Raw genomic sequence first — 57525 nt, 5'->3', positions numbered from 1 at the left:
GGCAGCGACTGGACGAGCACCTTGCCCTGCTCCGTGGCATCGGTGGCCAGCCCCTTGACGACAAAGGCGTCGATCACATAAGGCAGGCCCTGGGACGACAGCGGGCCCATGCCGTCCGACACATGGAAATGCAGGTGCGGCGCCGTGGTGTTGCCCGAATTGCCCAGCAGCGCCAGCACCTGGCCGCGCTTGACGCGGTCGCCGATGCGCACCTTGAGTGAACCGGGCTGCAAGTGGGCGTAAAACGCGTAGTAGCCACGGCCCAGATCCAGCACCACGTGGTTGCCGGTGACGTTCTGCATGGTGGTGTCGGGCGGCAAGGCGTTGGGCACACGCTCGGGCAGGCCGTCGAGCACGGACACGACCTTGGCGTCGGCCACGGCAATGGCTTTTTGTCCATAGGTGGGCCAGTTTTCGTTCTTGTTGCTGTCGCCGTTGCTTTGCTGCGAGTTCGCGTCCAGCTTGATCCAGTCGATGGCAAAGCGCTGGCTCACATACAGCACGCCATTGACGGGAATGCCAGCGCGCCGGTGCGGGATTTCCTTGCAGCAGCCGTTGAAAGCCACCCAGCCCGTGCCCTCCAGCGGCGGGCCTATCAGCGGCGCCGGCCGGGTGCTGAGGGCCACGTTGCCGCCGGTCTGCGTGGTCTGGACCGTGCCTTCGCTCGCGGGTTTGACGGCAGCCGTGAGCTTGACCTCGGCGCCGGCCGTCACCACGCGGTGCGACAGCGCTTTCGGCAGGGGCTGGCCGGGCTCCAACACCACGTCGATCCAGAAAAATCCGGCCTGGGCCGCGTCAAGGCTGTCGGTGGCGGCGCCGCCCAGCAGGGAGAAAGTGCGCGCCACTTCGGCGCCGGACACGCTGGCCAGCACCTTGCCGGAGCCGGCGTCCAGCACTTCCAGCGACACCAGCTTGACCGGCACGGCGCGCGCGTTGATCACCTGCAGTTCGTAGTCGATATGCACCCGCCCGTCGGCGCCGAGAAACGGCACGGGGCGCGAGGCGGCACCGAGCAACACAGGAGTGTTCTGGTCGCGTGCGCCCGCGAACTCAAGCTGGTCCAGGCCCTCCTTGGGCCCGGCCGCCATCGCCCGAAAACTGCCGGCAAACAGGAGCGAGGCCAGCAGGAGCATGAAAAAACGCCGCATGCGATCCTCCTTGTGATGGGCCGGGTCATCATAGCGCCAAGCCCTTGGAGAGCGGACGTAAAAAAGCCCCGCAACAGAGGTGCTGCGGGGCTTTGCTGGGATGGATCAGCGGCTGTAGTAAGGAGCGGGCTCCGCCGGTTGCGCGGCGACGGGCGCGGGCGGCGGCTTGGGACCGTAAACGGCGCCGTCGTTGGTGCGCAGCACATTGCCTTCCACCGTCACGCGGCTACCCACGCTGGGGGCGCGTGCCACTTCCACCATGCGCTGTGAACCGTCCTCCATGCGCACGCCGACCTGGTAGACGGTTTCCTTGCGCATATGGCCTTCGATCGCGTTGCCGGCAAAACCGCCGCCAACCGCGCCCAGAATGGTGGCCGCAGTGCGGCCGCCGCCATGGCCGATCTGGTTGCCGAGCACCGCACCCAGTACGCCACCGGCAACGGCGCCCGCGCCGACACCGGCGGGTTTGGTGGAGCGTTCGACGGGCGTGACCGATTCAACAGCGCCGCACACATGGCAGACCGCGGCCACGGCGACCGGTGCCGGCGTGGGGCCGGGAGCGGGCGAAATGCCGGCGTAGCTGGGCGCGGGTGCCGGTTTAGGCGTGGGCTTGGCCACCTTCTTGGCGGGAACGGGTGCGGGCTTGGCGGGAGCGGCGGCCGGCTTCTCCGCCAGGTCGTCGGCGGCGCTGGCGCTGCTGCTGGCCGCGGCCAGGGGCGCGGCCGCTTGCGGCGTCGCCTGCGGGGCGGCCAGCGCCACCGGTGGCGTGGGGGCGCCGACCGGGTTGCGCATCTGGTAAATCATGGTGCCGCCCATGGCCAGGACGGCGAAGCCCAGAATGCCAACAGCGGCCCACAGGGGCTTGTTGGCCGAGGAGGCCTGCTGGCCGGGCTGGAGGTTTTCAGTGGATGTGTTCATGGCAATTCCCTCAAGTGAGATCAGATCGCTTGTTCAACGTTTCCCATGCCGTGAAAGTAAACAGGCTTTGACAAGCGGCTGTGTATTTTTGTAAACGCCGCTTATTCTGCGGCAAAGTCGCCGTAAACGCGAACGACGGCGCCCCTCCTGAAAGCTGTTGTTCCAGAAGGGTTCCGGGTGGTTCTTAAAGGTTCGGTGCGAGCAGGCGCTGCAGTTCATCCGCCTTGAGGCCGCGCCGCTGCGCCAGGTCCTGCAGCTGGTCGTCGCCTATCTTGCCGACGTTGAAATAGGTGCTTTGCGGGTGGCTGAGGTAAAAGCCGCTGACGCTGGCCGCCGGCGTCATGGCCAGGCTTTCGGTCAGGGCCATGCCGATCTCGCCGGCCTTGAGCAGTTCGAACATCTCTTTCTTGACGCTGTGGTCCGGGCAGGCCGGGTAGCCGGGCGCCGGGCGTATGCCCTGGTATTTTTCGGCGATCAGCGCCTCGCTGTCCAGCGATTCGGCGGACGCATAGCCCCACAGGTCCTTGCGCACGCGCTGGTGCAGGCTTTCGGCGAAAGCCTCTGCCAGGCGGTCGGCCAGCGCCTTGAGCATGATGGACGAGTAGTCGTCGTGGTCGTCGAGGAAGTACTTTTCCTTCTTCTCGGCGCCTATGCCGGCGGTCACGGCGAAGACGCCGATGTAGTCGGAAACGCCCTTGGGCGCGACGAAATCTGCGAGGCAGCGGCTGGGCCGCATCACGCCGTCGATCGCGGTTTTTTCGGTCTGCTGGCGCAGGCCGTACCAGGTCATGGCGACTTCGCTGCGCGTCTCGTCGGTGTAGATCTCGATGTCGTCGCCCACGCTGTTGGCCGGGTAAAGCGCCATCACGCCGTTGGCGGTCAGCCAGCGGCCTTCAATGAGGCGCTTGAGCATGCGCTGCGCGTCACCGTACACACGCACGGCCTCGGTGCCCACCACCTCGTCTTTCAGGATGGCAGGGAAAGGACCGGCCAGGTCCCAGGTCTGGAAGAAGGGGCCCCAGTCGATGTAGTGCGCGAGTTCGGCGAGATCGAAGTTCTTGAACACGCGCCGGCCGATGAACTTGGGCACGGGCGGCGTGTAGCCGGCCCAGTCCATCGGCGTGGCATTGGCGCGCGCCTTGGCCAGCGGCCACATCGGCACCTGCTTTTTGTTGGCGTGCTGGGTGCGCACCTTGTCGTAGTCGGCGTAGAGCTCGTCGATGTATTTGGCCGCCTGGTCGGACAGCAGGCTTTGCGCCACGCTCACGCTTCGGGATGCGTCGGGCACATAGACCACCGGGCCTTCGTAGTGCGGCGAGATCTTGACGGCCGTGTGCACCCGGCTGGTGGTGGCGCCGCCTATCAGCAGCGGGATTTTCTTGATGCGGAAATGCTCGTCCTTCTGCATTTCGGCGGCCACGTACTGCATTTCCTCCAGGCTGGGCGTGATCAGGCCGGACAGCCCGACGATGTCGGCGCCCTCGACCTTGGCGCGCGCCAGGATCTCGTGGCAGGGCACCATCACGCCCATGTTGACGACCTCGAAGTTGTTGCACTGCAGGACCACCGTGACAATGTTCTTGCCGATGTCGTGCACGTCGCCCTTGACGGTGGCGATGATGATCTTGCCCTTGGTCTTGACGTCGCCGCCGGCGGCTTCCAGCTGCAGCTTTTCGGCCTCGATGTAAGGCAACAGGTGCGCCACGGCCTGTTTCATCACGCGGGCGCTCTTGACCACCTGGGGCAGGAACATCTTGCCCTGGCCGAACAGGTCGCCGACCACGTTCATGCCGTCCATCAGCGGGCCTTCGATGACGTGCAGCGGCCGGCCGCCCCCGGCCAGAATCTCCCGGTACATTTCCTCGGTGTCTTCGGTGATGAACTCGTTCATGCCGTGGACCAGCGCATGCGACAGGCGCTGGCGCACCGGCAGGGCGCGCCATTCGTTTTTCTTGCTGTCGTCCTTGGCGCCGCTTTTTGCGGTTTCGGCCACTTCGATCAGTCGCTCGCTGGGCGTGAGCTCGGGTTCGCCCGGCTTGTAGACAGGCGTGCGGTTGAGCACCACGTCCTCGACGCGCTCGCGCAGCACCGGGTCCAGGTCGTCGTAGACGCCGACCATACCGGCATTGACGATGCCCATGTCCATGCCGGCCTGGATCGCGTGGTAGAGAAACACGGTGTGGATGGCTTCGCGCACCGGGTCGTTGCCGCGAAAACTGAAGGACACGTTGGACACGCCGCCCGAGACCTTGGCGCCGGGCAGGTTCTGCTTGATCCAGCGCGTGGCGTTGATGAAGTCGACCGCGTAGTTGTTGTGCTCCTCGATGCCGGTGGCGATGGCGAAGATGTTGGGGTCGAAGATGATGTCCTCGGGCGGGAAGTCGAGTTCGTCGACCAGCACGCGGTAGGCGCGCTCGCAGATCTCGATCTTGCGCTCGTAGGTGTCGGCCTGGCCTTTTTCGTCGAAGGCCATCACCACGGCCGCCGCGCCGTAGCGCTTGAGCAGCTTGGCCTGCTGCTTGAAAGGCTCCAGGCCCTCTTTCATCGAGATCGAATTGACGATGCCCTTGCCCTGGATGCAGCGCAGGCCGGCTTCGATGACGCTCCACTTGGAGCTGTCGATCATGATGGGCACCCGGGCGATGTCGGGTTCGCTGGCGATCAGATTCAGGAAGCGCACCATGGCGGCCTGGCTGTCCAGCATGGCCTCGTCCATGTTGATGTCGATGATCTGCGCGCCGTTTTCCACCTGCTGGCGGGCCACCGCCAGGGCCTGCTCGTATTCGCCATTGAGAATCATGCGGGCGAAGGCCTTGGAGCCGGTGACGTTGGTGCGCTCGCCGATGTTGACGAACAGGGTGCCCGCGCCTATGTCGACCGGCTCCAGACCGGACAGCTTCATGGGGGGAACAGGGACGGAATTTTCGGTTTCGGACACGGACTCACCTTGAGGCTAAGGTGAGCGTCGTTGCCGCGGGCAGCGCCGGAAGGGCCGCCCGTAACCCAAGCCTGACGGACGCTAAGGTCCGCTGCAACGCTCCTTGGGTTGGCCTTATTTTAAGGGCTGAACGCCCTATTGCGCCATTTTCCGGTGCGAAGCCCCGGGAAATGGCGTGCCTGCTTAATCCAGCTTGATCTTGGCGACCTTGATCAGGCGGCCGTAATCGGCATGCTCTTTCATGACCATATAGGCAAAGTCCGCCGAGGTCATGGGGCTGGGCGTGGCGCTCATGCGGGCGAACTTTTCGGCCGTGTCGGGCGTGTTGAGCGCGGCGGCGAAGGCCTTTTGCAGCTGGTCCGTCGTGGCTTTTGGCAGGTTGGCCGGGCCGAAGATGCCGAACCAGGTGCTGATGTGGAAACCGGGCAGCACGTCATTGATGGTGGGAATCTCGGTGAAGCTGCTGGAGCGGTTGATGGTGGTCACGCCGAAGGCCACCAGCTTGCCTGACTTGATGTTGGCGCTGGCGGAGGCCAGGTTGTCGAACATCAGGTCGGTCTGGCCGGACAGCAGGCTGGCCTGCGCCTGGGCCGAGCCGCTGGAAGGCAGGTGCACCACGCTGATTTTGGCCAGGCTTTTGAACAGCTCGCCGGCGAGGTGGCCGGCGCTGCCGTTGCCGCCCGAGGCATAGTTCAGCCGGCCGGGGTTCTTGCGCGCGTAGGCGATCAGGTCCTTGGTGTCCTTGATGTTCAGGCGCTTGGCCGTCTCGGCGTTCATGACCAGCACATTGGGCACGCGGGCCACCAGCGTGATGGGCGTGAAGTCTTTCAACGCGTCATAAGGCATGTTGGGGTACAGCCAGGGGTTGATGGCATGGGTGGCCACCGCGCCCATGACCAGCGTATGGCCGTCGGCCGGCGCTTTGGCAACCAGCGCGGCACCCACATTGCCGCCCGAACCGGGCCGGTTGTCGACCACTACTTCGGTCTTGAGCAGGGGGCGGAGCTTGTCGGCCAGGATGTGCGCGGCATTGTCCAGCGGGCCGCCGGCCGGGTAAGGGACGACGATGGTGACGGGCTTTTGCGGCACCAGTTGCGCCTGGGCCGCCAGAGTGACGGTGGCCACGGCGAATGCCGCGGCGATCTTGATGAATGAACGCACGTTCAGGTTTCCTTTGTGATGATGGGTTGTCAGGCCGCGGGCGGCTGCGGGACACAGCGCCGAAAAGTGAAAGCCAGGCCGGACAAGCGGGCCTGACTATAGCCGCTAAACGTGACGCACCATGGGCCCACCCCGCCTGGATGCCGGGGGAATAGACAAATGGCCGCGTTGGCCGTTCAGGCGGCTTCTTTGTAAAAAGCGCCGCGCTGCCGCGAACGCGCGGCCACGGGGGCCACGGCGTGCGCGATGGCGCCTATGTGGTCCGGCGTAGTGCCGCAGCAGCCGCCCACGATGTTGACCAGGCCTTCGTCGGCGAACTCGCGCAGCAGGCGCGAAGTGACGTCGGGCGTCTCGTCGAAGCCGGTGTCGCTCATGGGGTTGGGCAGGCCGGCGTTCGGGTAGCAGCTGATGAAGGTGTCGCCGGCCACGCGGGCCAACTCCTGGATGTAGGGGCGCATCAGGGTGGCGCCCAGCGCGCAATTGAGGCCTATGGCCAGCGGCGCTGCATGGCGCACGCTGTGCCAGAAAGCGGTCACGGTCTGCCCGCTCAGGATGCGGCCCGAGGCGTCGGTCACGGTGCCGCTGATGATCAGGGGCAGGCGCTCGCCGGAGTTGTCGAAATACTCGTCGATGGCGAACAGCGCCGCTTTGGCGTTGAGCGTGTCGAAGATGGTCTCAACCAGCAGCACGTCGCTGCCGCCCTTGACCAGGGCCTCGGTCTGTTCGTAGTACGCCTTGCGCAGTTCCTCAAAGCTGGTGTTGCGCGCGCCGGGGTCGTTCACGTCGGGGCTGATGCTGGCCGTCTTGGGCGTGGGGCCCAGTGCGCCGACCACAAAACGCGGCTTGTCGGGGGTCGAAAACTTGTCGCAGGCGGCGCGGGCGATGCGGGCGGACTCATAGTTCATCTCGACGGCCAAATCGGCCATGTCGTAGTCGGCCTGGGCCACCGTGGTCGCGCCGAAGGTGTTGGTTTCAATCATGTCGGCGCCGGCGGCCAGGTAGCCCTCGTGGATGTCCTGGATCACGTCGGGACGCGTGAGGCTCAGCAATTCGTTGTTGCCCTTGACGTCCTTGTGGAAGTCCTTGAAGCGTTCGCCGCGGTACTGGGCCTCATTGAGCTTGAAGCGCTGGATCATGGTGCCCATGGCGCCGTCGAGGATGGCGATGCGTTGTTCCAGGATGGCCGGCAGCTGCTGACCGCGGGTGTAGGTGATTGGCTTCATGCCTCAATTTTAAGGTGCGGCGGTTTTTCCGGCAGGCTCCGGGGCGGCCACGCCGGTTTTACACCGGACCGCCCACAAAAAACGCGCGCGCACAGAGAGGAAGGCAAAGCGCAGCATGTTGCGCAGACACCATCGGCCACAATAGGGGTATTAGCCCGATCATGAAAAACTTTCAACCCAAAGAAGCCTGGTCCTGGCTGCAGTCGCATCCCGACGCGCTGTTCGTGGACGTGCGCATGGAAATCGAGTCGCTGTACGTGGGCCGCCCGCCGGGCGTGGTCAACGTGCCCTGGTACGAATATCCTGACCTGCAGCCCGACCCGCAAAAGTTCGCCGAGGCCGTGGCGCGCGAAGCGACCGGCAAGGCGCAGCCGGTGCTGCTGATCTGCCGCTCCGGCAAACGCACACTGGACGCAGGCAAGGCGCTGGAGGCGGCCGGCTTTACCGACGTGCAGCATGTGGTGCACGGCTTCGAGGGCGAGCTCGACGAACAGTTCCAGCGCTCCACGCTCTCGGGCTGGCGCTTTGACGGCCTGCCCTGGGAGCAGATGTAGCCCCCACTCGCTTCCCGGCCTTCGCGCAACCCGTTTTCATTTTCCATTCCGACCTTGTCCTCCCTCCCCGTCTCTTCCCCTTCCACCCCTCTCCACGTGCTGGCCGAGGTCTTCGGCTACGACAGCTTCCGGGGGCCGCAGCAAGCCATCGTGGACCACGTGGTGCGCGGCGGCGACGCGCTGGTGCTGATGCCCACGGGCGGCGGCAAGTCGCTGTGCTACCAGATTCCGGCCATCGTGCGGCAGCAGGCCGGCCACGGTGTGACGGTGGTGATCTCGCCGCTGATCGCGCTGATGCACGACCAGGTCGGCGCGTTGCACGAGGCCGGCGTGTCGGCGGCCTTCCTCAATTCCACGCAAAGCTTCGACGAAAGCAGCCAGCTTGAAAAGCAGCTGCTGCGCAACGAGCTGACGCTGCTCTACGCCGCGCCCGAACGCATCAACACGCCGCGCATGAAAGGCCTGCTGGCCTCGCTGCACGAGCGCGGGCTGCTGAGCCTGTTCGCCATCGACGAGGCGCATTGCGTGAGCCAGTGGGGCCACGATTTCCGGCCCGAGTACCGCTCGCTGAGCCTGCTGCACGAGACCTTTCCCGACGTGCCGCGCATCGCGCTGACGGCCACGGCCGACGCGCTGACGCGCCAGGACATGATCGAGCGCCTCAAGCTCGAGGACGCGCGCCAGTTCGTCAGCAGCTTCGACCGGCCCAACATCCGCTACACCATCGTCGAAAAAACCGACCCGACGCGCCAGCTGCTGCGCTTCATCGAGGCCGAACACGAGGGCGAGGCCGGCATCGTGTATTGCCAGTCGCGCAAGCGGGTAGAGGAAATCGCCGGCATGCTGCAGGATGCGGGCCTCAAGGCGCTGGCCTACCACGCGGGCCTGGATTCGGCCCTGCGCCAGCAGCGCCAGGACCGCTTCCTGCGCGAGGACGGCGTTGTCATGGTGGCGACGATTGCCTTCGGCATGGGGATCGACAAACCCGACGTGCGTTTTGTCGCCCACCTGGACATGCCCAAGAACATCGAGGGCTATTACCAGGAGACCGGCCGCGCGGGCCGCGACGGCCAGAGCGCCGACGCCTGGATGGTCTACGGCTTGCAGGACGTGGTGAACCAGCGCCGCATGATTGACACCAGCGAGGCGGCCAGCGAGGAGTTCAAGCAGGTGATGCGCGGCAAGCTCGACGCCCTGCTGACGCTGGCGGAAGACACGCGCTGCCGCCGCGTCAGCTTGCTGGGCTATTTCGGCGAGGACTGCGAGCAATTTTCCGCCGGGCCGCCCCAAGGAAAATTAGCCCCCTCGGGGGGCAGCGCGGCACACGAAGTGGCAAGCGTGGGGGCTAAATATTATTGCGGCAACTGCGACAACTGCCTGAACCCGCCGGCCGTCTGGGATGCCACCGAGGCCGCGCGCAAGATGCTCAGTTGCATCTACCGCGTGCAGCAGGCCAGCGGCATCAGCTTCGGCGCCGGCCACATCATGGACATCCTGCGCGGCAAGATAACCGACAAGATGGCCCAGTACGGCCACGACAAGCTCAGCACCTTCGGCATAGGCGCGGACCTGGCCGAGGCGCAGTGGCGCGGCGTGCTGCGCCAGCTGATCGCGCGCAACATGGTGCGCGTGGACGCCGAGGCCTTCAGCACGCTGCAGCTCCTGCCCGATGCGCGCCAGGTGCTCAAGGGCGAGGTCAGCGTGGTGCTGCGCGAGCAAGCGGCAGGCGCCAAGGCCGGCGGCCGTGGCAAGCGCGTGACCAAGACTTCCGTCAAGGGCCTGGCCGAGGCCGCCCTCAATGCCGGCGCGCTGGAACGCCTGGCGCGCCTGAAAGCCTGGCGCGCCGAAGTCGCCCGCGAGCACAACCTGCCGGCTTTTGTGATCTTTCACGACGCCACGCTGCGCGCCATCGCCGAGCGGGCACCGCAAAGCCTGGACGAGCTGGACGGCATCAGCGGCATAGGCGTCAAAAAGCGCGAAGCCTACGGCGCCGAGGTGCTGCGGGTGTGCGCGGCGCCCGACTAGTAAAAGCATCGCGCGCCATCAGGGTTATCCCTTGCCGGCGGGGAACCCGCCTGGGTTTGGCGCACAAGGCCGTTCCAGGGGCACGGCGCGCCCGGTTTTGGGGCGGCCGGGGCCGGAAATTCCGCGACCGGTGACCAGGCGCCATGCATGGCCGGCATACCAACCCACCATTAAGCTCATGACGCATTTTTCGCAAGGGTTTATCCCGAGCGAATAGGCCTTTGCGCCCCCTTTGCGCGCGCAATGCTTGGGTTAGCATTTCGGCGCTGGCACGCATCGTGCTGGACTACAAAAGTTTCACTGACTGGAGAATCCCGTGATCAAAATCGCCAAAAAACATGGTCTTGCCACGCTGGCTGCCGCCGGCCTCACCCTTGCTGCGATGGCACCCGCCCACGCCGGCAAGACACTGGACACCATCAAGTCGCGCGGCCAGGTGATTTGCGGCGTCAACGTCGGCCTGGCGGGGTTCTCCTCCGCCGACAGCAACGGCGCCTGGACCGGCCTTGACGTGGACACCTGCAAGGCCATCGCCGCAAGCGTGCTGGGCGATGCCAGCAAGGTCAAATGGGTTCCCCTGAACGCCCAGCAGCGTTTTACCGCGCTGCAGTCCGGCGAAGTCGACGTGCTGGCGCGCAACACCACCTTCTCCCTGACCCGCGACGCTTCGCTGGGCCTGCACATGACCGCCGTGACTTACTACGACGGCCAGGGTTTCATGGTTCCCGTGAAGAGCAAGATCAAGAGCGCCAAGGCGCTGAAGAACGCCACCGTCTGCGTGCAGTCCGGCACCACGACCGAAAAAAACCTGACCGACTTCTCCAAGGCCAACAACCTGAACATGAAGCCCGTGGTGTTTGAAAAGCAGGAGGCCGTCAACGCCGCCTACTTCTCGGGCCGCTGCCAGGCTTACACCACGGACGCCTCGGGCCTGGCTTCGGTACGCAACAAGGAAGCCAAGGTTCCCGCCGACCACCTGATCCTGCCCGAGCTGATCTCCAAGGAGCCGCTGGGCCCCATGGTGCGCCGCGGTGACGACGAGTGGTTCGCCATCGTCAAATGGGTGGTCTACGGCCTGATCGAAGCCGAAGAGTACGGCGTGACCCAGGCCAACGTCGACGCCATGACCAAGGACAGCAAGGACCCCGTGGTCATGCGCCTGACCGGCAGCGGCGAGGACACCGGCAAGCTGCTGGGCCTGGACAAGGAATGGCTGGTGCGCGCCGTCAAGGCCGTCGGCAACTACGGCGAGATCTTCGAGCGCAACGTCGGCCCCAAGACGCCCCTGGCGCTGCCGCGCGGCCAGAACAACCAGTGGAACAAGGGTGGCCAGATGTACGCCATGCCGGTGCGCTGATCGTCTCTGATCGCCTGATTCCGATGCGTTGAACGCAAACGGGCCCCCCGCAACCTGACGTTGCCCGGCGGCCCGTTTTTTTTGGGTACACCGTTTATGTCCGAGCACTCCCTGATCCCACCGCGCCCGGCACCCGCCCTGCGGCGCAAGGTCTTTTCCTGGCGCAGCAAGCAGGCGCGAGCCATCGTCTACCAGGTGCTGGCCGTCAGCCTGATCGTCTTCCTGATCTGGCTACTGGTGAGCAACACCATGGCCAACATGAAGACCCGCGGCATCCAGAGCGGCTTCGACTTCCTGATGCAGCCGGCCGGCTTCGACATCGGCGAAGGCTGGCTCAGCTATGACTCCATAGACCCCTACTGGAAGGCTTTCCTGGTTGGGCTGGTCAACACGCTGCGCGTGGCGGTGGTCGGCATCGTGCTGACCTCCATCCTGGGCACCCTGCTGGGCGTGGGGCGCTTTTCGCGCAACGCCCTGGTGCGGGCGCTGTGTTACGGCTATGTCGAGACCTTCCGCAACATTCCGGTGCTGTTGCAACTGCTGATGTGGTACCTGCTGTTCACCGAATACCTGCCGGCCGTCGACCAGGCCCTGCACATCGGCAAATGGGTTTATGTCAGCAAGAACGGCATCTCCTACCCCTCGCCGGTGTGGGGGTTGGGCCAGACGCTGGCGCTCGTCGGGGCGCTGGTGGGCGTGGTGGCGAGCGTGCTGTATGCGCGCAGCGCGCGCCGGCACTTCGACCTGACCGGCAAGCCACGGCCGGTGCTGTGGGTGTCACTGGCGCTGATCCTGGGCGGTGCAGTGCTTGGCTGGCTCACGGGCGGCGCACCCAACGAATGGAATATGCCGCTGCTGACCGAATCACAGGTCGAAGGCGGCGGCGCGCTGTCGCCGGAATACCTCGCGGTGCTGCTGGGCCTGGTGCTCTATACCTCCGCCTTCGTGGCCGAGGTGGTGCGCGCCGGCATCGCCTCGGTCTCGCTGGGCCAGCATGAGGCCAGCGCCTCGCTCGGCCTGTCGCGCGGCCACTCGATGCGGCTGGTGGTGCTGCCGCAGGCGCTGCGGGTCATCATCCCGCCGCTGACCAACCAATACCTCAACCTCACCAAGAACTCCTCGCTGGCCGTGGCCGTGGGCTATCCCGACCTGGTTTCCATCGCGAACACCTCGCTGAACCAGACCGGCCGGGCCGTGGAGTGCATCGCCATCATCATGCTGATCTACCTGAGCACCTCGCTGGCGACGTCCGGCCTGATGAACTGGTTCAACAGCCGTGCCGCCATCAAGGAGCGCTGAGCGATGAACAAGACCTTTGTCCCCATCGCGGCCCGCCCCGCCCCCATCAAGATGGAGGGCTTTATCCCCTGGCTGCGGAGCAACCTGTTTTCCAGCATCGGCAATTCGCTGGTGTCCCTCATTGTGCTGGCCCTGCTGCTGTGGGCCGCTTCAGGCATCGCGCAATGGGGCATCATTCATGCCGTCACCGCGGCGGAGCCGGACGCCTGCCAGGCCGCGCGCGGCGTGGGCGCCTGCTGGGGCGTGATCCGCGAAAAAGGCCGCATCATCCTGCTGGGCCGCTACCCGCAACCTGAACACTGGCGCGCCGAACTCGCGACCCTGCTGCTGCTGGGCCTGGTGGTCGCCAGCTGCATACGCTGGTTCTGGAAGCCCTGGCTGGCGCTGCTGTGGGTGGCGGTGCTGGCTGCCTTCTTCACGCTGATGAGCGGTGGCGTCCTGGGCCTGGCGAAGGTGACGACCGACCAGTGGGGCGGCCTGCCACTGACCGTGATGCTCACGGTGATCTCCATGACCCTCGCCTTTCCCATCGCCGTGATGGTGGCGCTGGGGCGCCGCGCCAATATGCCGGCGATACGCACGCTGTGCGTCATCTATGTGGAGCTGATACGCGGCGTGCCCCTGATCTCGGTGCTGTTCATGGCCAGTTTCATGTTTCCGCTGTTCATGCCCATAGGAAAGTCGCCGGACGTGCTGGTGCGTGTCATCGTCGGCATCACGCTCTTCGCGGCGGCCTATATGGCTGAGATCGTGCGCGGCGGCCTGCAGTCGCTTTCCAAGGGCCAGACCGAGGCGGCGGCCAGCCTGGGCCTGGGCTATTGGCAGACACAGGTCAAGATCGTGCTGCCGCAGGCCCTGGGCACGGTGGTGCCCAGCATCATGAACAACTTTATCTCGCTCTTCAAGGACACCTCGCTGGTGACCATCGTGTCGCTGTACGAACTCACCGGCGCGCTGTCGCTGGCGGTGGGCTCGGACCCGAACTGGCGGCCCTTCAAGATCGAGGCCTATATTTTCATCGCCGCGATTTATTTCACCTGCTGCTTCGCCATGTCGCGCTACAGCCTGTGGATTGAACGCCGGCTCGCCGTGGGCAAAGCCCGTTGAACAGGAACAAAAAAAATGAGTGAACCCACCATCCACTTCGACAAAGTCAATAAATGGTACGGCAACAACTTCCACGTGTTGCGCGACATCGACCTGGAAGTCAGGCCGGGCGAGCGCCTGGTGATCTGCGGGCCTTCGGGCTCGGGCAAGTCCACCATGATCCGCTGCATCAACGCGCTGGAGGACTACCAGGAAGGCAAGCTCACCGTCGCGGGCTCGCTGCTGGGCGACGACATCAAGGCGATTGACGCGGTGCGCCGCCAGGTCGGCATGGTGTTCCAGCAGTTCAACCTGTTCCCGCACCTGACGGTGCTGGAAAACCTCACGCTCTCGCCGACCTGGGTGGCGGGCCTGTCGAAAAAGGATGCCATCGAGCGCGCCATGCACCAGCTCGAACGCGTGCGCATCGCCGAGCAGGCGCAAAAATACCCGCTGCAGCTCTCGGGCGGCCAGCAGCAGCGCGTGGCGATTGCCCGGGCGTTGTGCCTGACGCCCAAGATCATGCTGTTCGACGAGCCCACCTCGGCGCTGGACCCGGAAATGATCAAGGAAGTGCTGGACGTGATGATGGAGCTGGCCAACCAGGGCATGACCATGCTGTGCGTGACGCACGAAATGGGCTTTGCCAAAGCGGTGGCCGATCGCGTGATCTTCATGGACCAGGGCCAGATCGTCGAAGAGAACACGCCCACCGAGTTCTTCAACCATCCGCAGACCGACCGGGCCAAGGATTTCCTGTCCAAAATTCTGGGGCATTAAACTAGCGACCATGTGCCAGTTATTGGGAATGAATTCGGCCAAGCCGGCCGACCTTCGGTTTTCGCTGACGGGTTTCGCCGCGCGCGGCGGCCTGACCGACCACCATGCGGACGGTTTCGGCATCGGTTTTTTTGAGGATAAGGCCTGCCGCCTGTTCGTCGACGCCCAGCCGGCGGCGACCTCGCCGGTGGCCGAAATGCTCAAGCATTACGCCATAAAGTCGCGCAACGTGGTCTCGCACATCCGCAAGGCCACGCAGGGCGACCCGATGCGGCTGGAAAACTGCCATCCCTTCACGCGCGAACTCTGGGGCCGGCACTGGCTGTTCGCCCATAACGGCGACCTGATCGACTACCAGCCGGAATCCGCCGGCAACTACCAACCAGTGGGCACCACCGACAGCGAGCGGGCTTTCTGCGCGCTGATGGAGGAACTCAAGCGCATCAGCCCGCGCGAACCCTGCTCGGCCGACATCGTGTTCGACACGCTGTGCGCCATGAGCGAGCGCACGGCCGAGTTCGGTGTCTTCAACTACCTGCTGTCTAACGGCCAGTCGCTTTTCGCGCACTGCTCAACCCGGCTGTGGTACCTGGTGCGCGAATGGCCTTTTTCCAACGCCAGCCTGGTGGATGCCGACCTCAGCATGGACTTCGCGCAGACCAACAACCCGGAAGACCGGCTCTGCGTGGTCGCCACCCAACCGCTCACGCGCAACGAAAACTGGCAGCAGATGCAGCCGGGCCAGCTGCTGTGGATGGAAGACGGCCGCATCGTGCGGCAGGCGCAGCTGGAAGTCAGCGAGACCATACGGAAGAAATACGAAGCCAGCCTGGCCTGCGTATAAGCCGCTCTTAGTCGGCCCCCGCCACCGTCCACTGCACGACGGAAAAATCCCGCCGGATCAAGTTCTCGGCCAGCAAAAACCGCTTCACCTCCTCGATCAGCTTGAGCCCCTCGGCCGGATAGGCCGTGTCAGGGAAGTGCGAGAGCGGATAGGAGTCTTTCACAGCCGCCACCGGGAAGCCGCTGGCTTCGGCATGGAAAGCATAGTAAGCCGCGCTGTCGCGGCGTATGTCCTGCAGCGCCGCCGTGCGCGCACGGCCCCAGGCCGCCGGCAGGCCGGGCGCGCCCGCCAGCAATTGCGGCGAGGCGATGATGACTGAGGTACCGCGCAAGGTGGGGTGTCTTTCGGCCTCGTCGATCACCGGGTAGCCGCGCGAGGCCAGCAGCGGGCCGGTGTTGATGGGCGCGGCAAAGGCCGCCACGGCGCCGCGCTCCAATGCGGGCTCTCCGTCGCGCGGCAGCATGTGCACCACCTTGACGCTCTTTAACAGGCCCGCCTCCTTGAGCAAGCCCAGCACATAGCGGTGCATATAGGAGCCCAGCGCGACGCCCACGGTTTTGCCCTCAAGGTCTCTCACGCTTTTCACGCCTCCGCGCGGCGTGAGCAGCCAGACATTCATGCCCACGTTGTCAAAGCCCAGTAGCCGCCCCTCAAAGCCCTGGGCGCGGGCAACGACGGCGGGCGTGTCGCCATAGATGCCGACGTCGAGGTTGCCGGACACAAAAGCCTCGTTGAGGTCGGGACCATTGGGAAACACGCGCGTCACCACCTCGCCGAAACCCAGCAGCGCGAGTTCGCGCTGCAATTGGCCCTGCTGCAAGGCCCAGCCTGTGGCCGAGGCCGGCTTTTTGCCGGGGCCGATAAAGCCCAGGCGCAGCGGGCGGGTGGAAGCGGCCTGGCTGCGCGCCAGGCCGGGCACGGCCAGTGAGGCCGTTGCCGCCAGCGCCGCGCCCAGCAGGCGGCGGCGAGTAGCGGCGGGGGATGTTTTCAGCTCAGTCATATCGGATAGGCGCATCAATGCGCACGCAATAAGAGTTCATAACTCGCATCGGCCGCGGCGGTGGACTTGCGCCCCTTGCCCCAGCCAATCGCGCTGCGGTAGCTGCCCATCAGGGCCTGCGTGCCGGCCGCGTGTTCATTGACGGACGCGGCATGGTCGGCAATCGGCGCGACGTAGAGCGCATCCTCGGGGCAGTAGAGCTCGCACATAAAGCAGGTCTGGCAGTCTGCCTGGCGCGCGATCACGGGCGGGCCGCCGGGCACGATGTCAAACACATTGGTGGGGCAGGCATGCACGCAGATGTTGCAGGCGGTGCAGCGGCTGGCGCTGACAATTTCAATCATGCGGCGACCTCCTGCGCGGAGGGCGCGCCGTCCACCGCATGTTTGCGCACCCAGACATCGTCGAGCCCGCCGCTAAGCAGGCGGTGGCGCTGCAGCGGGTCGCTGGCCGTGTGCTCCTTGCGCCTGTGCATGCCGCGCGTCTCGGTGCGTTGCAAGGCGCTGCGGTACATCCAGCGCGAGGTGGCCAGTATGGCCGCTGCTTCGCGCGCGCGCACCGCTTCCTGCGCATTGGCCGCCGGCGCGCCCGCGCGCAGCCGATGCCACAAGGCGTCCAGCCGCTGTAGGGAATCCTCCAGCAGGTCGCCGCGCCGGTACCAGTTGCGTTCATAGGGAAACACCTCGGCCTGCACCGCGCGTATGACTTCGGCGCTGTCGGTCGCGTGGCTGCCCCGGCCCTGCAGGGTGGCACCGCCCGCGCGCAGGGCCACACGTTGCGCCGAGCCGCGCGCGCTGCGGCCGAAATCGGCTGCGCCCGCGCCGGCCCAAAAGCCCGAAGACAAGGCCCAGGCCGCGTTGTGGCTGCCGCCGCCGGTGAAGCCGCCGCAGATCAGCTCGCGCGTGGCGGCGTCACCCGCGGCGTAAAGGCCGGGCACGGTGGTCGCGCAGTGCTCGTTCACCAGGTGCAGGCCGCCGGTGCCGCGCACTGTGCCCTCCAGCCGCAAGGTCACGGGGAAGTGCTGGGTGAAGGGGTTGATGCCCTGGCGGTCGAAAGAAACAAAGAAGTTGGGCTGGGCCGTGCGCATCCAGGCGCGTATGTCGGCATCGGCGCGGTCCAGGCAGGCGTAGACCGGCTGGGTTTGCAAGGTTTGCGCGATCACGCTGCGCCCGCGCGCGGAGCCCGCGCCTTCAATCGGCGAACCGTCCTGGTAGTAAAAAGTCGCCCAGTTGTAGAACAGCGATTTGGTGACTGACGAGAACGCCGGGCCCAGGCCGTAGGCATTGGAGAACTCCATGCCCGACAGCTCGGCGCCGGCCTCGGCCGCCATCAGCAGGCCGTCACCGGTCAGCACATTGCAGCCCAGCGCGCGACTCAGGAAGGCGCAGCCGCCGGTGGCGATGACCACGGCGCCCGCGCGTGCCACCCAGATTTCGCCGCTCTGGCGGTTGACGCCGGTGGCGCCGCACACCGTGCCGCTCTCATCGACCAGCAGTTCCAATGCAGGGCTGTGGTCGATGATGCGGGCGCCGGCCGCCTTGACCTGCTTGCGCATCAAGCGCATGTATTCGGGGCCTTGCAGTGAAGTGCGGCGCAGCTGGCCGTCGGCATCGACCGGGAAGGGGTAGCCCCATTCGGTGAGCAAGTCCACATTGGCCCAGGTTTGCGCCAGCACGCGGTCCATCCAGGCGTGTTCGGCCAAGTGCCCGCCCATGGCCAGACGGCTGGCCTTGGCCTCTTCGCGCGCGGCGCCGTCCGGCGAGACATGCCAGAGCCCGGTGCCCGAAGGCGCGGTGGCGCCCGAGGTGCCGCAATAGCCCTTGTCGGCCAGCAGCACCGAGGCGCCGGTGGCCGCCGCACTGATGGCTGCCCAGGCGCCTGCCGGGCCGCCGCCTATGACCAGCACATCGACCTCGTGCCGCAACGCACCCGCCGCGTTCGACAGCCGCTCCAGATCCCAATCCCGTGTTCCCATTGCCTGCTCCTGAAGTTGCGCATGGGCGGCAACCGCTTTTCGAAACAGCGGAGGCGCCAGTGGCAACTCTAGGCAGGCCGGCACGGCTTGCGAACGAAGCTTTCCGGTTAAAGATAGTTGGAAATGACAGGTCTCGCGGCGAACCGGAAACGGGGGCGGGCAGCCTTACTGCAGGAAGCCCATGCTGCGCCCTTCGCGCACCTCGGGCTTGATACGGTGCTCGGCTTCCAGCTGCGCGAGGAATTCCTCGGCCGAGAATTCGGCCGCGAGGATATCGACCTGGCGCTTGACGGCCGCGAAGTCGCCGGGGCACAGCTGGGTGAGTTTGCCCAGGCGTTCGCGCAGCTCGCCGGCCAGCAGGGTGGCGTCGCCGGCCAGCGCTTCGACCATAAACATGGTTTCGCGCTGCTCGCGCGTCAGCGGCATGAACCGGATCTTGAAAGTGAAGCGGCGCAGCGCCGCCTGGTCCAGGCTGTCGAACAGGTTGGTGGTGCAGATGAAAATGCCGTTGTGGCGTTCCATGCCCTGCAGCATTTCATTGACCTCGGTCACCTCGTAAGTACGCTGGGCGCCGCGCCTGTCCTGCAGAAAGCTGTCGGCCTCGTCGAGCAGCAGCACGGCTTTTTCGGACTCGGCCTCGCGGAACATGGCGGCCATGTTCTGCTCGGTCTCGCCGACGTATTTGCTCATGAGGTCGCTGGCCTGCTTGATGATGAGGGGCAGGTCCAGCGCCCTGGCGATGTGTTCGGCCAACGCGGTCTTGCCGGTGCCGGGCGGGCCGTAAAAACACAAGCTGCCGTGGCCGCGGCTTTTGAGGGCCTCGACGATGCGCGGCACTTCAAAGCGCGACTCGACATGGAGCATGGACAGGTCGTAGGTGGTGACGCTGCGCCGCCCTGCCGCTTCCGATTTGTTGCCCAGGGCCACGTCGGCGTTTTTGAGCTGCCGCTCTATCAAAGACTCCATCAGCAGCGGCCGGCCGCCGGCCAGGACGGCCTGCATGGCTGTACCGTCGACCTGCGCGTCCATCTTTTCTTCGGGTGCGCTGGCCAGGCGAGCGAAACGAACAGCCGTGCGTATCTGCGCGGGCGTGAGGCCCTTGCGCGCTGTGAGCTTGGCCACAAAGGCGTCGCTGACCTGCACGCCCTCCAGCGTCTTGCGGACCACGCCTTCGCGCGCGCCGGGCGGCGGCGAGCGCAGCTCCAGGTGGTAGGCGAAGCGGCGGCGGAAGGCCGGGTCTATCTGCTCGATGCGGTTGGTGACCCACAGCGTGGGCACGGTATTGGATTCAAGGATCTGGTTGACCCAGGCCTTGCCGCTGACCGAGCCGCTGGCCGGCACCGGCAGCTGTTCGGAGCGCGCCATGAGCTGCGCGGCTTCGCTGGAGATGGGCGGGAACACGTCCTCGACTTCATCGAACAGCAGGGCCGAATGCGTGCTGCCCTTGAGGAAGACCTGCGCGATCTGCAGCGAGCGGTAGCGGTCGCGCCCGCTCAGCGAGTTGCCGTCGCGGTCGGCGTATTCGACTTCGAACAGGTCCAGCCCGGCCGCCTGCGACACGACCTTGGCGAGTTCGGTCTTGCCGGTGCCGGGCGGGCCGTAAAGCAGCACATTGACGCCCTGCTCTTTGGTGGCCACGGCATTGCGCAGCAGGGACACCAGCACCTGCGCGTCTTCCTGCACAAAGGCGAAATCGGCCAAGCCCAGGCTGCTGTGCGCGGCAGGCCGGGTAAAGACCGCCATGAGTTCGTTCTGGTCGCGGTACTCGCGCATCAACACGGGCGGCAGTTTTTCGCTGACCTTCATGAGGTCCGCGAGGTCGGTGATGTTGTGTTCGGAGATCAGGTTCTCGACCATGCCTATGCGTTCCAGGCGTGAACCCGCGCGCAGCGCCTCGGCGACTTCGGGCGCCTTGACGCCGGCCACGTCGGCGATGGCGGCATAGGCTTCGGGCGCGTTGTTGACCTTGAACTCCACCAGCAGGGAGCGCAGGTCGCGCTGGTAGCGCGCAAGCGTGCCGTAGAGCAGCAGCGCGCGCTCGGCGCGATTGAGCTGCAGCAGGTTGGCCAGCGCATCGATGTTTTTTTCGACCAGCGTGGATTGTTTCTTGAGCGCGTGCGTAAGCCAGTCGCCGGTGGCGGCCAGCACCGAGAGCAAATCCCTGGGCTGGTCCTTGGCGTGTTCGTCGAGGTAGAAGAACAGCGTGCCTTCTTCATAGGGGCCGCGCCAGGCGCCGTGGCGCGCCATGAACTCGGCGTCGGTGAGGTTTTCGTGGCCGCGCCAGAATTCGTTGTCCTTGCAGCGGCGGACCAGGAATTCACGCAAGCGCTGCAGAGCGGGCAGCGGCCAGACCAGATGCCGGCCGGAGAGCGAGAGCAGGCTGTTGAGGTCGCGCCTGACGTTGAACTTGGCGCCCTGGCGGGCCGCCAGCGTCAGCACAAAATGCGAACACATCAGGTCCAGCACCGGCGCTTCCTTCAGCCCGGGGGACAGCAGCCACTGCTGCTGCTCGCTAACGGAACGCTTGCTCATGGACAAACCTCCCTATTGCACTGATTGCACCTGATGCAACGACACCGCTGGTTGACATGTCTCTGGACCTTGCCTGATTGACTGGATGCATACCCTGGCTATGAGCGCCTTGGCGCCACGGGGTTCAACGAGACTCCACCATAACGCAGCTTGAAGCATCATGGAAGACACTACTTGAGCCCTGTCGTGTGAAATGCGCCACAGAATCGCTACCGTTACACGCGGACAATCACACGGCACAATCCCACCACCGCCACAGAGGAAATCATGCTCAGCCTTACCGACATCGAACAGGCCGCCCAGCGCCTGCAGGGCCATTTGCTGGACACACCCTGCGTGGAATCCCGGACGCTGTCGCAGCTGACGGGCGCGCAGATTTTCCTGAAGTTCGAAAACCTCCAGTACACCGCATCCTTCAAGGAGCGTGGCGCTTGTAACAAGCTCGCGCAACTGTCAGCCGACGAACGGCGGCGCGGCGTGATCGCCATGAGCGCGGGTAACCATGCGCAGGGTGTGGCCTACCACGCGCAGCGCCTGGGCCTGCGGGCGGTGATCGTGATGCCGCGCTTCACGCCCGGCGTGAAGATAGAACGCACCCGCGGCTTTGGCGCCGAGGTGGTGCTGCACGGTGACTCGCTGGACGAGTCGCGCGCCCACGCCCTGCAGCTGGCCGAACGCGAAGGCCTGGTCTTTGTGCACCCCTATGACGACGAGGCCATCGTCGCGGGCCAGGGCACCGTCGGGCTGGAGATGCTGCATGCCGTGCCCGAACTGGACACCCTGGTCATTGCTGTGGGCGGCGGCGGCCTGATCGCGGGCATGGCCACGGCGGCCAAGGCTCTGAAGCCCGGCATCGAGATCATCGGCGTGCAGACCTCCCGCTTCCCGGGTATGGTCAACGCCATCAAGGGCACCAAACACCCGCAGGGCACCAGCACCATCGCCGAGGGCATCGCCGTCGGCACGCCGGGGCTTATCCCCCAAGCCATCATCGCCAAACTGGTGGACGACCTGGTGCTGGTCGACGAGGGCGACATCGAGCAGGCCATGGTCATGCTGCTCGAAATCGAAAAAACCCTGGTGGAAGGCGCGGGTGCGGCGGGGCTGGCGGCGCTGCTCAAGTACCCGGCGCGTTTTGCCGGCAAGAAGGTTGGCCTGGTGCTGTGCGGCGGCAATATCGACCCGCTGCTGCTGGCAGCCATCATCGAGCGCGGCATGGTGCGGGCCGGGCGCCTGGCGCGCATCAAGGTCAGCGTGCGCGACATTCCGGGCTCTCTGGCGAAGATCACCGCCACCGTGGCCGACGCCGGCGCCAACATCGACGAGGTGCACCACCAGCGCGCCTTCACCATGCTGTCAGCCCAGAACGTGGAGATCGAGCTGGTGATACAGACGCGCGGGCGTGACCACATCCAGCAGGTGCTGGCGGCGCTCAACGCGGCCGGTTACGAGGCTTCGGAGCAGCACTGAGCGCTGAGCGCGGCAGGGGCCGCGCTCAATTCCAGCCAATCACCTCAAAACCGCGTTCACTGAGGCAGCGCTGTACAAAGCTGCGGTAGGTGCTGTTGGGTTTGTCGTTGTGAAACGCGCCCGAGACCGCGCCGGCCGAGCCGCCCACGGCAGCGCCCGCAGCGCCGGCGCGCAGCACGCCCTCGCCGCCGCGACCGGTGATCAGCGCGCCCACGGCCGAGGCCACGCCGCCGACGGCCGCACCCTCACCGGCGCGGCGGCCGACCTCGTTGCCGCTTTGCGACGGGCTGAGCCCGGCAGCCGAGGCCCGCGACATGCAGGCATTGACCTCGGCCTGGCCCTGGGCATCGCCCACGCGGTTGAGCGTGGCATTGGGATACAGCACCGGCCTGGCCGAGGCGCTGCTGGGCCCGCCGGTGGCGCAGGCCGACAGCAGGGCCAGCGCGGAAACGGCGGCCGGCAAGAGTCGAAATGAAATCGGGTATTTCATGCGTTCCTTCCGCAAACAAGCATGGGTAAAGGGTAACGCAACTGGGCATTGCCACTGAAGATAGCGGCCTGTTTGCCGCCGGGGCGCCGCATGCGGCTAAAATCTGCCCAGACTTTCCAGCAATTCAGGAACCCCCAATGTCCAGTTCAGCCAACCACACCACCAATGCCGCCCACGACAGCCCCACGCCCGCCCAGGAGCAGGAAGCCGTTGACGCCATCGTCCCCGTGATCCCCCTGGTTCTGCCCGTGGTCGGCGGCGTGCTGATGTTCCTGCTGGCCTTTATCGCCATCTACATGGCCTGATACTCCCCCACGTCCCCCCAAAAAGTCCGCAGCCTGCGGACTTTTTTGTTTCCGGCCCCGGCGCCCGCCGCTGGCCCGTTTCACCGCAAAACCGCCGTGAAACTGCGGCCCAGGCGCCCTTTGAGACATTCCATACCCCCATGTCAGGGCTGCCTGAACCCTTGCACATGGTATGCATAACCTCATGCAAGTTCTGCATAACTTTTGACGGTAACTGCAAGGTAACCCGCGCCTATCTTCTTAAAATGAATTCTCTGGCCGACCCGTGGAAGGCGGAAAAGCAGGTCTTCCGGCCGCTTTTTTGACCTTGCGCCGCAGCACCTCCGGGCTTGCGGCCCCGCCCGCCGACCAGGACCCGGTTGTTGCGTGAGCTGCCCTGTTTCAGGCCCGAGAAGGCCCGGTTCGGAAAAGCCCCCAAGCCTTATTTCGACAGTCGTTTCGATGTCGCAATCTCTCCGGTTGCCGCGCGACGCCTCTCGAAATAACGCTTTTTAACTTTGGAGTTTTTTCGATGAACCAACCTGTGATGCAAGGCCTGCAGCTCAACACACCGAGCTACGTCAAGAACGCGAAACTGATCGCCTGGGTCGCCGACATGGTGGCCCTGTGCAAGCCCGACAATGTGTACTGGTGCGACGGCAGCGATGCCGAATACCAGCGCCTGTGCCAGCAGCTGGTCGACGCCGGCACCTTCAAGAAGCTCAACGAAGCCAAGCGCCCCAACAGCTTCCTGGCCCAGAGCGACCCCACCGACGTGGCCCGCGTGGAAGACCGCACCTATATCTGCTCGGCCAAAAAAGAAGACGCCGGCCCCACCAACAACTGGATGGCGCCCGCCGAGATGCGCGCCACGCTGCAGCCTCTGTTCGACGGCTGCATGAAGGGCCGCACCATGTACGTCGTGCCTTTCAGCATGGGCCCGCTGGGCTCGCCGATCGCGCACATCGGCATCGAGCTCTCTGACAGCCCCTATGTGGCCGTCAACATGAAGATCATGACGCGCATGGGCCAGGCAGTGTTCGGCGTGCTGGGCGTGGACGGCGACTTCGTGCCCTGCGTGCATACCGTGGGCGCGCCGCTGGCTGAAGGCCAGAAGGACGTGAAGTGGCCCTGCAACAAGACCAAATACATCGTGCACTACCCCGAGACCCGCGAAATCTGGTCTTACGGCTCCGGCTACGGCGGCAACGCGCTGCTGGGCAAGAAATGCTTTGCGCTGCGCATCGCCTCCAACATGGGCCGCGACGAGGGCTGGCTGGCCGAACACATGCTGATCCTCGGCGTGACCAACCCGCAGGGCAAGAAATACCACGTAGCGGCAGCTTTCCCCAGCGCCTGCGGCAAGACCAATTTCTCCATGCTGGTGCCGCCCGCCGGTTTTGACGGCTGGAAAGTCACCACCATCGGCGACGATATCGCCTGGATCAAGCCCAGCGCCGACGGCAAGCTCTACGCCATCAACCCCGAAGCCGGTTATTTCGGCGTGGCCCCGGGCACCAACTTCCACACCAACCCGAACTGCATGGCGAGCCTGGACAAGAACGTGATCTTCACGAACGTGGCCCTCACCGACGACGGCGACGTATGGTGGGAAGGCATGGAAAAAGACACCGGCGGCCAGCCCGCGCACCTGATCGACTGGCAAGGCAAGGACTGGACGCCGCAGATCGCCAAGGAAACCGGCGCCAAAGCCGCCCACCCCAACGCCCGCTTCACCGTGGCCGCCACCAACAACCCGGCCCTGGACAGCGCCTGGGACGACCCCAAGGGCGTGGCGATTGACGCCTTCATCTTCGGCGGCCGCCGCTCCACCACCGTGCCCCTGGTCACCGAGGCGCGCAACTGGGTCGAAGGCGTCTACATGGCCGCGACCATGGGCTCGGAAACCACGGCAGCGGCCACCGGCCAGGCCGGCGTGGTACGCCGCGACCCCTTCGCCATGCTGCCCTTCATGGGCTACAACATGAGCGACTACTTCCAGCACTGGCTCAACGTCGGCAAGAAGCTGGAAGCCACCGGCGCCAAGATCCCCAAGATCTACACCACCAACTGGTTCCGCAAGGGCGAGGACGGCAAGTTCGTCTGGCCCGGCTACGGCGAGAACATGCGCGTGCTCAAGTGGATGATCGACCGCATCGAAGGCACGGGCAAGGGTTCCGAGCACATCACCGGCATCAGCCCCGCCTATGAAGACCTGAACTGGACCGGCCTCAATTTCAGCGCCGAGCAGTTCAAAACTGTGACCAGCATCGACAAGGCCGCCTGGCTCAAGGAGCTGGAGCTGCACGCCGAACTGTTCAAGCAACTCGAACATCACCTGCCGAAAGAGCTGGGGGAGACCAAAGCCGCGATCGAGCGCCGCCTGGCTGCCTGACCGGCGGACCCAAGCGGGGGCGGTACACGATCAGTGCGCCGCGCCTCAAGCCCCGGGCCATTCGGTACAGGGCAAAAAAAAGCCACCTGACAAGGTGGCTTTTTTGTGGGCCGCCGCGGCGGCCGGCCGGGCATCCGCCAGGATGCTTAGATGTAGCTGCGGTGGTAGGCGCGCACCACCGAGGCGCCGCTGACGGCTTCGGTGCGCTCTGCCTTGACGGCGGGAGCGGCGGGCGCTTCCACTTCAGCGTCGGCAGCGCGTTGCAGGGCCATTTGCAGGTCGGCCATCACGCGGGGGTCGTTCTTGGCGGCTTGCCAGAGGCGTTGGTCGGCGCGGGCTTCGGCCAGGCTGCGCGACCAGCCGTCCAGGCCGGCTTTGACACGAGCCGCAAGGTTGCGCGCAGTACCGGCGAACAGCGCCAGGACGGCAAAGGCGACAGCCCACAAGGCGATCCACATCACCAGCAGGTGGCCTTCGGTCACGCTGTCCATCACCTGGTAAGCCACCACCATGATGGCGGCCGCAACGGCGGACAACAGCAGCGTGGCAAGGCCGCGGGTGCCGGTGAAGGCCTGGCCCAGCTGGCGTACGGCACCAAAGGCCGACTCAGCGCGGACAACGCCGGGGTGCTGCGTGGAATGTTTGATATTGACGAAGCTGGTCATGATGAACTCCCGTTATGGCTGATCCCCGCCAGGACAAGATATCTCGACGGGTACAGAGATATTAGGGTTATCACTGATGCTATTCAACTTTATCTTTATGATGAGATTCATTCATACTGGTGATAACTTAGGCGCTTGCCTTCCAAACCATGGCTTCCGACACCTTCAATCCCCTCAATTTCCGGACGCTGGACCTGAACCTGCTCCGTGTGTTCGACGAGGTCATGGCCGAGCGCAGCCTGACGCGGGCCGCGCGCAACCTGTCGCTGACCCAGCCCGCCGTCAGCAATGCGCTGCGCCGGCTGCGCGAGACCCTGGGCGACGAGCTGGTGCAGCGCAGCGGCCAGGGCATGGCGCCCACACCACGCGCCCTGGCCATCTGGCCGGCCGTGCGCGAGGCGCTGCAGCAGTTGCAGGAGTCGCTGGTCCCCAACGAATTTGTGCCCGGGCAAGCCAGCACCACCTTTGTGCTGGCCATGGCCGACGCCACCGCGGCCGAGCTGATGCCCGGTCTGGTCGAAACGCTGGAGCGCGAAGCCCCGGGCGTGTCGATCCGGGTGGTGCCGCTCACCACCCGCGACCCTCGGCGCCTGCTGGACGAAGAAACCTGCGACCTGGCCATTGGCTACTTCCCCTCGCTGCTGGCCGACCTGACGGCCAGCGAGCAAAGCGGGGAGCCGCTGCCGTTTTCGCATCAGCGGCTCTATGACGGCGAATATGTCTGCGTCATGCGCAAGGACCACGCGCTGGCCACCGGCCCCTTCTCACTCAACCGTTTTTGCGCCGCGCGCCATATGCTGGTGAGTTTTTCGGGCCGGCCCTACGGGTTTATCGACGAAGCCCTGGCCTCGCTGGGACGCAAGCGGCAGGTCGTGCTCACCGTCAACCAGTTCTTCACCGCCGGCCGCGTGGTGGCCAACTCCAACCTGCTGACAGTGTTGCCACGCCACTTTGTGCGCGTGACCGGCATTGCCGAGCAGCTGGTGCTGCGCCCCTTGCCTTTTGACGTCTCGCCGGTGCATGTGGACGCGGTGTGGCACCGCCGCTCCCGCCAGCGCAGCGCGCACATGTGGCTGAGGAAGGCGGTGGTGCGCGCCGCCGACCAGGCGTTTTCTGCCTGAGCCCCTCTACGCTTCTATTACAGATGACATGGTGAGGCGCTTGCGTGCCCGGCGGTACATCAGCTAAGCTGGCCCCGCTCGTTCCAGGACGGGACCACAACAACCATGCCAGTCCGAGGGATCCCTTCCGTGACAACACGTCCGAATTTCCGTCTGTGCCCGCTGAGCGCATCCCTTGTCCTGGTCGGCCTGCTCGCGGCGCCCGGCAGCGGCATCGCCCAAAGCACTGACTGGAGCGCCGGCGCCGGAGGCAACTGGAGCACCGGCGGCAACTGGACCAGCGGCGTGCCCACCGGGGCGACTGCCGCGCGCCTGACCAATGCCGGCGACCAGGCCACCCTGAACGCGGGCGGCGCGGCGCAGTCGCTGGACGTGCAAAGCAGCGGTGAGGTCATCGTCGGCGCGGGCGGGTCGCTGGCCGTCGGCGACCTCATCAGCCTGGGAACGACCACCGGCGGTGGCGTCGCCAGGCTCACCATCCAGGGAGGCGGCACGGTAAGCGCCGCCCATCTTTTCGCGGGTGACGGACTCCGGCAGGGCATTGTCACGGTCACCGGCGCGGGCTCCAGCCTCACGCTCGCGCCGATCGGCCTGGGGCAGGCGCAGCGCTTTGAGATAGGCGGCAACGGCGCGGGCGAGCTGCACATTGATGCGGGCGCCAACGTCACGGTGAACGGCACGCGTACCCTGCATGTAGGCGACACGGCCAACGGCACTCTTTTCATCGGCAGCGGCGCGGGCGCCGGCACGCTCACGGCCGATAGCGTCATCCTGGGCACGGCGGGCTCCTCCGTGCAGTTCAACCACACCGGCACCACGACGTTCTCGGCTGCTGTTTCCGGTGACGGCTCCCTGGCCAAGACCGGGGCCGGCACCACCATCCTGGCAGGCGCCAACACCTATACCGGCGGCACCACCATCAACGCGGGAACACTGCAAGGCGACAGCACCAGCCTGCAAGGCAACATCACCAACAACGCCACCCTCATATTCAACCAGGCGGCCAACGGCAGCTACGCAGGCGCCATGAGCGGCACAGGCACCCTGACCAAGACGGGCGCCGGCAATCTGGTGCTGACCGGCGTCAACAGCTACAACGGCGGCACCTCGGTCAATGCCGGCACGCTGTCGGTCAACGGCAGCATCACCAACTCGGCCGTCAGCGTCAACAACGGCGGCACGCTCGGCGGCAGCGGCACGGTGGGAAGCGCCACCATCGCAGCGGGCGGCGTGCTGGCGCCGGGAAACTCCATCGGCACGCTGACGGTCAACGGCAATCTGAGCTTCGCGGCGGGTTCCGTCTACCGCGTCGAAGTGGACCCGGCCGGCAACAGCGACCGCATCAACGCCACGGGCACCGCCACCCTCAATGGCGGAACGGTCGATGTCCAAGCCGGCGTCGGCAGCTACTCGCTGAGCACCCGGTACACCATCCTCAACGCGGCGGGCGGCCGCACCGGGGCTTTTGCGGGCGTCACCTCCAACCTGGCCTTCCTGACGCCGTCGCTGGCCTATGACGCCAACAATGTCTTCCTGACCCTGGCGCGCAACAACACCAGCTACGCCAGCATAGGCCAGACGCCCAACCAGATCGCCACGGGAACAGCCCTGCAAAATGCGGTGGCCGGGGCCGGCGGCGACATGGGCACCGTGCTGGCCGCCGTCGATAGCACGTCCGCGCCGCAGGCACGCGCCGCATTTGACGCCGCCAGCGGCGCCGGCATCGTGGAACTGCGCCGCGCCTCCGCCGGCTTTGCCGCCAGCCTCGGCAACCAGTTGCAGGCTCGCCTGCGTGCGGCACAAGGCCGAGGCACCGGCACGCTGGCGAACTCCTTCACCGACCGGCCGCTTCTGCTGGCCGCCAACGACACGCTGTCCGACCTGATGGCGCCGGTGTCCGACATGCCCGAACGGAAGTTTTCGCTCACCGGCAATGCGCCGGCGCTGCCCGCCGCTTCGGATGCGGGCCGGGGCCTCTGGGCGCGCGGCTATGGCGGCTATAGCCGCACCGACGCTGACGGCAACGCGGCGGCCAGCCGCCTGCGCAGCTCGGGCCTGAGCATTGGCTTTGATGCTGAGGGCAGCGAGGGCTTGCGTTTAGGCGTGGCCGCGAGCATCGGCACTGCCCGCCTGTCCACCGACAACAACGAGACCGGCAAGACACGCGGCACCGCGCTTGCGGTCTATGGCGGCTACGCCGTCGATGCCTGGAACTTCAACGGCTCGGTCGGCATGAGTTGGGGCAAAAATCACATGGACCGCGGCATCGCCTTCGGAACGCTGAGCCGCACGGCCAGCGGCGACTTCGACAGCGAGACGCTCTCGGCTTACGGCGAGGCCACTTATTCACTCCCCATGGACGGCTGGACGCTGCAGCCGCTGGCCGGGCTCTCGCTCAGCAAAAACAAGGCGGACGGCTTTACGGAAACGGGGGCAGGCGCGCTGAACCTGCAAGTGGCGAGCCAAACCACCCACTCATCCAAATCAATCCTGGGCGCCAGGGCCTTCTTTGACATGGGCCGCATCCGCCTGGAGCCCCGCGTGGTCTGGGCCCATGAATTCGGCGACCTGAACATGCCGATGACGGCGCAGCTCCAGGGCGCGACCACGGCTTCACCGTTCCAGATTTCGGGTGCGGCACTGAAGCGGGACACGCTGATCCTCGGGCTGGGTGCGAGCGGCAGCCTAGGCAAGGGAGTTGATCTCTTCGCAGACATACAAGCCGAGTTCAACGCGGCCCAGCGCAACGTGGCAATGCTGGTGGGATTGCGCAACCGCTGGTAAACGGCAAGCCGCCGCGGTCCGGGTTCAGGCTCCGGGCGCTTTCCGGGGCATGCTTTTTGCGTATGGCTCTGCACACACACTGTCTGCAGGAGCCCCGAATGTCCCAGCCTGAATTTCCCTTGCTCCGTCGCCGCAGCGCACTGAAGTGGCTCGCCGGTGGCGCGGCCTCCCTCGCCCTGCCCGCTTTCGCGGCCTGGCCCGACAAGCCCATCAAGATCGTGGTGACCTTCCCGGCCGGCGGCGCCAGCGACATCGTGGCGCGCCTCATGGCCGAACACCTCGGCAAAAAGCTGGGCCAGGCGGTGGTGGTGGACAACCGCCCCGGCGCGGGCGGCAGCGTGGGCGGGCTGGTGGTGGCGCAGGCGCCGGCGGACGGCTACACGCTGATGCTGAGCAATTCGACGCCGGTGTCCATAGGCCCTTTCGCGCTCGAAAAACAGCCCTACGACCCGGTCGAGGGCTTCACCCATATCGCGCTGATCGGCAACGCCCCTTGCGTGGTCATGGCGAACCCGCATGTGCCTATCAAGACCATCACGGATGTGGAATCACAGGCGCGCAAGACGGGCCGGCTGGACTTCGGTTCGGGCGGCCCGGCATCCATAGGCCATATCTACGGCGAGCTGATGAAAAAAGCCATGGGCGTGAACCTGCAGCACATTCCCTACCGCGGCGGTGCGCCCATGACGACCGACCTGATCGCCGGCGTGATCCCGGTGGGCATTGATGTGCTGACGGCTTTTGTGCCCTATTTCAAGAGCGGGCAGCTGGTGCCGCTGGCGGTGACCTCGGCGGCGCGTTCACCGCTGGTGCCCGAGGTGCCCAGCGTGCTCGAGTTCGGCTACCGCAAGCTGGTGCTGGACAACTTCTTCGGCCTGAGCGGTCCGGCGCACATGCCGGCCGACACGGTGGCGCGGCTGAACGCCGTGTGCAACGAAATCCTTGCCACCGCGGAAGTCAAAAAGAAAATGCTGGAATTGGGCATCACCACCCAGGCCATGAGCCCGGCCGCGTTTGGCGGCTTCGTCAAGGACCAGGTCGCGGTGCTGGCGCCCGCCGTGAAGGGCTCGGGGGTGAAACTCTGAAAGGCGGCGCGCCGGTTTCGGCGGCCGAGAGCATCAGCGAACCACGCTGAGATAGGCGTAGGCGGCGGTACGCAGTTCCTGGGCTTGCTGCGGGTTGCGGCCGGCACGGGCTTCGGCGCGCTCCATCAGGTTGTGGGCCACGCCGTTGATGGGGGCCACGCCGGCGGCGGAAGGCAGGAAACGTGCAATTTGGGCAAACAGGCTATACATGTCGAAAGTCACCCATGGGTGGGTGAAAAGTTGCGGTGAATCAAGAATAAGGGTTTTCCCTAGGGTTTCAACCCTAAGACAGGCCCCATCCCATGCAAAACATGCATAGTTTGATCCGCTGGCCCACATAGCCGGGGTTTTACGGGAGGAAGTCACGCCCGCGATGCGGCTATGCTCCCAGCATGTCCGCCCCCTCCCCCGCATCGACGACGGCTGTGACGCCTGTTTCGCTGCCGGGCGAGGAACTGCTGCGGCAAATCGCCGCCAACATCGACGCCATGCTCTGGTCCTGGGACCCGGCCGGCGGCCGCATCACTTACACCAATCCGGCTTTCGAGATGTTCTGGGGCCAGTCGGCCGACAAGCTGGCGGGCGATCCCTGGCAATGGCTGGAGCAGGTCGACCCGGCGGACCGCGACCGGGTGCGGCAGCTTCAGCTGGCCGCCGTCAAGCGCAGCGAGGAATACCGCGTGCGCAGGCCGAACGGTGACGTCGCCCGGCTGAGCCAGCGCGCGCTGCCCATCCACAGCCCCTCTGGGCAGCTGCTGCGCGTCATCCACCTGGCCAACAACATCACCTGGCAGCTCGACACCTCCAAGCAGCTGCGCGTGGAAATCGGCCGGCGCACCGACTCCGAGGCCAAATACCGCGCGGTGGTGGAAAACGTCAGCGAGGGCATCCTGGTCACGGCGGGCGGGCGCATCCTCTATGCGAATCCGAAGGCGCTGAAATTGACCGCGCTGGACGAAGCCACCGCCAAGTCGCGGCCCTTCATCGAATTCATCCACCCCGACGACCGCGAGCGGGTGCTGGACAACCATCTGAGGCGCCTGCGCGGCGAGACGGTTGAAAACCACTACCAGTTCCGCGTGCAGCACAGCCAGAGCGTCACGCGCTGGCTGGAAATCAGCGCGGTGAGGTTCGAGTGGGAGGGCACGCCGGCCACGCTGAACTTCCTGACCGACGTGACGCTCAAGCGCCAGGCCGAGGAAGACATGCTCAAGGCGCTGACGCACGAGCGCGAGCTGTCGGAGCTCAAGTCGCGCTTTGTCGCGGTCACCTCGCACGAATTCCGCACGCCGCTGGCCGCCATCCTGTCGTCCGTCGAACTGCTCGATGCCTACGGCGCGAGCTTTCCGGCCGAGGAACGCCGCGAGCTGCTGGGCCAGATCAAGACCGCCGTCGCGCGCATGAGCAACATGGTGGAGCAGGTTCTGCTGACCAGCCGCCTGGAACTGGGCAAGTTCAGGTTTGAACCCGCGCCGCTGGTGGTGCCCGACTGGCTGGTGCAGGTGATGGCCGAGCTCGAGCGCGGCAACCCGCAGGCCGCGCGCGTATCCCTCACCTGCGACGGGCTGGACGCGCCGCGCACAGCGGACCAGCAGTTGCTGCGCCATATCGTGGTCAACCTGCTGGGCAACGCGCTCAAGTATTCGGACCCGGACACGCCGGTGAAGTTTGCAGTGCGCGGCGTGGGCGAGCAGATCCACCTGCGCATCAGCGACCAGGGCATCGGCATTCCTGAGGCCGATCTGCCGCGCCTGTTCGGCAGCTTTCACCGCGGCACCAACGTCGGCAATATTTCCGGCACCGGCATAGGCCTGCACATCGTCAAGGAATGCGTGGATCTGCACCGTGGCGAAATCGAGGTCAGCAGCCGGCCGGGGCAGGGCACGAGCTTCACGGTGCGGCTGGCGGCGCCGCCGGCCTGACGATCCGCGCCCGTGCCGGGCAGGGCTAGTCGGCTATCTCGAACTGCGGATTCCACGCGACCTCCCAGAGATGGCCGTCTGGATCCTGGAAGTAGCCGGCATAGCCACCGTAAAAGGTCGTGCCTGCCGGCTTGGTGATCACGGCGCCGGCTTTTTCAGCCTCTGCCATCACGGCGTCGACCTCTTGCCGCGAGGCCACGTTGTGCGCCAATGAAAACGCCGGCGCCCCGGGCTGCGATACCGCCAAGCCCGTGTCGTGCGCCAGGCTGGCACGCGGCCACAGGGCCAGCTTGAGGCCCGGCTGCAAGTCGATGAACACCACCGCGCCGTGCTCGAATTCTTCACCCACGATGCCGGGCGTTGCCAGCCCCAGGCCGTCACGGTAAAAAGCCAGCGCGCGCTTGAGATCGTCAACGCCCAGTGTGATCAAGGTGATGCGGGGTTTCATCAAGATTTCCTTCTGTGATACATCAGCGCCGCCGTGATGCAAAACACCAGGGCTTCACGCGGCACCGTATCGGCACTATCCAGCACGATGGCGCGGTTGCCTTCGTAGCGCAACTCCACCGGGAACAATGTACGGAAGGTATCGACCAGTGTGGTCTTGCAGTTGAAGTAAAGCGCGTACTGCGACGGGCTGGATTTGACCGGGCCCAGGCGCAAGGTGCTGCCGCTTTTGCTGGCCGAGGTGAGGTAGGCCGGCTCGCCCCACTTGAGTGTTTCCTCGATCTCGCCGACACCGGGCGTGGCGGCCGCGGTGTCCAGGATCAGGCGGCGCAACACCAGCAGCTTGCGCCGCAGCGACGGGGGATAGGCCGCAAAGACGCGTGCGACGTCGGCGTTCTCGATGTCTTTCACAAGCAGCTCCTGTTGTGCCCATCTCCATCTCTATCTCTATCTCTATCTCTATCTGCTTCCGGCCTGCGAAATCTAGCACGGGCGCAAGGCCGGCAGCGTCTTCCCGCACAATCAGCGGGTGAACATCCAGCTCCTGTCCGACCTTCATCTCGAATCCAACCCGAATTTCACGGCCCAGCCCGTGCCCGGCGCCGACCTGCTGGTGCTGGCCGGCGACATCGGCTCCTACCAGCAAGGTTCGCTGCTGGCTGAACGGGACATCGCCGACTTCGGCCTGGCGCGGTTTTCACCCTTGCCCGCGGACCAGGGCGGCGCGGGTTGGCCGACGCCGGTGTTCTTCCTGCCCGGCAACCACGAATATGACGGCCTGGACTTTGACGCCACCCATGCGCGGCTGCGCGAGACCTGCGAGCGGCTGGGCATGGTCTGGCTGGAGCAGGAGACCGTGGTGCTGCGGGGCGTGCGCTTTGTCGGCAGCACGCTGTGGACCGACTTCGACGCCCTGAGCGCAGGCCAGGCGCAGGACGCCGATATCACACTGGGCGAGCAGCTGAAGGCACGCGAAAAAGCTTTCCGCGCGGCCAATTTTTACCTGAGCAAAAACCATTCATTCAGGAATGGCCAGCCGCTGCTGGCAGCCGAGGTGCGCGAGCAGGGCCTGAAAAGCCAGGCCTGGCTGCGGCAGGCCCTGGCCCAGCCCTTTGAGGGTCCCACGGTCGCGGTGACACATTTCGCGCCCAGCCTGCTGAGCGCCGACCCGCGCTACGGCCTGGCGCCGGGCACGGCGGGTTTTTGCAACGCGCTCGATGAGCTGCTGCCGCTGGCCGGCCTGTGGCTGCACGGCCATTTGCATTGCGCGATCGACTACACCAGCCGCGGCTGCCGCGTCGTGGCCAACCCGCTGGGCTATGCGCGCAAGGGCGAGCAAGAGGGATTTTTGCCCGAACTGCTGATCCCCATCGGCCAATAGCATTCGTATGGGAGGGCGGCCAGCACGCCGCTGCTGACTAAAGTCGTAGCGCGCGCGGCGTGCGTGGCGGTCCCTCTTTTTCTTTGGAACTTCCCGCGCGCCGCGCAACCCAACCAGGATCGGCAATGCGGGGCCAAGCGTGTCAAGCAGTGATAACACTTTGTTCCAATTGTTGATTTGCGCGCTGTTCGGCTTGCAGGTATCTTGCTTGAAGGGTTCATGCAGGACTTCCTGTACCGCACCCGAATCGGGGAGAGCACTATGAAAAGCAATGTGTCCTATCTTGGCGCCTGGCTTGCCGCCGCCGGCCTGGCATTTGCACTCGCGTTCGCGGCGCCCAATGACTCCAGCGTGATGGGCCGCCTGCCCGCTTTCATGGCGCAGACCCTGCTGCGACAGCCAGTCACCGTGCCCGAAGGACTCCCGTCGGACCGCACCCTGGCGCTGATCACCTTCAAGCGTGGCCAGCGAGCCGACGTCGAGAGCTGGATCCAGGGCATGAACCTCAGGAACGACCCATCGATCACCTGGATGCGCATGCCGGTGCTTAACGACCCGGGCACGCTGACGGGCCGCAGCGCGGTTGAAGACCGGCTGCTGCAGCACTACACGGCCGATACCGAGCGGGCCAAGATGGTGCCGGTATTCACCGATCGCGCCAGTTTTGTGCGCTCCGCCGGCCTGGCCAGTACCGACCAGGTCTACGCTGTGGTGGTCAACCGCCAGGGCGAGGTGCTGGCGCGGGTCGAGGGCCAGTTTGATGCCGACAAGGCACAGACCCTGCGCGAAACTCTGCGGTCGCAGAGTTTCTAGCCGTGGCCCCCACGCTCCCCCACTTCGAGCCTGCGGCGGGTCCCTGCCCCTTGCACGTGGAAAGGGGCCTCCCGTCTGCCGCCCGGCAAAGCCGGTTCCACGGCTCGTGCTGGGCTTAAGAGTTCTTTGGGCGCGTAGGGATCTTTCACCAGCAGGGGCCGCGGGACTGGCCTTGCCAGACCGCAGGCGCCGCCCCCTAAAGGGGGGAACACGCTACACGCAGTGAGCTTGGACGGGGGTATTACACACTTTCCGGGCTTAGGGTGAAATAGAAAGTCGCGCCCTTACCCGGCTCGGACTTGGCCCACACCTTGCCGCCGTGCCGCGCGATGATGCGGTGCACCGTGGCCAGGCCGACGCCGGTGCCGGAGAACTCCGACGGCGTGTGCAGGCGCTGGAAGACGCCGAACAGCTTCTCGGCATAGGCCATGTCAAACCCCGCCCCCTGATCGCGCACGAAGTACACCGTCTCGCCGGCCTCGCTGGTCTCGCGGCCGAAGCTGATCTCGGTATGGGTCTGCCTGGCGCTGAACTTCCAGGCGTTGCCCAGCAGGTTGTCGAGTACCTGCTTGAGCAGCCTGGGATCGCCCGGCCCCGTGACGCCGGGCTCGACATGCAGCCGCGCGTCGCGGCCGGGATCGCGCTCGCGGTAGCCGGCCAACAGGCTCTCGGCGAGCGCGCTCAGGTCAACGCGCTCCCAGCGCAGGCTGGAACGCGACACCTGCGCCAGCGCGAGCATGGCGTCGATCAGCTCGCCCATTTGTGAAACACCCGCGCGTATGCGCGCCAGGTAATGCCGGCTGCGTTCGGTCAAAGGGGTGTTTTCCGCCTTGGCCATGGTCCGCTCGAGCAGATCGCTAAAGCCGTCCACCGCGCTCAGCGGGCTGCGCAAGTCATGCGACACCGAATAGGAGAACGCCTCCAGCTCCTTGTTGGCGAATTCAAGCTGTGCGGTGCGCTGCTGCACCCGCTCCTCAAGGCTGGCATTAAGGCGCAGGATTTCCTCGCGCGCGCGCTTGCGTTCGCGGATGTTGGTGTTGATGCCCAGCACCCCGTTGACCTTCCCCTGCTCATCGCGCACCACCGTCCAGCGCGCTTCTATGCACACCGTCGAACCATCGCGCGCGCGTTGCTCGAGCTCGCCGCTCCAGTCGCCCTCGTTGGCCAGGGTCTTGGTCATGCTGTCCAGAAGCACCTGCGGATCGGGGTACATGAGCTCCTCCATGGTCTTGCCCAGCACCTCCTCGGCCGTCCAGCCGTAGAGGCGCTCGGCGCCCTTGTTCCAGAAGCGTATGGTCCGGTCGAGGTTGCGGACCATGATGGCGTCCTGCGCCCGGTCCAGCAGCGAGGCCTGCTCGCGCACCTTGATGACGGCCTGCCGCTCGGCCTCCTGGCTGCGCTGGCGTTCCAGGCGGGCGCGCAGGCTGACGATGCCGAAGGCCAGGTTGTCGGCAAGCTCCTGCAGCAGCTTGATTTCATCGGCGCTGAATATCTGCGCCTCGCCCGAATACAGGCACAGCACGCCGAAGCTTCGGGGCCCGTCGCGCAGCGGCAGGCAGATCGCGCTCAGGAAACCGCGCTCCAGCGCATGGGCATGCCAGTAGAACTTGTTGTCGACCCGGCTGATGTCGCCGGTCTGCTGGGCTTGCCCACTGCGCACGGCCTGGCCCGCCGGGCCCTGGCCGGTGGCGTCATCATCGCGCCAGCTCAGGCGGATCGCCGCGAGATAGCCGTTTTCGTCGCCGGCATGGGCCATGGGCAGGATACTGCGCTCCGCGTCGTCCTGCGCATAACCGACCCAGGCCATGCGGTAGCCGCCCACGTCGACGGCCACGCGGCACACCTCGGCCAGCAGCCCCGCTTCCTCGTCCATGCGGTTGATGGCGACGCTGGAGCGGCTCAGCATCTGCAGGGCCCGGTTGGTGCTGGCCAGCGCCAGGTCGGCCAGTTTGCGGTCGGTGATGTCGCGCGCCGTGCCCACCACGCGTTCCAGCTCGCCCGAAGCGTTCATGACCGGGTAGGCGTGGTCGCGTATCCACAGGATCCTGCCGTCCGCGGAGCGGATGCGGTATTCGATATCCGAGGCCTGTCCGGTGCGGTTGCGCTTCCTGGCCTCTTTGAGCAGGTGGTTGTCCTCGGGCAGCGTGACCTCGGCGTACGAGAGAGGGTCGGCATAAAGGCTTTCGCGGCTGCGGCCCCAGACCCTTTCATAGCCGGGGCTGACATACAGCGGGCGGCCGGTGTGCGGGTCGACGATATAGAAAACGTCGTGGATGTTTTCCGCCAGTTCGCGAAAGCGCGCCTCGCTGCTGATCAGGGCCGCCTCGGCGCGCGCGCGCGCCAGCGCGATGCCGGCCAGCCGTGCCGCGATATTGATCAGCTCGAGTTCCGCGGGCTGGGGCCTGCAGGGGTAGGCGCGGTAGATCGCGAAGGTCGCGAGCACCTCGCCGTCGTTGGACACCACCGGCATGGACCAGCAGGCCCGCAGCCCGTGCTCGCGCATCAGCTCGCGGTAGTCCTGCATCAGCGGGTCGATCTGCGTGTCTTCCACCACCACCAGGTGGTTGCGGTAGGCGGCGGTGCCGCAGGCCCCCACGCCCTCGCCGATGGGCAGGCCTTCGATGGCCTGGTTGTAGCGCTCGGGCAGGCTGGGCGCGGCGCCCAGGCGCAGCTTCCCGTCCTCGGCCAGCAGGATGGAGCACAGGCTGTCCGGCGAGCTGTCTTCAATCAGGCGCACCACGGCTTCCAGCGATTGCGCCAGGGGCGCACCGCCGGCGATCAACGCCAGCACCTGCTCCTGCGCGTGGGCGAAGTTTTCCGCCGCCTTCTGGGCGGTGATGTCGTTGAACACGGTGACGCCGCCCTTCATCACGCCGGCGGCATCGCGCAGCGGCCGGGTGCTCAGGCGCAGTATCCGGTCTTCCGCGCCGGCCCGGCGAAACACCACATCCCAGTTGTCGATGGTGATGCCGCGCGCAGCCTGCGACAGCGGCCGCTCCGACTCGGCATAGGCGGTCTTGCCGTCAAGCATCAAGAGCTGGTGGCCGCGGCGCCAATTTTCCAATCGCATGCCGGGATCCGGCGCCCCGTTGAACAGCTCGCGTGCCGTGGCGTTGAACAGCAGGAAGCGGCCCTCGGTGTCCACGGCGATCACGCCTTCGTTCATGCTGTTGAGGATGAGGTCCAGCAGGGTGCGCTCCTTGTCCACGCGCTCCAGCATGGCGTCGAGCTCCCGCTGCCGCGCCTGCAGCGCTTCGGCCATGCGGTTGAAGGTGCGCCCGATCTCGCCGAGTTCGCCCTGGTACAGGGGCCCCAGCCTGACGCGCGCGTCGAGATTGCCCTGGGCCACCTCGTTGGCCTCTTTCAGGATCGCCTTGGCGGGGTTGACGATGACCTGATTGCCCGTCCACCAGGCGCAGCCCACGCCAAACAGTGCCACGGCCATCAGCCCCAGCAACTCAATGGCAAGGTCCTGGCGGCTGGGCGCCGCGATCATGGTTTGCGGAACGCTGACCGCCGCGAACAGGCCTTCGCCATCGCCCCCCGGCACGGGCGCCGTGGCATACACCCGCTGCGCACCCTGCGCGTCCGCCGCCTGTTGCACGCCTTGCCGGCGCTCCCGCACGGCCTGCTGCACGACGGGATCCGGATGCGGTTTGCCCAGCCAGGACGGCGCCGGCGGGGATATGGCCAGCACCGTACCGTCTCGGTCCAGCACTGCCAGGCGCGCGCCAGACATGGAGGGTCCATCTGTCAGCGGTTTCGCCAGGGCTGGCAGGCCCAGCACCCCGAAAGCCACACCGCTGATGGCCCCAGCCTCGTTGCGCACGGGCACGGCGAAGCCTATGCCGGGATGCCCGCTGGCGCGGCCCACGGCATAACGGCCGACCGCGAAGCGCTGGCCCGCCATGACCTGCTGGAAAAAAGGCCGGTCATCGACACGCAGGTCTTTGGCCACGCCCAACGCGCCGCACAGCAATCTTCCGTCGGGCGCGGCAAGGCCCAGGTTGGTGAACTCGGGGTGCTCCGCATGGAGATTTTTCATGTGCTTGTCGCACAGGCCTGGCGCGGGGTTCTTGATGTGCGGCCCGCTGGCAATGCCGCTCAGCAGGTCGCGGACCATGTCCACGGTACGTTGCTCACGGGCAGTGAGCATCAGGACATCCGACAACAGGTCGGACTGCGCCAGCCGCAACGCGGCCTGCTGGCTCTGTTTGGCGGAATACACAAGCAGGCCGAAGACGGGGAGCAGCGCGAGCAGCACCAGCATCACCAGACGGGTACGCAGTCCCAGCCATCCCAGCATTCGGATTACCTTATGCCTTTCACGCCACGCTGCAACCTGCCTCGCATGGCCTTTGCAGTGTGCGCAGCCACCGGACGTTTGTAAATGGGAATAGTCCCCGAACTGAGGCCATAAGTCTCTATCCCCGGCCTTGTCCTACAGAGCTACACCCATCCTGGTGGTGGCAAATTGAATACCAAGGATTTGTTCCGGCCCAAAATGGCCGGCCGCGCGTCAGGGCACCAGCGATTGGGCCGCAGTCTGCTTCAGCGCGGCCGTCAGGGCGTCCAGCACCTCGGACTCCAGGTTCCAGCAATGCCAGTACAGCTGGACGGGCAGGGTGTAATGGGGGGCCACATTGACCAGCTGGCCCTGGTCTATGAGGCCCTGCGCCAGCAGCCGGGGCACCACGCTGACACCCCAGCCCGCCAGCACGGCCCTGACCATGCCTTCCGACGAAGGCACAAACAGCTGGTTCAGGGTGACGCGCTTGAGCCCGAAGGCCTTGCCCACAAACTCGACCGGCAATTCGTCCTTGCGGTTGAAGGCGATAAAAGGCACCTCGCGGAAGTTGTATTGCGTAAGTAGGGGCGCGGCCGGCCTGTCGCCGGCGCCGTCGCGCTGGCCGAGCCGGCCCTGCACGAAGGCCGGCGCGGCCACCGCGATGTACTGCATCGCGCCCAGCGGCTCCACCTTGCAGCCGCGCAGCGCCTGCTTGAGCGTGGTCACGCAGCCCAGCACCTGGCCTTCGCGCAGCCATTCATGGGTGAAATTCTGGTCGTCGTGGATGATCTCCATGGGCAGGCCCTGCTGCGCCAGCTCGGTCAGCGCCGGCAAGGCCCAGGTGGCGATGCTGTCGGCGTTGATGGCGATGGAGATGCGCTCTTCCTCGCGCGCGCCGCCCAGCGAGCTGGGCGCCAGCTCCTTGAGGTCGCGCTCCAGGTCGGCGCGCAGAAGGCGCAGCATCTTGGTGTGTTTAAGCAACAGCTGGCCGGCCGAGGTGGGCTTGAGCGGCCGGCTGCGCACGATCAACACGGTGCCGACCTGGGCTTCCAGGGCCCGCAGACGCTGCGACACCGCCGACTGGGTGATGGACAAGCGCTGGGCCGCGCGCTCAAAACCGCCCTCTTCCACGATTGCCGCCAGGCATTCGAGTGCATCAGGATCAAAAGTACTCATCCCGCATCCCCTCTTCCGTTTTCTATGTGCTCTACCAGTTGTGCTAGTTGTGCCAGCTACCGGCGCCTTTTCAGCTTTATTAGCTGTTCTGATGTTTTCACTGAGAGTTTAATTTTTCTATTAATTGAAAGCAACATCCTTCACACTGGAATGTTGCAAAGGGGTTAGCGATGAAAGTTGTAGTTTTGGGAGCCGGCATCATTGGCGTGAGCACCGCCTGGCATTTGCTGGAGCGCGGCCATGAGGTCACGGTGGTGGACCGCCAGCCCGACGCGGCGCTGGAAACCAGTTTCGGCAACGCGGCGCAGATTTCCGTCAGCTATTGCGAGCCCTGGGCCAACAAGGACGCGCCGCTGAAGGCCTTGAAGTGGATGTTCCGCGACGATGCGCCGCTGCTGTTCCGCCCGCAGCTGCCCTTTGGCGAAGGCTGGCAGCAGTGGCGCTGGGGCCTGCAGTTCCTGGCGCAGTGCAATGACGCGGCCTTCGAGCGCAACGTGCAGCAGCTGGTGGCGCTGGGCGCCTACAGCCATGCGGCGCTCAAGGAGGTGGTGGCCACCACCGACATCGAATACAACCGGCTGGAGCGCGGCATCGCGCACTACTACACCGACCAGAAGGCCTTTGACACGGCCGGCGATGCGGCGGCCCTGATGCGCAAATACGGCGTGGCGCGCCGCGTGGTGAGCACGGCCGAACTGCTGGCCATAGAGCCTGCCTTCAAGTCCTTCGGGCACCGCATCGTGGGCGGCACCTACACCGCCAGCGACGAAAGCGGCGATGCCCGCGTTTTCACCCAGGCGCTGGCGCAGCGCTGCGCCGCTCGCGGCGCGCGTTTCCTCTATGGCCATGACATAGAGCGGCTGGAGAAAGCCGGCGGCGCCATCGAGTCCGTCGCCGTGCGGCCGCGCACGATTCGCGGTGAGAACCAGGAGCTGGTCCGCCTCAAGGCCGACGAAATCGTCGTGGCCTGCGGATCGCACACGGCGCCGCTGCTGCGCACTGTGGGCGTCGACCTGCCTATCTACCCCGGCAAAGGCTACAGCGCCACCTTCAAGCTGCTCAAACCGGAGCTCGCGCCTTTTGTCAGCACCATCGACGACGAAGTCAAATGCGCGATGAGCCGGCTCGGCGACCACCTGCGCGTGGCCGGCACCATCGAGGTCGGCGGCTACGACCTTTCGCTGGACACGCCGCTGGCCAAAGCCCGCTGCAAAATGCTGGCTGACCGCATCGAGGAAGTGCTGCCGGGCGTGTGCGATACCCGCCTGGAGGAGCAAGGCGGCACGCCGAACTTCTGGACCGGCCTGCGCCCCGCAACACCCACCAACATCCCCTATATCGGCAAAACCAAAGTCGGCCGGCTGTGGGTCAACGCCGGCCACGGCACGCTGGGCTGGACGCACGGCGCAGGCTCGGGCAAGGCCATCGCCGAACTGATCAGCGGCGAGGTGCCGGCCATGAATTTCGGCTTTTACGGTCAGGACCGCACCGGTACGCCTTTGCGAGCCAAAGCCGCCTGATCACGCCGCTCGGGGCCTATGCGGCGTGCTGTTCCAGGGTGCGCTGCGCATGCTCGCGCAGCGCAACGCGCAAAGCTGCGGGCTCCTGGACGTCGAAGGAAAAAGACAAACGCATCAGCTGCCGCGCGAACCAGCCCAGGTGGTCCGTCTGGCTGTGCAGCAGCACGCCCTCCTCGCTGGGCTGGAACACGCCCACGCTGTCGGGCAGCTCCATCTGCGCGGTCTGCAGGTCGGTGTGCAACAAAAGCCGCACGGTATTGCTGCGCGGCATGGTCGCCAGGCCCAGCGCCAGGTGCTGCACCGCGTCGAAGTCGGCCGGCGGCGTGAACACCACATTGAGGGCGCGCACCTCGCGCACCCGGTCCAGCCGGAATGAACGCAGCGCGCCGCGCAGGTGGCACCAGCCCGCCGCATACCAGCGGCCTTTGCGAAACACCAGGCCGTAGGCATCGAACTCGCGCTCGGTAACCTCGCCCTCGGCCGACTGGTACGCCATGTGCACGCGCTGCCAGCCGTGCGCGGCAGCGCTGAGAGCCAGCAAGGCGGTGTTGTCGCCGGGCGCGTCGGCGCGGCGCAGGTCCAGCCTCACCGTTTCACCGAGCCCGCGAACGCGGTTTTTCAGGTTGTGCGGCATCACGCGCTCGAGCTTGGCCTGTGCGCTTTGCGCGGCGGGCGCGGCTTCGGCCAGCCCCAGGCTGCGCGCGGCCAGCAAGCCCAGGGACAGCGCCAGGGCCTCGTCGTCGGTGAACATCATGGGCGGCAGCTTGAAGCCGGCGATCAGGCTGTAGCAGCCGTAGCGGCCGCGTTCGGCCACGACCGGGATGCCCAGGTCTTCCAGCTTGGCGATGTAGCGGCGCAAGGTGCGACCGTCCACCTCCAGCCGCCGCGCCAGCTCGGCGCCGCTCATGCGCCCATGGGACTGCAGCAGTTCCAGCACGGTCAATACACGGGTGGTCGGGGAATACATGCGGAAAAGTCTAACGCTCTATTAGGGCCGAAATAGCCCTATTACATTTATAGACTGGGTTTTTCCACAGGTATCGCCAACGTCAACGTATTACCGGGCGCCACAAGCGCCTTTTACCCATGACCATTACAACCTTGCCCAAACCACTGGAGCCGTCCCAACTGAACGACGGGCGCCATGACTTCAACTTCATCGCGGGGCGCTGGCTGGTCAGCAACAAGCGGCTCAAAAAGCGCCTGGCGGGCTGCACCGACTGGGAGCGTTTTGAGGCTGTGCAGGACGGCGCGCTGCTGCTCGGCGGCCTGGGCAATATGAACGACCTGGTCGTGGACGGCAGGCAGACCCTGGGCATGGCACTGCGTTTTTTCAGCCCGCAGACCCGGCTCTGGAGCATTTACTGGGTCAGCCACAGCGACGGGCTGATGCAGCCCCCGGTGACGGGCGCGTTTGTGGACGGCACGGGCCGCTTTGAGGGCCACGACAGCCATGAGGGCCGGCCGGTGAGGGTACGCTTTACCTGGTCGGGCATCACGCCCACCAGCGCCCGCTGGGAGCAGGCTTTTTCCGAAGACGGCGGCCGCCACTGGGAAACCAACTGGGTGATGGACCTGGCCCGGCCCGCCTATTCCGCGCTGCGCTAGGCGCATCGGCCATGGAACAGTTCACCCACCTCTGGCTGTTTTTCCTGATGGTGCTGGGCATCATCATCCTGCCCGGTATGGACATGGCCTTTGTGATGGCCAGCTCGCTGACCGGCGGGCGCCGCGCCGGCCTGTTCGCGGTCGGCGGCATCGTGGCCGGCGGTGTGTGCCATGTTGTGGCCGGCGCGCTGGGGCTGGGCATTGTGCTCAAGCTGGTGCCCGGCATGGTCAATGTCATGCTCGTGGCGGGAAGCCTCTACATCGCCTGGATAGGCTGGTCGCTCATGCGCAGCACCTCGGTGTTCGGCGGCCTGCCGGCGCTGCAAGAAAGCCCGCCGTGGCGGACCTTTCGCCAGGCCGCGCTGACCTGCCTGCTCAATCCCAAGGCCTATTTGTTCATGCTGGCGATTTTTCCGCAGTTCCTGCGGCTGGAATACGGCTCGCTGTGGATACAGGCCGTGGCGCTGGGCCTCATCATCGCGCTGACCCAGACAGGTGTTTACGGCTCGCTGGCCCTGGCCGCCGCCGGTGCGCGCCAGTGGCTGGCAGACCGGCCGGGCGCCAGCGTGCTGATGGCGCGGGCAGTGGGCGTAGTGCTGATCGCGTGCGCCGGCTTCACGGCCTGGCAGGGCTGGCGTCAGTTTTAAGCTCGGGCCATGGAGGCCCTTTGAGTTCCACGGTGTTGCCTTCGGGATCGCTGAGGTAGATCGAGGGCCCCTCGCCCTCGGCGCCATAACGCGATTCCACCTCGCCCGCCTCAACGCCGTGGGCCGCCAGGTGGCGGCGGATCACGTCGGCATCGAAGGGCTCCACGCGAAAACAGACATGGTCGACGTTGCGGCCCTCCTTGCCCGGCGCCGCGCCGCCAGCTTTACCCAGCGGGCCGTCCACCGGCACCAGGTCCACCAGCGAACGCCCGGCGCGCAGTTGCACCAGGCCGATGGCGTCCTGCCGGCGCTCCAGGCTGCAACCCAGCACCTGCTGGTAAAAGCGCAGCATGCCCATGAGGTCACTGACCCGAAGGACAACGTGGTCGATATCGCGAATACGGATCATGGCGAAGGCGGCTCCTGTGAATCGGTGCTTATTCTGGCACGCGGCCCCAACCCCGCGCCGGCAAGGGCCAGCGCCTGCCGCTACCATGGCCGCCATGAAAGCCACTCCTCAATTCCTCTTTCTCACCACCTCCACGCGCGAACCCGGCGCAATGGGCAACACCGAATGGCTGGCCCGGCAGGCCGCCGCGGCGCTGCCGGCCGGCACGCCTCAGGCCTGGCACCATTTGTCGCGCATGAAAATGCCGCTGTTCGTGGACCAGCGCCACACCACGGGTCAGTACCCCATGCCCGAAGGCGATATGAAGACCTTGCTGGACGCGACCCTGGCCGCCACCGACATCGTGTTCGTGGCGCCGGTCTACTGGTACAGCATCCCGGCGCCGCTGAAGATCTACCTGGACCACTGGAGCGCCTGGATGCGCGTGCCCAGCCTGCCTTTCAAGGAGGAGATGGCGAAAAAGACGCTGTGGCTGATCACCACCAGCGGCGACCGCGCCAAGGCGCAGCCCATGGTCGACTCCATCCGCCTGTGCGCCCAATTCATGGCCATGAACTACGGCGGCGAACTCTGGGGCAAGGGCGGACCGCCCGATGCCGTCAAGGCCGACGCGGCGGCGGTGGCGCAGGCCGCCAGCTTTCTGGCGGCCTGAGGGCCAGGCGACGCTGCTTCAAGTGGCCTTCTCCTACAGGGCCTGATTTTCAGGGCTGACAGGGCCGGCGTGGCGGGGCGCGCAAAGTCGTCCCATGATCCCTAAAAACACGCCCCTGAACAGCCGTGCGCAACCCGCCTCCAGCAAAGGCATGCCGGCCAAAGACCCGCGTGCACAACGTTCGCGTCCCGGCCAGCAGGACACCCTGAAGGACGGCGCCGTCGAGTCCAGCCTGGAAATGCCGCACGAGCGCGACCAGGCGGTGGACATGACGAATGCCAAGCCCAACCCGGTCGTCGAGCAGGCGGGGCGCGACCTGAAGCGCGGCGTGAAAGACACGAGCAAAAGCGTGGAGATGGACCGCGCCTACAAAAAGCTCGGGTCCTAGCGCCTCCCTGCATTTGCGGGTGGCGTGCACGCGCCTCCAACTCTGCTGATCGACAGCCGTACCTGTTGCGATTTTCCCGGCGGCTGCCCGTGTCCCCGGCCGCGCCTTCCTGAACGCCGCGCCTGAACCTGCAACGCATCGCCGGTTTCAATTTAATTGGAAATGATCAAAAATTTCGCTATGATGAATTAATTTGTAAATTTATATACATCGAACTTCCGCTCCGACCCGATGGCGACATTCCCCGGCAACCCTTCGATGGCACAGCGTATTGGGCGTTTGTTGCCGACGCTGACACGCTCCCATCGGCAGATGGCCGACTACGTGCTGGCCCATCCCCTGCAAGCAGCAACCATGCCCATCGACGAGCTGGCCGCCACGCTGGGGGTTTCCGTGGCCACCGCCAACCGCTTCGCCCGGGCGCTGGAATTTGAGGGCTACCCGCAGTTCCGCGCCGCGCTGGTGCTGGGCTTCGAAGCCACACTGGCCCCGGTCGAGAAGCTGCGCAACAAACTGGAGCACTCCGCCACGGTGGCTGACGTGTTTGCCTCCGCCCTGGCGCAAAGCCAGCACAACATTGAGCTGACACGGCAGGCACTGGATGCCCAGAGCTGCGAGCAGGCGGTAGCGGCCATCCTGAAGGCACGGCGCATCTACATTGCCGGTTTTGGCAGCAGCAGCTGGCTGGGCGGGCTGCTGCAGCGCTCGCTGGACCCGTATTGCGACAACGTCCAGTTGCTGGCCAGCGTGGAAAGCTCCTCTTACGGCGCGCGCCTGCTGGCGCGCCTCAAACCCGAGGACCTGCTGATCGCCATCGCCTACCCGCGCTATTTCAGCGACACCATCCTGCTGGCGCGCCGCGCGCACGACGCGGGTGTGCCCATACTGGCACTGACCGACCGCGTGACCTCGCCGCTGGCGCCGCTGGCCAGCGTCGCGCTCTACGCCCACACCGAGAGCCAGTATTTCGCCAACTCCGAAGCCACCGTGCTGGCGCTGATCGAGGCCTTGTGCAGCGCCGTCGCCCACAGCGCCAAGGACTCGCTCAAGGCGGCGACACAGCTGGCGGAGTCGGTGTTGCCCTGGCTGCACGGCAACCACGCCAGCCGGCTGCGCGCCGATGCCGACGCCGCGGCGCCTGCACCCCGCAAAGCCCGCACCCCATCCAAATCGCCAAAGGTTTCCAAGTGACACGGCCCCAGCCCCTTCCCCTCATCGCCATCCACGGCGGCGCCGGCACCATGAGCCGCAGCCACATCAGCGCGGAGCAACACGCGGCCTACCACGCCGCCCTGCAGGCCATCCTGCGCCCCGCGCAGCAGCTGCTGGCCGGCGGCGGCAGCGCACTGGATGCGGTCAGCCTGGCGGTGGAGCTGCTCGAGGACTGCCCGCTCTTCAATGCCGGGCACGGCGCCGTCTTCACCCACGACGAAACCCATGAACTTGATGCGGCCGTGATGGACGGCGCCACCTTGCGCGCCGGCGCGGTGGCCTGCGTGAACCGCGTCCGCCGCCCGGTGCGCGCGGCGCGCGCCGTGATGGAGCGCAGCGCGCACGTGCTGCTGGTGGGGGCCGGCGCCGAAGCCTTCGCCGAGGAGTGCGGGCTGGAGATGGTCTCGCCCGATTATTTTTCGACCGAGGCCCGCCGCGAGCAATTGCGGCGCGCGCTCGCGACCGACGCGGCCGTGCTGGACCACGACGGCGCGGCCCTGGTATTCCGCGCAGGCGCCTCCGGCGCCGCGCCCCTGGACGAAGGCCGCAAGCTCGGCACCGTGGGAGCCGTGGCCCTGGATGCGCAGGGCAACCTTGCCGCCGCCACCTCCACCGGCGGCATGACCAACAAGCGCGCCGGCCGCGTGGGCGACTCGCCCCTGATAGGCGCCGGCACCTATGCCGACAACCGCACGGCGGCGATTTCCTGCACCGGCACCGGCGAAATGTTCATACGCACCGCGGCCGCCTACGACATCTGCGCGCGCATGGCCTATGCCGGCATGCCGCTGGAGGCGGCCGCCCGCGAAGTGGTCATGAAGGTGCTGCCCGCCATGGGCGGGCGGGGCGGCCTGATCGCCGTCGATGCGCAAGGCAGACTGAGCCTGCCCTTCAACACCGAAGGCATGTACCGCGGCTGGGCCCGCGTGGGCGAAGCGCCGGTGAGCGCCATTTACGCCGATGCCGTCGAGGGATTCACCGCATGAGCCCCCAGCCCAACCGCCAACGCGTCATTGAGGTCAAGGACCTCAGCGTGAGTTTTGCCAATGAGCAGCGCACCGTGCACGCGGTGCGCAATCTCGGCTTTCACGTGGACGCCGGAGAGACGCTGGCCATCGTGGGCGAGTCGGGCTCCGGCAAATCGGTGTCCTCGCTGGCCCTGATGCGCCTGGTGGAGCAAGGCGGCGGACGCCTGGGCAGCGGCAGCATGTGGCTGACGCGCCGCAACGGCGAGCGCCTGGACCTGGCGCGCGCCTCGCAGTCGCAAATGCGCAGCCTGCGCGGGGCCGACCTCGCCATGGTGTTCCAGGAGCCCATGACCTCGCTCAACCCGGTGTTCACGGTGGGCGAGCAGATCGCCGAATCAATACGCCTGCACCAGGGACTGTCGCGCCAGGCGGCGCTGGCCGAGGCGCTACGCATGCTGGACCTGGTCCGCATCCCGGAAGCCAAAAGCGTGCTGGGCCGCCATCCGCACCAGCTGTCCGGCGGAATGCGCCAGCGCGTGGTGATCGCCATGGCGCTGGCCTGCAAACCCACGCTGCTGATCGCCGACGAGCCCACCACGGCGCTGGACGTGACCATCCAGGCGCAAATCCTCGCGCTGATCCAGCAACTGCAGCGCGAACTCGCCATGGCGGTGATCTTCATCACCCACGACATGGGCGTGGTGGCCGAAATCGCCGACCGCGTGCTCGTGATGTACCGCGGCGACAAGGTGGAGGAAGGCGACTGCGCCACCCTGTTTGCCAGGCCGCAGCAGCCCTACACCCAGGCCTTGCTGGCGGCCGTGCCCCGGTTGGGGGCGATGCAGGGGCAGGACCTGCCGGCACGCTTCGCGGTGCCGGGCGCGCCGCTGCAAGATAACGGACAGCCCCTCAGCGCCGCCAACACCGTGCGCAGCGACCTGCCGCCCGTGCTCAAGGTGCAGGACCTGGTCACGCGCTTTCCATTGGCGAGCGGCCTGCTCGGCCGCGTGCGCCGGCAGGTCTATGCGGTGGAGCAGCTCAGCTTCGAACTCAAGGCCGGCGAAACCCTGTCCTTGGTCGGTGAATCCGGTTGCGGAAAGTCCACCACCGGCCGCTCGCTGGCGCGGCTGCTGGAATTCAACAGCGGGAAGGTCGAGGTCGCGGGGCGCGACATCTCGGCGCTCAAGGGCCGGGCCCTGCAGGCACTGCGCCGCGACATCCAGTTCGTGTTCCAGGACCCGTTCGCCTCGCTCGATCCGCGGCTGACCATAGGCTATTCGGTCATGGAGCCCATGCTGATCCACAAACTCGCCTCGCCCAAGGAAGCCGAGGAGCGCGTGCGCTGGCTGCTGGGCAAGGTAGGCCTGCCGGCCGAGGCGGCCCATCGCTACCCGCATGAATTCTCCGGCGGGCAGCGCCAGCGCGTGGCGATTGCGCGGGCACTGGCGCTCAACCCCAAGGTAGTGATCGCCGACGAGGCGGTGTCGGCGCTGGACGTGTCCATCCGCGCGCAGATCATCAACCTGATGCTGGACCTGCAGCAGGAATTCGGCGTCGCCTTCCTGTTCATCTCGCACGACATGGCGGTGGTCGAACGCATCAGCCACCGCGTGGCCGTGATGTACCTGGGCCAGATCGTGGAGATCGGCCCACGCCGCGCCGTGTTCGAGAACCCGCAGCACGCCTACACCCGGCGCCTGCTGGCGGCCGTGCCGGTTGCCGACCCGGCGCGCCGCAGCGCCGTGCGCGAGCTCATGGCCGACGAGATTCCCAGCCCCATACGCGCCGTGGGCGACGCGCCGGAAGTCGCGCCGCTGCACCAGGTGGCGCCGGGGCATTTCGTCGCGCGGCATTCGGTGGGAGGCCCCTATTGACCACCCCCATTGCCCACCAACCGTCTTTCACATTGCCCTTATGTCTCCCGTGTTTGCCCCTCGTTTCGCCTCAAGGAGTTTTTTCATGAAGAATCGTCTTTCCACCCTTACCGCCGCGCTGGCCGGCCTGATCGGCCTGATGGGCCTTGCCGCGCCGGCCCATGCCGCCAAGGACGTGGTCGTGGCCGTGCAGTCCAATTTCACCAGTACCGACCCGTATGACGCCAACGACACGCTGTCGCAGGCCATGGCCAAATCCTTCTACCAGGGCCTGTACGGTTTCGACAAGGACATGAAGATGGTGCCGGTGCTGGCCGAGAGCCACACCGTGAGCAAGGACGGGCTGGTCTACACCTTCAAGCTCAAGTCCGGCATCAAGTTCCACGACGGCACACCTTTCAACGCCGAGGCGGTGAAAGTCAATTTCGACCGCGTCACCAACCCCGACAACAAGCTCAAGCGCTACAACCTCTACAAGAACATCGCCAAGACGGAGGCGGTCGACGCCACCACCGTGCGCGTGACGCTCAAGGAACCTTTCTCGCCCTTCATCAACACCCTGGCCCATCCCTCGGGCGTGATGATTTCGCCCACGGCGCTGGCCAAATACGGCAGCAAGGGCATCGCGCAAAACCCCGTGGGCACGGGGCCCTTCAAGTTCGTCGAGTGGAAGGCCACCGACTACCTCAAGGTCGCCAAGTGGGAAGGCTACTGGAAGAAGGGCTACCCCAAGGTGGACAGCATCACCTGGCGCCCGGTAGTGGACAACAACACGCGCGCGGCCATGATGCAGACCAACGAGGCGCATTTCGCCTTCCCCATGCCGCCCGAGACGGTGGACAGCCTGTCGAAGAAGCCCAGCCTGGAAGTGACGAGCGCGCCCTCCATCATCCACCGCTACCTCTCGATGAACACGCTGCAAAAACCCTTTGACAACCCGAAGGTGCGTGAGGCCATCAACTACGCGATCAACAAGGAAGCCCTGGTCAAGGTGGCCTTCTCGGGCTACGCGATTCCCGCCGAAGGCGTGGTGCCGCACGGCGTGGAATACGCCGCCAAGCTGGGCCCCTGGCCCTACAACCCGGCCAAGGCGCGCGAGCTGCTGAAGGAAGCCGGTTATCCCAACGGTTTTGAAAGCACCCTGTGGTCGGCCTACAACTACACCACGGCGCAGAAGGTGATCCAGTTCGTGCAGCAGCAGCTGGCCCAGGTCGGCATCAAGGTGCAGGTGCAGGCGCTGGAAGCCGGCCAGCGCGTGGAGCGCGTGGAAAGCGCGCAGGATCCCGCCACCGCGCCGGTGCGCATGTACTACGTGGGCTGGTCCTCGTCCACCGGCGAAGCCGACTGGGCGCTGCGTCCCCTGCTGGCCTCCGAGTCCCTGCCGCCCAAGATGTTCAATACCGCCTACTACAAGAATCCCGAAGTGGACGCCGACATCGCCAAGGCCCTGGTCACCACCAGCGGCGCGGAGAAGGCCAAGCTGTACACCGACGCCCAGCAGCGCATCTGGAAAGACGCACCTTGGGCCTTCCTGGTGACCGAACGGCTGCTGTCGGTGCGCGCGCGCAACCTGGCCGGCTTTTACGTGATCCCGGACGGCAGCTTCAACTTCGACGAAGTCGAACTCAAGTAATCCCGGCCGCGACAGCCCCAGCCCCTCCGAGTCCCTCCGACCTTCCAAGAAGCACGCCTTCGCATGACTCTCTACCTTCTCAAGCGCCTGCTGGGCCTGCTGCCGACGCTGCTGATCGTTGCCGTGCTGGTGTTTCTGTTCGTGCACCTGCTGCCCGGCGACCCGGCGCGCCTGGCCGCCGGGCCCGACGCGGGCCCCGAAACCGTGGAGCTGGTGCGCCGCGACCTGGGGCTGGACCTGCCGATGCCGCAGCAGTTCGTGCGCTTTTTCAGCCACGCGCTGCAAGGCGACTTCGGCCTGTCCATACGCACCAAGCGGCCCGTGGCCACGGAGATCGCTGAGCGCTTCGCGCCCACCTTCTGGCTCACGATCGCGGCCATGGGGTGGTCGGTGCTGCTGGGCCTGGTGCTGGGCATGGTGTCGGCGGTGTGGCGCAACCGCTGGCCCGACCGGCTGGGCATGTCGCTGGCGGTCTCGGGCATTTCGTTTCCCTCGTTCGCGCTGGGCATGCTGCTGATGCAGTTCTTCTCGGTGCAACTGGGCTGGCTGCCCACCGTCGGGGCCGACTCGTGGCGCCACTACATCCTGCCCTCGCTCACGCTGGGCGCGGGGGTGGCGGCCGTGATGGCGCGCTTTACGCGCAGCTCCTTCATCGACATCCTCAAGGAAGACTATGTGCGCACGGCGCGGGCCAAGGGCCTCACTGAAACCGTGGTAGTGGTCAAGCACGCGCTGCGCAACGCGCTGATCCCGGTGGTCACCATGATGGGCCTGCAGTTCGGCTTCCTCCTGGGCGGCTCCATCGTCGTCGAGGTGGTGTTCAACTGGCCCGGCATGGGCCGGCTGCTGGTCGACGCGGTGGAGATGCGCGACTACCCCGTGATCCAGGCGCTGGTCCTGCTGTTCTCGCTCGAATTCATCCTGATCAACCTGGTGGTGGACATGCTCTACGCCGTCATCAACCCGACCATCCGCTTCAAGTGAACACCACCGAATCCCCCAGCACCGCCGCCGCGAACGAAGCGCCGCTTCCCGACAGCGCGCAGCTCTCCGTGCGCACGCCCGCCGCCGAGTTCTGGCGCAAATTCAAGAAGCAGCGCGTGGCCCTGGCGGCCGCCGGTTTTGTGCTGCTGCTGGTGCTGGTGGCGGTGTTCGCGCCCTGGCTGAGCCCTTTTGACGCGGAGAACTTCTTCGACTACGACGCCCTGAACGCGCCGCCGTCGGCCAAGCACTGGTTCGGCGTGGATGCGCTGGGCCGCGACATCTTCAGCCGCATCCTGATGGGCGCGCGCATTTCGCTGGCCGCGGGCCTGGTCTCGGTGGCCGTGGGCGCCGTGATCGGCACGCTGCTGGGCTTGCTGGCCGGCTATTACGAAGGCTGGTGGGACCGCATCGTCATGCGCATGTCCGACGTGCTGTTCGCCTTCCCCGGCATTTTGCTGGCCATCGGCATCGTCGCCATCCTGGGCAACGGCATGGTCAACGTGATCATGGCCGTGGCCGTGTTCAGCGTGCCGGCCTTCGCCCGCCTGGTGCGCGGCAATGTGCTCTCGCTCAAGCACCAGACCTACATCGAGGCGGTGCGCTCCATAGGCGCGCCCGACTCGGTCATCATGCTGCGCCACCTGCTGCCGGGCACGGTGTCCTCGGTGGTGGTCTACCTGACCATGCGCATAGGCACCTCCATCATCACGGCCGCCAGCCTCTCCTTCCTGGGCCTGGGCGCGCAACCGCCCACGCCGGAGTGGGGCGCCATGCTCAATGAGGCGCGCGCCGACATGCTCAACGCGCCGCATATCGCGCTGTTCCCCAGCCTGGCCATCTTCCTGACCGTGCTGGCCTTCAACCTGCTGGGCGACGGGTTGCGCGATGCGCTGGACCCCAAGATCGATCGCCAGTAAGCGGAGCAAGGTTTGCTGACGCCGCGCCACCTGTTGCCCCACGTCGGCAGCCTGCCGCAAGGGCAGCGCAATGCCATCACCGATGTGGCCGGTGTCACCGTAGGGCATTGCACGCTGGACGCGAACGAGGTGCAAACCGGCGTGACGGTGGTGCGCCCGCATGCCGGCGACCTGTTCCTCGACCGGGTTCCGGCTGCTGCGGCCGTGCTCAACGGTTTCGGCAAAAGCGTGGGCTTGATGCAGGTCGAAGAGCTCGGCGTGCTGGAAACACCCATCGCCCTCACCAATACTTTCTCGGCGCCCGCCGTGGCGACCGCGCAGATTCAGCAATGCGTTGCCGCCAATCCGGAAACGGGGCGCGGCCTGCCCACGGTCAACCCGCTGGTGTTCGAGTGCAACGACGGCTTTCTCAACGACATCCAGCGCATGGCCGTCACCGGGCAGCACTACCTGCAGGCCTGCGAGCAGGCGGGCGTGGAGGTCGCGGAAGGTTCGGTCGGCGCGGGACGCGGCATGTCCAGCTTCGGGCTCAAGGGCGGCGTGGGCACGGCCTCGCGCCGCGTGGTGGTTGCCGGGGGCGGCGAGCACACCATCGGCGCGCTGGTGCTGGCCAACTACGGCCGGCTTTCGCAACTGGTTTTGGCCGGCCAGGCCCTGGGCGTCCAGCTGGCCGCGCGCCGCGGCGCGTCAAGTGGCGCGCCATCGGTGCAACAGGCGCGCGAGCCCGAAAAAGGCTCCATCATTCTGCTCATCGCCACCGACGCGCCGCTCGACGCGCGCCAGCTGCGCCGGCTGGCCTTGCGCGCGGGCGCCGGGCTGGCCCGTACCGGCTCGGTGTTCGGCCACGGCAGCGGCGACATCGCGCTGGCGTTTTCCACCGCCTATACCGTGCCGCAGCAAGCCACCCGGCCTATGCCGTCCGTGGCTATGCTGCACGACGGCCTGATAGACCCGCTGTTCCAGGCGGTGGCCGACAGCACCGAGCAGGCCATCATCCATGCCCTGTGGCAGGCCCGCGCCGTCACCGGCCGAAACGGCCACCACCGCAACGCGCTGGCCGACCTGCTGCCCGGCTGGCCTTCTTCATCCTCATTTCCATCCTGAGCGAATCCCCATGAAAGTCCTGATCTCCACCGACATCGAAGGCGTGGCCGGCGTTTTCCACCACGAGCAGGTGCGCGCCGGCAATCCTGAATACGAGCGCGCCCGCTTGCTGATGACGCACGAGGCCAATGCCGCCATTGCCGGCGCCTTCGATGCCGGCGCCACCGAGGTGCTGGTCAACGATTCGCACGGCAGTTTTCGCAACATGCCGCCGGAGCTGCTGGACGCGCGCGCCCAGGTCGTCATGGGCAAGCCTCGCTACCTGAGCATGATGGCCGGCGTCGACGACGGTGTAGACGCCGTCTGCATGATCGGCTACCACTCGCGCGCACAAGGCCGCGGCATCCTGGCGCACACCATCAACAGCTTTGCGTTTGCGCGCGTGTACTTCAATGGCCTTGAACTGGGCGAAGCCGGCATTTACGGCGCGCTGGCCGGCGAGTACGGCGTGCCGGTGGTGATGGCCAGCGGCGACGATGTGTTCATTGAAGAGCACCGGCCGCTGTTCCCGCACGCCACCTTTGTGCAGACCAAGCGGGCCACCGGCCAGACCAGCGGCATCAGCCTGTCGCCGGCCCAGGCCTGCAGCGCCATCCGTACCGGCGTGGCCGCCGCGCTGGCCCAGCACGGCTCAGCCCGCCCTTACGTGCTGCCAGGCCCCATCGCCGTGCGCATCCAGACCCAGTCGCCGGCGCTGGCCGACCTGTTTTGCCAATGGCCTACGCTGCGGCGGCTGGAGGGGGATGAGGTCGGCTTTGATGCGCCTTCAGTGGAAGCCGCGGTGCGCATGGTCAACAGCCTCTCGGCCATGTCGAGCATGCTGCGCTGAGGACCTGTTCAAGGCCTCAAGCGGCCCTAAGGCACGCGCGGCGCGTGTTCCGCGCCCTGCCCTACTGCCCGCTCGCTCATCCAGCGCAGCAAGTCCAGCCACATCTGGCGCATCTCGGCATCGAGCGGCGTGCGCGTGGAATTGGGCAGCTCTATGGTCACCACCGGCACGCCTTTATGGATGCCGCCGTAGTTGCCCAGCGAGCCCGGGAAGATGCCGACCTGGTCCAGGTAAAGCCGCCCCAGGCGCGAGGGCGGAACCGAAGGCCCGTCGAAGTCGAGCACGCCGTAAGGCGCATGAATGCTGACTATGAGCTGCGGCTTGAAACTTTGCATCTGCTCGTGCAGGAAACGCGACTCGGGCTCGGACAGCGGCTTGGGCCCGGGCCAGCGGCGCGGGTCCTTGCCCGTGCGCTTTTCCCAGTAAACCTTGGCGTCGCGCTCCCAGTTGGGCGTGGGGAAGTTGCGGTTCAGGTCCACGCCGTGCGCGTTGACGCGGCGCGGCGGCGTGGACAGCACGCCGTCGGGGTTGAGCACCGGCACAAAACGCCAGTGGACCACCTGGGGCGCGTCCTGTGGCGGCTGCGCGGCCAGCTTGATCCAGTGCAGGGCCACCGCGCCCGAGGACAGCTCGTCGCCGTGGATGGCGCCCACCACCAGCACGCGCAGGCCGGCGTTGTCGGGCTTGATGTCGCGCACCCAAATCGCCTGCCCGTTGACGGATCGCACGCCCGTGGGCTGCAGCTGCGCCGCCTCGCAAAGTTCCCGCTTGACGTTCGGCAACTTGGCCGCGTAGTCGGCGCAAGGCGAATCAGCCCGGGCACTGCCCGCTATGAAATAGGTAGCAAGCAGGCAGAGGGCAAAGCGGTGAAACGGCATGCCCGCGAGTTTAACCGCCGTCGCCGGGGCCTTCGCCGCCCACCCGCCTAAACCCTGACGCAAGTGGGCCGGGGCCGCATCAGTTAAATTAGCCGTCTATGCCGACCGCCGCAACCCCTCGCCAAGCGAGCAGCCCCAGCTTTTCACAGCGGGAATTCCGGGTGTCTCTGGCCATGTTCGCCACCGGGGTCACCATCGTCACCGCGCGCACGCCGGCCGGCACGCTGGTGGGCCTGACCGCCAACTCCTTCAATTCGGTGTCGCTGCAGCCACCGCTGGTGCTCTGGAGCCTGGCGCGCGCGGCCGGCTCCATGGCCGCGCTGAGCGCCGGCTCGCACTATGCGATCAACATCCTCGCGGCCGACCAGAAAGAGCTGGCCGAGCGTTTCGCCAGCGGGCGCGCCGATCGCTGGGACGGCGTGGCCTACAGCGAAGGCGCCAGCGGCGCGCCGCTGCTGGACGGCGCGGCCGCGCACTTTGAATGCTTTAACCGCAGCCGCTATGAAGAAGGCGACCATGTGATCTTTGTGGGCGAAGTCGAGCGCTGCGGCCACCGCGCGGGCGCCTCGCCGCTGCTGTTCCACGGCGGCAGGTTTTATACCGAGCATCCGCTGTAAATCGCAAGAAGGGGGGCGGCCCCCCCCCCCCCCGGAGGGTCCCCCCCCCATAGCCCCCGACGGACCCCCGAAACCCCCCACCCCACAACACCCCCCCCCCCCCAGCCCCCCGCGGCGCGGGGGC

The 57525-nt window shown here is 66.2% G+C and carries 49 protein-coding genes and 1 riboswitch (1 of these 50 only partly in view); of the genes, 30 read left to right on the top strand and 19 right to left on the bottom strand.

The window, feature by feature from the left end:
- From ACEN8I_RS18210 to ACEN8I_RS18190, 5 genes are all read right to left on the bottom strand, one after another.
- Window positions 1-1148, bottom strand: the 5' portion of a protein-coding gene (locus ACEN8I_RS18210; RefSeq protein ID WP_413329983.1) for a M23 family metallopeptidase. The gene continues 70 nt to the left of window position 1, outside the view; the window shows 1148 of its 1218 coding nt (coding positions 1-1148); the start codon lies at window positions 1146-1148; its stop codon lies off the left edge, out of view.
- 105 nt (window positions 1149-1253) lie between these two features.
- Window positions 1254-2066 carry a glycine zipper 2TM domain-containing protein gene (locus ACEN8I_RS18205; protein WP_413329982.1) on the bottom strand — a complete coding sequence of 271 codons (813 nt, stop codon included), beginning with the start codon at window positions 2064-2066 and terminating at the stop codon, window positions 1254-1256.
- Between the two features lie 184 nt (window positions 2067-2250).
- On the bottom strand, window positions 2251-5004 hold the full coding sequence (metH, locus tag ACEN8I_RS18200; protein WP_413329981.1) for a methionine synthase: 2754 nt from the start codon (window positions 5002-5004) through the stop codon (window positions 2251-2253).
- A 15-nt stretch (window positions 5005-5019) separates the two neighbouring features.
- Window positions 5020-5115: riboswitch (S-adenosyl-L-homocysteine riboswitch) on the bottom strand.
- Between the two features lie 72 nt (window positions 5116-5187).
- Window positions 5188-6165 carry a Bug family tripartite tricarboxylate transporter substrate binding protein gene (locus ACEN8I_RS18195; RefSeq protein WP_413329979.1) on the bottom strand — a complete coding sequence of 326 codons (978 nt, stop codon included), beginning with the start codon at window positions 6163-6165 and terminating at the stop codon, window positions 5188-5190.
- A gap of 176 nt (window positions 6166-6341) precedes the next feature.
- On the bottom strand, window positions 6342-7388 hold the full coding sequence (locus tag ACEN8I_RS18190; protein ID WP_413329977.1) for a homocysteine S-methyltransferase family protein: 1047 nt from the start codon (window positions 7386-7388) through the stop codon (window positions 6342-6344).
- 161 nt (window positions 7389-7549) lie between these two features.
- Here ACEN8I_RS18190 and ACEN8I_RS18185 point away from each other — a divergent pair, with 161 nt between their 5' ends.
- The 7 genes from ACEN8I_RS18185 to ACEN8I_RS18155 all read left to right on the top strand — a co-directional run bounded on the left by ACEN8I_RS18185 (window position 7550) and on the right by ACEN8I_RS18155 (window position 15333).
- Window positions 7550-7942 (top strand): rhodanese-like domain-containing protein, encoded by a 393-nt coding sequence (locus ACEN8I_RS18185; RefSeq protein ID WP_413329976.1) that lies wholly within the window; start codon window positions 7550-7552, stop codon window positions 7940-7942.
- 54 nt (window positions 7943-7996) lie between these two features.
- Window positions 7997-9967, top strand: a complete 1971-nt coding sequence (locus ACEN8I_RS18180) for a RecQ family ATP-dependent DNA helicase (protein WP_413329975.1) — start codon at window positions 7997-7999, stop codon at window positions 9965-9967.
- Window positions 9968-10349: 382 nt separating this feature from the next.
- Window positions 10350-11324, top strand: coding sequence for an amino acid ABC transporter substrate-binding protein (locus tag ACEN8I_RS18175; RefSeq protein ID WP_413330019.1), 975 nt, complete (start codon window positions 10350-10352; stop codon window positions 11322-11324).
- A gap of 96 nt (window positions 11325-11420) precedes the next feature.
- Window positions 11421-12623 (top strand): amino acid ABC transporter permease, encoded by a 1203-nt coding sequence (locus tag ACEN8I_RS18170; RefSeq protein ID WP_413329974.1) that lies wholly within the window; start codon window positions 11421-11423, stop codon window positions 12621-12623.
- 3 nt (window positions 12624-12626) lie between these two features.
- A complete protein-coding gene (locus tag ACEN8I_RS18165; RefSeq protein ID WP_413329973.1) occupies window positions 12627-13730 on the top strand; it encodes an amino acid ABC transporter permease in 1104 nt (367 codons plus the stop codon).
- A gap of 15 nt (window positions 13731-13745) precedes the next feature.
- A complete protein-coding gene (locus ACEN8I_RS18160) occupies window positions 13746-14489 on the top strand; it encodes an amino acid ABC transporter ATP-binding protein (protein WP_074578347.1) in 744 nt (247 codons plus the stop codon).
- 10 nt (window positions 14490-14499) lie between these two features.
- Entirely contained in the window at window positions 14500-15333 is an 834-nt protein-coding gene (locus ACEN8I_RS18155; protein ID WP_413329972.1) for a class II glutamine amidotransferase, read from the top strand.
- Window positions 15334-15340: 7 nt separating this feature from the next.
- Here the strand turns inward: ACEN8I_RS18155 and ACEN8I_RS18150 are convergent, their stop codons facing one another.
- From ACEN8I_RS18150 to ACEN8I_RS18135, 4 genes are all read right to left on the bottom strand, one after another.
- On the bottom strand, window positions 15341-16333 hold the full coding sequence (locus ACEN8I_RS18150) for an ABC transporter substrate-binding protein (protein WP_413329971.1): 993 nt from the start codon (window positions 16331-16333) through the stop codon (window positions 15341-15343).
- Between the two features lie 14 nt (window positions 16334-16347).
- Window positions 16348-16677 (bottom strand): 4Fe-4S dicluster domain-containing protein, encoded by a 330-nt coding sequence (locus tag ACEN8I_RS18145; RefSeq protein ID WP_413329970.1) that lies wholly within the window; start codon window positions 16675-16677, stop codon window positions 16348-16350.
- Window positions 16674-18308, bottom strand: coding sequence for an FAD-binding protein (locus ACEN8I_RS18140; RefSeq protein WP_413329968.1), 1635 nt, complete (start codon window positions 18306-18308; stop codon window positions 16674-16676). The genes ACEN8I_RS18145 and ACEN8I_RS18140 overlap by 4 nt, the downstream gene beginning before the upstream one ends.
- A 165-nt stretch (window positions 18309-18473) precedes the next feature.
- Window positions 18474-20840, bottom strand: coding sequence for an ATP-binding protein (locus ACEN8I_RS18135; RefSeq protein ID WP_413329967.1), 2367 nt, complete (start codon window positions 20838-20840; stop codon window positions 18474-18476).
- 264 nt (window positions 20841-21104) lie between these two features.
- On the opposite strand from ACEN8I_RS18135, the gene ACEN8I_RS18130 reads away from it, so the two are divergent.
- Complete coding sequence (locus tag ACEN8I_RS18130; RefSeq protein ID WP_413330018.1) at window positions 21105-22310, top strand: threonine ammonia-lyase; 1206 nt, start codon at window positions 21105-21107, stop codon at window positions 22308-22310.
- Window positions 22311-22335: 25 nt separating this feature from the next.
- On the opposite strand, the gene ACEN8I_RS18125 is transcribed toward ACEN8I_RS18130, so the two are convergent.
- Window positions 22336-22800 carry a glycine zipper family protein gene (locus tag ACEN8I_RS18125; RefSeq protein ID WP_413329966.1) on the bottom strand — a complete coding sequence of 155 codons (465 nt, stop codon included), beginning with the start codon at window positions 22798-22800 and terminating at the stop codon, window positions 22336-22338.
- Window positions 22801-22937: 137 nt separating this feature from the next.
- Here ACEN8I_RS18125 and ACEN8I_RS18120 point away from each other — a divergent pair, with 137 nt between their 5' ends.
- Window positions 22938-23105: a hypothetical protein gene (locus ACEN8I_RS18120; RefSeq protein WP_413329965.1), complete on the top strand. Its 168-nt coding sequence runs from the start codon at window positions 22938-22940 to the stop codon at window positions 23103-23105.
- 511 nt (window positions 23106-23616) lie between these two features.
- The gene (locus ACEN8I_RS18115; RefSeq protein ID WP_413329964.1) at window positions 23617-25479 is read left to right on the top strand and encodes a phosphoenolpyruvate carboxykinase (GTP); all 1863 of its coding nucleotides are present in this window, start codon (window positions 23617-23619) and stop codon (window positions 25477-25479) included.
- 146 nt (window positions 25480-25625) lie between these two features.
- On the opposite strand, the gene ACEN8I_RS18110 is transcribed toward ACEN8I_RS18115, so the two are convergent.
- Window positions 25626-26144, bottom strand: coding sequence for a hypothetical protein (locus ACEN8I_RS18110; RefSeq protein ID WP_413329963.1), 519 nt, complete (start codon window positions 26142-26144; stop codon window positions 25626-25628).
- 149 nt (window positions 26145-26293) lie between these two features.
- Between ACEN8I_RS18110 and ACEN8I_RS18105 the strand changes: the two genes are divergently transcribed.
- The 3 genes from ACEN8I_RS18105 (at window position 26294) to ACEN8I_RS18095 (ending at window position 31134) form a co-directional block, all read left to right on the top strand.
- A complete protein-coding gene (locus tag ACEN8I_RS18105; protein WP_413329962.1) occupies window positions 26294-27265 on the top strand; it encodes a LysR family transcriptional regulator in 972 nt (323 codons plus the stop codon).
- A gap of 129 nt (window positions 27266-27394) precedes the next feature.
- The gene (locus tag ACEN8I_RS18100) at window positions 27395-30049 is read left to right on the top strand and encodes an autotransporter domain-containing protein (protein WP_413329961.1); all 2655 of its coding nucleotides are present in this window, start codon (window positions 27395-27397) and stop codon (window positions 30047-30049) included.
- Between the two features lie 98 nt (window positions 30050-30147).
- On the top strand, window positions 30148-31134 hold the full coding sequence (locus ACEN8I_RS18095) for a Bug family tripartite tricarboxylate transporter substrate binding protein (RefSeq protein ID WP_413329960.1): 987 nt from the start codon (window positions 30148-30150) through the stop codon (window positions 31132-31134).
- Window positions 31135-31167: 33 nt separating this feature from the next.
- Here ACEN8I_RS18095 and ACEN8I_RS18090 read toward each other — a convergent pair whose 3' ends face one another.
- A complete protein-coding gene (locus ACEN8I_RS18090; RefSeq protein ID WP_413329959.1) occupies window positions 31168-31344 on the bottom strand; it encodes a hypothetical protein in 177 nt (58 codons plus the stop codon).
- A 182-nt stretch (window positions 31345-31526) separates the two neighbouring features.
- Between ACEN8I_RS18090 and ACEN8I_RS18085 the strand changes: the two genes are divergently transcribed.
- Complete coding sequence (locus tag ACEN8I_RS18085) at window positions 31527-33056, top strand: PAS domain S-box protein (RefSeq protein ID WP_413329958.1); 1530 nt, start codon at window positions 31527-31529, stop codon at window positions 33054-33056.
- 25 nt (window positions 33057-33081) lie between these two features.
- Here ACEN8I_RS18085 and ACEN8I_RS18080 read toward each other — a convergent pair whose 3' ends face one another.
- Entirely contained in the window at window positions 33082-33504 is a 423-nt protein-coding gene (locus ACEN8I_RS18080) for a VOC family protein (RefSeq protein WP_413329957.1), read from the bottom strand.
- Window positions 33504-33914 carry a DUF1801 domain-containing protein gene (locus ACEN8I_RS18075; protein ID WP_413329956.1) on the bottom strand — a complete coding sequence of 137 codons (411 nt, stop codon included), beginning with the start codon at window positions 33912-33914 and terminating at the stop codon, window positions 33504-33506. Before ACEN8I_RS18075 ends, ACEN8I_RS18080 begins: the two co-directional genes overlap by 1 nt.
- 118 nt (window positions 33915-34032) lie before the next feature.
- On the opposite strand from ACEN8I_RS18075, the gene ACEN8I_RS18070 reads away from it, so the two are divergent.
- Together ACEN8I_RS18070 and ACEN8I_RS18065 are read left to right on the top strand one after the other, a co-directional pair.
- The gene (locus tag ACEN8I_RS18070; RefSeq protein ID WP_413329955.1) at window positions 34033-34884 is read left to right on the top strand and encodes a metallophosphoesterase; all 852 of its coding nucleotides are present in this window, start codon (window positions 34033-34035) and stop codon (window positions 34882-34884) included.
- A gap of 261 nt (window positions 34885-35145) precedes the next feature.
- Window positions 35146-35697 carry a hypothetical protein gene (locus ACEN8I_RS18065; protein WP_413329954.1) on the top strand — a complete coding sequence of 184 codons (552 nt, stop codon included), beginning with the start codon at window positions 35146-35148 and terminating at the stop codon, window positions 35695-35697.
- A gap of 241 nt (window positions 35698-35938) precedes the next feature.
- On the opposite strand, the gene ACEN8I_RS18060 is transcribed toward ACEN8I_RS18065, so the two are convergent.
- Window positions 35939-40003: a PAS domain S-box protein gene (locus ACEN8I_RS18060; RefSeq protein WP_413329953.1), complete on the bottom strand. Its 4065-nt coding sequence runs from the start codon at window positions 40001-40003 to the stop codon at window positions 35939-35941.
- Window positions 40004-40216: 213 nt separating this feature from the next.
- A complete protein-coding gene (locus ACEN8I_RS18055) occupies window positions 40217-41161 on the bottom strand; it encodes a LysR family transcriptional regulator ArgP (protein ID WP_413329952.1) in 945 nt (314 codons plus the stop codon).
- 170 nt (window positions 41162-41331) lie between these two features.
- Here ACEN8I_RS18055 and ACEN8I_RS18050 point away from each other — a divergent pair, with 170 nt between their 5' ends.
- The gene (locus tag ACEN8I_RS18050; RefSeq protein ID WP_413329951.1) at window positions 41332-42681 is read left to right on the top strand and encodes a D-amino acid dehydrogenase; all 1350 of its coding nucleotides are present in this window, start codon (window positions 41332-41334) and stop codon (window positions 42679-42681) included.
- Window positions 42682-42697: 16 nt separating this feature from the next.
- Here the strand turns inward: ACEN8I_RS18050 and ACEN8I_RS18045 are convergent, their stop codons facing one another.
- A complete protein-coding gene (locus ACEN8I_RS18045; protein ID WP_413329950.1) occupies window positions 42698-43648 on the bottom strand; it encodes a helix-turn-helix transcriptional regulator in 951 nt (316 codons plus the stop codon).
- A 119-nt stretch (window positions 43649-43767) separates the two neighbouring features.
- Between ACEN8I_RS18045 and ACEN8I_RS18040 the strand changes: the two genes are divergently transcribed.
- Window positions 43768-44289 (top strand): hypothetical protein, encoded by a 522-nt coding sequence (locus ACEN8I_RS18040; RefSeq protein ID WP_413329948.1) that lies wholly within the window; start codon window positions 43768-43770, stop codon window positions 44287-44289.
- Between the two features lie 11 nt (window positions 44290-44300).
- Window positions 44301-44936: a LysE family translocator gene (locus tag ACEN8I_RS18035; RefSeq protein ID WP_413329947.1), complete on the top strand. Its 636-nt coding sequence runs from the start codon at window positions 44301-44303 to the stop codon at window positions 44934-44936.
- Here the strand turns inward: ACEN8I_RS18035 and ACEN8I_RS18030 are convergent.
- Window positions 44905-45345: a VOC family protein gene (locus ACEN8I_RS18030; protein ID WP_413329946.1), complete on the bottom strand. Its 441-nt coding sequence runs from the start codon at window positions 45343-45345 to the stop codon at window positions 44905-44907. The genes ACEN8I_RS18035 and ACEN8I_RS18030 overlap by 32 nt on opposite strands.
- Window positions 45346-45430: 85 nt before the next feature.
- On the opposite strand from ACEN8I_RS18030, the gene ACEN8I_RS18025 reads away from it, so the two are divergent.
- The 10 genes from ACEN8I_RS18025 to ACEN8I_RS17980 all read left to right on the top strand — a co-directional run bounded on the left by ACEN8I_RS18025 (window position 45431) and on the right by ACEN8I_RS17980 (window position 55906).
- Complete coding sequence (locus ACEN8I_RS18025) at window positions 45431-45997, top strand: flavodoxin family protein (protein WP_413329945.1); 567 nt, start codon at window positions 45431-45433, stop codon at window positions 45995-45997.
- A 94-nt stretch (window positions 45998-46091) separates the two neighbouring features.
- Window positions 46092-46385: a hypothetical protein gene (locus tag ACEN8I_RS18020; protein ID WP_413329944.1), complete on the top strand. Its 294-nt coding sequence runs from the start codon at window positions 46092-46094 to the stop codon at window positions 46383-46385.
- Between the two features lie 231 nt (window positions 46386-46616).
- Window positions 46617-47576 carry a MurR/RpiR family transcriptional regulator gene (locus ACEN8I_RS18015; RefSeq protein ID WP_413329943.1) on the top strand — a complete coding sequence of 320 codons (960 nt, stop codon included), beginning with the start codon at window positions 46617-46619 and terminating at the stop codon, window positions 47574-47576.
- A gap of 50 nt (window positions 47577-47626) precedes the next feature.
- Entirely contained in the window at window positions 47627-48583 is a 957-nt protein-coding gene (locus tag ACEN8I_RS18010) for an isoaspartyl peptidase/L-asparaginase family protein (RefSeq protein WP_413330017.1), read from the top strand.
- Window positions 48580-50439 (top strand): dipeptide ABC transporter ATP-binding protein, encoded by a 1860-nt coding sequence (locus ACEN8I_RS18005; RefSeq protein WP_413329942.1) that lies wholly within the window; start codon window positions 48580-48582, stop codon window positions 50437-50439. Before ACEN8I_RS18010 ends, ACEN8I_RS18005 begins: the two co-directional genes overlap by 4 nt.
- A gap of 85 nt (window positions 50440-50524) precedes the next feature.
- Window positions 50525-52072: a glutathione ABC transporter substrate-binding protein GsiB gene (gene gsiB, locus ACEN8I_RS18000; protein ID WP_413329941.1), complete on the top strand. Its 1548-nt coding sequence runs from the start codon at window positions 50525-50527 to the stop codon at window positions 52070-52072.
- Between the two features lie 63 nt (window positions 52073-52135).
- Window positions 52136-53056 (top strand): glutathione ABC transporter permease GsiC, encoded by a 921-nt coding sequence (gsiC, locus tag ACEN8I_RS17995; protein WP_413329940.1) that lies wholly within the window; start codon window positions 52136-52138, stop codon window positions 53054-53056.
- Entirely contained in the window at window positions 53053-53973 is a 921-nt protein-coding gene (gene gsiD / locus ACEN8I_RS17990) for a glutathione ABC transporter permease GsiD (protein ID WP_413329939.1), read from the top strand. The genes gsiC and gsiD overlap by 4 nt, the downstream gene beginning before the upstream one ends.
- Before the next feature lie 15 nt (window positions 53974-53988).
- Complete coding sequence (locus ACEN8I_RS17985) at window positions 53989-55077, top strand: P1 family peptidase (RefSeq protein ID WP_413330016.1); 1089 nt, start codon at window positions 53989-53991, stop codon at window positions 55075-55077.
- Between the two features lie 10 nt (window positions 55078-55087).
- On the top strand, window positions 55088-55906 hold the full coding sequence (locus ACEN8I_RS17980) for a M55 family metallopeptidase (RefSeq protein WP_413329938.1): 819 nt from the start codon (window positions 55088-55090) through the stop codon (window positions 55904-55906).
- Between the two features lie 26 nt (window positions 55907-55932).
- Here the strand turns inward: ACEN8I_RS17980 and ACEN8I_RS17975 are convergent, their stop codons facing one another.
- Window positions 55933-56784, bottom strand: coding sequence for a M14 family zinc carboxypeptidase (locus ACEN8I_RS17975; RefSeq protein ID WP_413329937.1), 852 nt, complete (start codon window positions 56782-56784; stop codon window positions 55933-55935).
- A 173-nt stretch (window positions 56785-56957) separates the two neighbouring features.
- Here ACEN8I_RS17975 and ACEN8I_RS17970 point away from each other — a divergent pair, with 173 nt between their 5' ends.
- Window positions 56958-57401 (top strand): flavin reductase family protein, encoded by a 444-nt coding sequence (locus tag ACEN8I_RS17970; protein ID WP_413329936.1) that lies wholly within the window; start codon window positions 56958-56960, stop codon window positions 57399-57401.
- Window positions 57402-57525: the final 124 nt, after the last annotated feature.

The sequence above is a fragment of the Polaromonas sp. CT11-55 genome, from assembly GCF_047303325.1.
Lineage (GTDB): Bacteria > Pseudomonadota > Gammaproteobacteria > Burkholderiales > Burkholderiaceae_C > Polaromonas.
Note: the sequence above shows the minus strand (reverse complement) of the source record. Positions and strands in the feature narration are given on the sequence as shown.

Coding starts and splice junctions, on each gene's coding strand:
- ACEN8I_RS18110 (WP_413329963.1), bottom strand. CDS start 26,144: ATGACCAGCTTCGTCAATATCAAACATTCCACGCAGCACCCCGGCGTT.
- ACEN8I_RS18005 (WP_413329942.1), top strand. CDS start 48,580: ATGAGCCCCCAGCCCAACCGCCAACGCGTCATTGAGGTCAAGGACCTC.
- ACEN8I_RS18065 (WP_413329954.1), top strand. CDS start 35,146: ATGAAAAGCAATGTGTCCTATCTTGGCGCCTGGCTTGCCGCCGCCGGC.
- ACEN8I_RS18045 (WP_413329950.1), bottom strand. CDS start 43,648: ATGTATTCCCCGACCACCCGTGTATTGACCGTGCTGGAACTGCTGCAG.
- ACEN8I_RS18135 (WP_413329967.1), bottom strand. CDS start 20,840: ATGAGCAAGCGTTCCGTTAGCGAGCAGCAGCAGTGGCTGCTGTCCCCC.
- ACEN8I_RS18095 (WP_413329960.1), top strand. CDS start 30,148: ATGTCCCAGCCTGAATTTCCCTTGCTCCGTCGCCGCAGCGCACTGAAG.
- ACEN8I_RS18035 (WP_413329947.1), top strand. CDS start 44,301: ATGGAACAGTTCACCCACCTCTGGCTGTTTTTCCTGATGGTGCTGGGC.
- ACEN8I_RS18015 (WP_413329943.1), top strand. CDS start 46,617: ATGGCGACATTCCCCGGCAACCCTTCGATGGCACAGCGTATTGGGCGT.
- ACEN8I_RS18140 (WP_413329968.1), bottom strand. CDS start 18,308: ATGGGAACACGGGATTGGGATCTGGAGCGGCTGTCGAACGCGGCGGGT.
- ACEN8I_RS18170 (WP_413329974.1), top strand. CDS start 11,421: ATGTCCGAGCACTCCCTGATCCCACCGCGCCCGGCACCCGCCCTGCGG.
- ACEN8I_RS18080 (WP_413329957.1), bottom strand. CDS start 33,504: ATGAAACCCCGCATCACCTTGATCACACTGGGCGTTGACGATCTCAAG.
- ACEN8I_RS18020 (WP_413329944.1), top strand. CDS start 46,092: ATGATCCCTAAAAACACGCCCCTGAACAGCCGTGCGCAACCCGCCTCC.
- ACEN8I_RS18090 (WP_413329959.1), bottom strand. CDS start 31,344: ATGTATAGCCTGTTTGCCCAAATTGCACGTTTCCTGCCTTCCGCCGCC.
- ACEN8I_RS18190 (WP_413329977.1), bottom strand. CDS start 7,388: ATGAAGCCAATCACCTACACCCGCGGTCAGCAGCTGCCGGCCATCCTG.
- ACEN8I_RS18125 (WP_413329966.1), bottom strand. CDS start 22,800: ATGAAATACCCGATTTCATTTCGACTCTTGCCGGCCGCCGTTTCCGCG.
- ACEN8I_RS18205 (WP_413329982.1), bottom strand. CDS start 2,066: ATGAACACATCCACTGAAAACCTCCAGCCCGGCCAGCAGGCCTCCTCG.
- ACEN8I_RS18150 (WP_413329971.1), bottom strand. CDS start 16,333: ATGACTGAGCTGAAAACATCCCCCGCCGCTACTCGCCGCCGCCTGCTG.
- ACEN8I_RS18115 (WP_413329964.1), top strand. CDS start 23,617: ATGAACCAACCTGTGATGCAAGGCCTGCAGCTCAACACACCGAGCTAC.
- ACEN8I_RS18010 (WP_413330017.1), top strand. CDS start 47,627: ATGAGCCGCAGCCACATCAGCGCGGAGCAACACGCGGCCTACCACGCC.
- ACEN8I_RS18165 (WP_413329973.1), top strand. CDS start 12,627: ATGAACAAGACCTTTGTCCCCATCGCGGCCCGCCCCGCCCCCATCAAG.
- ACEN8I_RS17975 (WP_413329937.1), bottom strand. CDS start 56,784: ATGCCGTTTCACCGCTTTGCCCTCTGCCTGCTTGCTACCTATTTCATA.
- ACEN8I_RS18060 (WP_413329953.1), bottom strand. CDS start 40,003: ATGCTGGGATGGCTGGGACTGCGTACCCGTCTGGTGATGCTGGTGCTG.
- gsiC (WP_413329940.1), top strand. CDS start 52,136: ATGACTCTCTACCTTCTCAAGCGCCTGCTGGGCCTGCTGCCGACGCTG.
- ACEN8I_RS18040 (WP_413329948.1), top strand. CDS start 43,768: ATGACCATTACAACCTTGCCCAAACCACTGGAGCCGTCCCAACTGAAC.
- ACEN8I_RS18160 (WP_074578347.1), top strand. CDS start 13,746: ATGAGTGAACCCACCATCCACTTCGACAAAGTCAATAAATGGTACGGC.
- ACEN8I_RS18030 (WP_413329946.1), bottom strand. CDS start 45,345: ATGATCCGTATTCGCGATATCGACCACGTTGTCCTTCGGGTCAGTGAC.
- ACEN8I_RS17970 (WP_413329936.1), top strand. CDS start 56,958: ATGTTCGCCACCGGGGTCACCATCGTCACCGCGCGCACGCCGGCCGGC.
- ACEN8I_RS18145 (WP_413329970.1), bottom strand. CDS start 16,677: ATGATTGAAATTGTCAGCGCCAGCCGCTGCACCGCCTGCAACATCTGC.
- ACEN8I_RS18155 (WP_413329972.1), top strand. CDS start 14,500: ATGTGCCAGTTATTGGGAATGAATTCGGCCAAGCCGGCCGACCTTCGG.
- ACEN8I_RS18105 (WP_413329962.1), top strand. CDS start 26,294: ATGGCTTCCGACACCTTCAATCCCCTCAATTTCCGGACGCTGGACCTG.
- ACEN8I_RS17980 (WP_413329938.1), top strand. CDS start 55,088: ATGAAAGTCCTGATCTCCACCGACATCGAAGGCGTGGCCGGCGTTTTC.
- ACEN8I_RS18050 (WP_413329951.1), top strand. CDS start 41,332: ATGAAAGTTGTAGTTTTGGGAGCCGGCATCATTGGCGTGAGCACCGCC.
- ACEN8I_RS18085 (WP_413329958.1), top strand. CDS start 31,527: ATGTCCGCCCCCTCCCCCGCATCGACGACGGCTGTGACGCCTGTTTCG.
- gsiB (WP_413329941.1), top strand. CDS start 50,525: ATGAAGAATCGTCTTTCCACCCTTACCGCCGCGCTGGCCGGCCTGATC.
- ACEN8I_RS18175 (WP_413330019.1), top strand. CDS start 10,350: ATGGCACCCGCCCACGCCGGCAAGACACTGGACACCATCAAGTCGCGC.
- ACEN8I_RS18120 (WP_413329965.1), top strand. CDS start 22,938: ATGTCCAGTTCAGCCAACCACACCACCAATGCCGCCCACGACAGCCCC.
- ACEN8I_RS18025 (WP_413329945.1), top strand. CDS start 45,431: ATGGCCGCCATGAAAGCCACTCCTCAATTCCTCTTTCTCACCACCTCC.
- ACEN8I_RS18055 (WP_413329952.1), bottom strand. CDS start 41,161: ATGAGTACTTTTGATCCTGATGCACTCGAATGCCTGGCGGCAATCGTG.
- ACEN8I_RS18185 (WP_413329976.1), top strand. CDS start 7,550: ATGAAAAACTTTCAACCCAAAGAAGCCTGGTCCTGGCTGCAGTCGCAT.